Below are 56,232 nucleotides of genomic sequence, written 5' to 3' on the forward strand. Positions count from 1 at the left end.
ATCCGCGATCTCGGCCGCGACCCGGACCTCGAGCATTTCGTTGAGTTTGCGCAGCTGATCTTCCATGTGGCGGCGCTGATCGATTTCGATTTTGGCGGCACGGAACAGCCGGATATTGTCGATTGCGACGGCCGATTGGCCGGCAAGGCTGACGAGGCTCGCCTCGGCCGCTTGAGAGAAGCGGCCGGGTTCGCCGTGGCCGAAGAACAAGCCGCCGATAACGCTGCCGTCGCGCGATTTCACCGGTACGGCGAGATAGCTCCTGACCGGCAAATGCCCTTTCGGCATACCGGCATGCGGCGGATTCTGGCCGTAGCGCGGGTCGAGCAGGATGTCGTCGGAGCGCACGATGCCTTCGCCGCTGAAGGTCGGCTCGAAGACCTTCGTATTGCGTGGCATCGGGAATTTATCGAAGTTCTTCCGGTCGACGCCGGAGAGCGCGTAAAGCATGTAGCTGCCGCCCTCGCCGTCATCGACATTGTAGAAGAAGGCGCCGAATTCGGCGCCTGTCAGCGTCACACCGGCATCGACGACAATCTGGGTGAGACGTTCGACATCGGGCTCGACAGTGATAGCGGCGCCCGCCTGGTTGACCACTGCAAGCGCCTCCGACTTGGCGCGCAGTTCTTCCAGCGCCAGCTTCTCGCCGCGCTTGGCGGCGACCTGGTCGGTGACGTCGAGGGTGGCGCAAAGGATGCCAGCGATGGCGCCGTCATCGTCGCGCAGCGGCGTATAGGAGAAGGTGAACCAGGTATCCTCGGTGCGGCCGTCCCGGCGCATCGGGATGAGCAGCTCTTTAAACAGCTGCGGCCTGCCTTCAAGCGTGCTGGCGACGATCGGCGAAAACTGTTCCCAGATATCAGCCCAAACCTCGCGAAAGGGTCTTCCGAGTGCGCCAGGATGCCGGTCGGGGAAAACAGGCACGTAGGCGTCATTGTAGAGAAAGGCGAGATCCGGACCCCAGGCGACGAATTTCGGCTGGCGCGAATTCAATACCATTTCGGCGATATGCTTGAGAGAAGCAGGCCAGCTTTCGACCGGTCCGAGACCGGCGGCGTCAAAGGCCGAATGCCGCAACAATTCACCGATTTTGCCGCCGCCTCTCGGCCAGCCGTTGCCGACGCTTCCCATTCAAAACCGCTTCCCTATCGCCCGCCGCGCCGGTGTGAACGGCAGCAATTCAATGTTCTACAGCATTTCTTGCGCGCCTGAAAAGATGCGCGCAGTAGGGGTTTAGCTCGTCCAACCGTCAACATAGAGGTTTGAAATGGCAGGGAAAGGGTTCGGTCGAAATATCGTTACCGCCCGATGTTCAGTGCTTTGTCATCGGGACAGGTTAGTGCTCGGTTTGCTGCTCGGCGACGACGCTCGCGAGCACCTCGTCGCTGCCGTTCGGGTAGATGGGAAGATCGAGCGTCACCGCCTCTTTCAACCCATCGCGCTCGATCGTGAAGAATTTCCGGATACGTCCTTCACCATTCTGCTCGCCGGACGGTTTTGCCGCTCTTGTCGAAACAAGACTGTGCTCGAAGCCCGCGGCGTCGGTCCCGGCGAAGGCCATCGTGCAGCTCTCGACAGCCTTCTCGCCGACCATAGCCCTTCCAACGACCAGGGCTTCGAATGGCGCCGCGCTGCCCGCCCCGGTGATCCAGCCGTCGAATGCCACGGGTTCCGAAAGTGGTAGAATGCTCAACACCATGTCGGCAGCAAGCGACGGCCACTTGTTTCGGTGGGCGAGAGCGGCTGCGCGATCATACTGCGGCCCGCGGTCCAGGCAGCGGTCGGCGAAGCGGTTGAACGGAGGCAGAGCATCCTCGGCAAGGGCGTTGGTGAGGGGCACGAAGGCAATCGCCGCCGAGACGAGTATAGTCTGAAGTCTTCGCATTGCTCTGATCCTCATCACGCGTTCAGCCAGTTCACTATCTCGACCGCGGCAACGGCGACGAGCACGAGGCCAATCAGCCAGACCGGCCGTCGCGCGCGCGTGTACGGCTTCCGACTGCATCGGCATGATCGTCGCAGCACCGAAGGCGGTCGCGAACAATCCCAGATAGGCCAGCAGGTCGGCCATGCCGTCAGAGGTACTTCGTGATCGCCTTGAACTCGTCGATCGACTGTCGCTTATCGCAGGGGAGGGCGCCGACGGTTTCTTCGAGGCAATGGTCGAGATGGTCCTGGATCAGAGTGCGCTTGGCGTTGACGATGGCCTTCTCGACGGCGGAGAGTTGCTGCGCGATGTCGAGGCACGGCTTGCCGCCCTCGATCATCGCGATGACGCTTCGGAGGTGGCCCTCGGCCCGCTTCAGGCGCTTGACGATCTCCGGATGGGTGGCGTGGGTGTGCGGTTCGCTCATCGTGTCCATGTTCTCGATCCTTCCGAGGGGAAGGCGGCTTGACCTTACGCCGACGACCGCCCCCGGGACAAGTCAATGATGGTGGCCTTCAGGCTCTTGCATCCGGAAGGGAAGATCGTCGATCTCGACGCCCACCATCAGCTTCAGCACGGCGTCGAACTCGTGCGGTTCGGCCGGGGCGATGGCGCTCATCAGAGCATGATGATCGGTCGGCGAAGAAAGAAGCGGCAGTCGTTCGACGCCGCCGTCACGGGCGATCTCCACCACGGCCTCGAGTCCCTTGGCGTGCTTCGAAATCGAAAGGCGCATACGCTTGCCTTCCGGCGTGTCGACAATCTCCAGCAGTCCGGTCGCCAATCGGGAACTCACCGTGAACGGGGCGGGCGCGTGATGATGGCCGCGTGCGGCATGCGCCGGCCGGTGATGATGCTCGGGCGCCGCGGAAGCCGCAGCCGGGGTCGCGCCGCCGTCGTCGAACTGGATGGTGGCGTTTCCAAGCGAGGGCAGATGTCCCTGCAACTCGCGGCGCAGGGCGGTCGCTATGGCGTTCGCCTCCGAAACGGTCTTCGACCGATCGACTGCGATCACCACGTCGGTGAAGAGCTTATGGCCAAGCCAGCGGGCCTTTACATCGACGACCTCGTCGATACCCCTGACGTGTTCGACTGCATGACGGATCTCGTCCGTGATCCCCGGTTCAACGCCATCCAGGCTGCGGGTGACGACGGCCCTCGCGGATTGCCACACGATGCCGAAGATCGCCAGCGTGAGCATGAGGCCGACGATGGGGTCGGCGAGCGGGAAACCAAGCCAGACGCCGATCGCGCCGAGCACGACCGCAAGACTTGTCAGGCCGTCGGTGCGCGCATGGTAACCGTCGGCAATCAGCGCTGCGCTGTTCATCTCGCGACCCACCCTGATGCGGAACACCGCGACTGCCTCATTGCCGACGAAGCCGACGACGCCCGCGACTGCGACCGCGGCGAGCTGTGTAATCGGCTGCGGATTCAAGAGGCGGTCGATCGCTTCGTAGCCGGCAACGAGCGCGCTGAAGAGAATGATGAGAACGATAATGAGGCCGGCGTAGTCCTCGACCCGGCCGCATAGTTGAAAGTCTTCGTCGCCGCCCGACGGACGAGCGAGAAGGCGACCCACAGCGGAATGGCCGTCGCGGCGTCGCCGACATTGTGGATGGTGTCGGCGAGAAGCGCGACGCTGCCCGAATAGAAGACGACGATGAACTGCTGCACCGCAGTGATCGCCAGAATGACGAACGACCATTTGATGGCCCAGATGCCCCGCTCCGAGGAGGCGATGCTCGGGTCAACGACGCCGTGCGTATGGCCGTGGCCGCCTTCACCATGCGAGTGCCCGTGCGCGCCGTGGGCGTGCGAATGCGCCTGGCCCGCTTAGCCGAAATCGAACAATTCCTTGATAGTCGAAAGCATTGCCTGCTCCAGGTTCGAAACGCCTTTCCTATCCCCCCGGAGGGGATAGATCAAGTTGATAAGTTGTGGGCTAATGGCGAGCTATCCGAGGAGGGTGCTCCACGCCATGGCGATGCCGAAGGTGAGGATGGCGCCCGCAAAAACACTGTTGAGCGCAGATTGATAGGGCCTAAGGCGGTGCACAAGGTTGCAGCCGAGGACGGCGCCGACCGCACCTCCCGCGATGAAGACAGCGGCCAGCGGCCAGTCGACGAGACCTGAGATGGAATAGGTGGCAGCCGTAGTCGAACCGAACGCCACGATCGCGAGCAAAGAGGTCGACACCGCATTGATCGTCGGCATTCCGGTGGAAAACACCAGGCCGGGGACGATCAGGAAGCCGCCGCCTATTCCGAAGAAGCCGGAGATGACGCCGCTCCCACCACCGATCGCAAGAACCTTGGTGGTGTTCCGACGTTCGAAGATACAGGTATCTTCGCTGGCGACGCTTATTCGACGCAGCATCAAGATGGCGATGGCGATCATCAGCCCGGAGAAATACAAAAGCAGATGCTTCCCATCGAGCATCTTTCCGATCGATGCTCCGAGCAGCGCCCCGACGATCCCAGTCGCGCAGTAAAGTCCCGCATACCGCCATATCACCGTTCCTCGGCGCGCGTGCATGACCAGGCTGATCAACGCATTCGAAGCAACGGCAACCGCGCTGGTGGCAATGGCGGTATGGGCGTCGGTCAGTCCTACGGCATGAACAAGAAGCGGGACTGCAAGGATGGAGCCGCCACCGCCCAAAAGGGCGAGGGTGAAGCCAACCAAGGCGCCGCTGAGGGTCCCCATGCCGTATTGAAAAAGATCTAGCGCCATTTCTCAGGATCCTGCTTGAGCACAGAATGTTCAGTCAGCGGCCGAGGTGCCGTAATCGGGTTGCTCAGGACCAGACGGAACCTTGAAAGGCACCCATCGGGAGCTTGAGGTAGCGAAGGCCGTTCTCTTCGGGTTCCGGTAGCCGGCCGCCGTTGATGTTGACCTGCAGCGCATGAAGTATGAGCTTCGGCATTGGCAGCGTGCGATCACGCGCCTCCCGAAGGGTGACGAACGCGTCGGCGCAAGCACATCGCGCAACATGGATGTTTTCCGCCCTCTGACGTTCCACTGTGCTTTCCCAGAGCGGCTGCCGGCCGCCGGGCTGATAGTCGTGTCCCACAAAGACGCGCGTATCGCCGGGTAACGTCAGGATGTTCTGAATGCTCAACCAGAGTGACCTGGCGCTACCGCCTGGAAAATCCGCACGGGCAGTGCCGCTGTCCGGCATGAAGACCGTATCATGAACGAACGCGGCGTCGCCTGCCGTGTAGGTGATCGAGGCAAGGGTGTGGCCGGGCGAATACATGACGCCGACTTCGATGTTCCCGATAGAGAAGGTGTCTCCGTCGAAGAAGAGCCGATCCCACTGGCTGCCGTCGACGGGAAGATCAGGCCAGTTGTAGATCTTCGACCAGATTTTCTGAACATCCGTGACCCGGCTCCCGATCGCCGTTGGCGCGCCGGTCCGCTCCTTCAGATAGGCGGCGGCCGAAAGGTGATCGGCATGCGGATGCGTGTCGAGGATCCAGTGCAGGCGCAGGTCCTGGTTCCGAATGTGGTCCAACAGCATTTCGGCGTTGTGGGTCGTCGTCGATCCTGACTTCTCGTCGAAGTCGAGAACCGGATCGATGATCGCACAGGCTTTGGTTTGCGGATCGCTGACCACGTATTGAATCGAGAAGGTACGCGGGTCGAAGAAGGCGGCGACATCGGGTCTACGCACAGACCGCCTCCCGTCGAAGGGACGCGACCGGCGAGAAGATCGCGCGCGCCGGATCGAAGGTGTAGAGCGCGACATAGGCCGATGCGTCCCGCGCGAGTTGCGCGACCGAATCCAGGATGAAGGCAACCGTTTGGTCCGATGCCAGGACGCTCAAGTTGAGCCGCGTGAATCCGGGTTTCTCGATTTCGTTGCCAGCCAAGATCGCCTGCCGCATGCGTTGCGACGTCCGGGTGTCTATCGAAAGCAGCCGATGCACGTAGGGACCAGCGCAGGCGCAGCCGCCACGTGCCTGAATGCCAAACCGGTCGCTGAGCATGCGGGTGACCAATTGCTGGTGGATGTAGCCACCCTTGCCATCGCGCACGCGAAACGAAAAGATCGGCAAGCGTGCGATCGAGGTGGAGCCAAGCAGTTCGATCTCCGAAACGTCCTTCCACGCGGTGAAGGCGCGCCGCGTGTACTCGTCATTCAGCCGCTTGATTGCATCAAGTCCGATCGCATCCTTGACCAGGAAGGCGAGAGCCGCACGGATGTCGCCGATGACGTTGGGTGTTCCCGCTTCCTCCCGAGACTCCAGGCTGTCGCTGTAATCGTGACTCGTGGGCGACACGAATTTCACCGTGCCGCCACCGGACCAGGATGGCCTGCTCGTCACCACCGCGTCCTGCCGCACGACCAATACGCCGGAGGCCCCTGGGCCGCCCAGGAACTTGTGAGGAGACACGACGATCGCGTCAATTTCGACACCATGGTCGGGCGTCATCGCAATCGGCACGTATGGTCCGGCCCCGGCGTAGTCCCAGACGACTTTGGCGCCTGCAGCCTTTGCAATCTTCGTGAGCGCCGGGACGTCGGTCAGGATGCCAGTGACGTTCGATGCGGCAGAAAACGAGCAAATGGTCAAATCTGCAGGGGCGTTCTCAAGGGCCTTCTGCAACATGACCGGATCGGGACCACCGTTGTTGCCCTCGACAATCTCTATGACCTCCGCTCCGCTCTCGCGCCAAGGCAGGATGTTCGAGTGGTGTTCATATGGGCCGAGGACGATGCGCACGCTTTTGCCGGCCGCGATCGCATCGGCGACGCCCAGCAGGTTCACCAGGCGATTGAGGCCCGCCGTCGCGCCGGATCCGGCAAAGATGACGGCATGCTGTCGATCAGCACCGCAGAGCTCTCCTATGATTGAACGGGCTTCCCGTCGGAGCCGGGTCATCATCCCTCCGCAGTAGGACGCCTCGGTATGGCTGTTCGCGTAGTAGGGAAGGATGTCTTCGAGGATGAATTCTTCGATCTGTCTGAGGGCGCGTCCCGAAGCCACATAGTCGGCATAGACGAGGTCCTTGGGGCCGAACGGGCCGTCGACCTTCGCCTTTGAGCCTATCAGCCCCGCCCTGAACCTGCCGATGGGGTCATCTCGGTTGAGATCACTCTTGAACTTGCCGAGAACAGTGGAGAGTTCTTTTGATGGATAGCGCGCAGCCAGTTCGTGCATCGTCATTCTCCGCGAAGGATTTGACAACGATTCTAATCTGCATCACCGTCGAAAACTTCACCGATTTTTTGGACGAATGGGACAAGATTGGGTCATATGATCGACAACAATTTAAAAATCGACGAAATTGATCTGAGAATTCTGACGTGCATGCAGCGGGATTCTTCGCTTTCTCAACGTGACTTGGCCGAGCAGGTCGGACTGTCGCAGAATGCTTGCTGGCGCCGGCTGCAGCGCCTTTATGCGACAGGTGTCATCAAAGGATCGCGCGCCTCCATCGATTTCGAAGCGCTCGGTTATGATCTCACGGTGATCGTCATGATCCGAACTCGTCACCATTCAAAGGAATGGTCGGAAGATTTTCGCAAGCACGTCGACCGGATGCCGGAAGTCGTCGATTTCTACCGAATAGGCGGCGACTGGGACTACCTGATCAAGGTCATCACCAAAGGCATGTCGGGCTATGACGCTTTCTACCAGAAGCTGATAACGAACTTCGATCTTGCGACAGTGACCGGCTATTTTTCGATGGAAGCAATCATCAGCAATCGCGCAGTGGACCTGATGCGCATGCGGTGATGCCTACGCCGAATCCAACAGAATGCTTCAAGCTAACCCGGAAATGTTTAGTCCTTTACTGGTTCGCCGAGCGTATGCATCAGGCGGTTCGCCCAGCCGAATATGGCGGACGACAGCACGAGGTCCAGGGCCTCAAGCTCTGAAAGACCGACGTCCGTCAGCGCCTGGGCGTCAGCTTGCGTTGCTTCCGGCGGCGTCGTCGACAGATGGGCGGAGAAATCGAAGATGGTTTGAAGGTGCTCATCGAGTTCGGCGTCGAGCCCATCGGCGAAAATGGCGTCGATCACGTCAGTCCGCTTGGTATGGCTGATGAACCGGGAGGCGTGGACGGCGGCGCAGTAGACGCAGCAATTGACGACGGAAGCAGCAGTGGCGCCTAGTTCGCGTTCTCCCGGTGAAAGCCCGTCCTTCCCGTACATGATCAGGTTGAACAGGGGTGAGCGGACAGCGAGAGATTCCGGGTCGTGCGCAAGCGTCAGGACGTAGGGGGAGATGCCCTTGTTGGAGGGCGTGACCTGCATTGCCTCCCGCTGCTCGGCCGTCGCAGTTTCAAGATCGACTGGAATGACGTAAGGCTGCCAGCGCGGAACCTGGGTGGTGAAGGTATGGACGACTTCGCTCATTGTCTTCCTCCGATTAGCGCCAGCCCCGCAATGACCCGAGCCTGATAATTTACGAAGGCCGCAAGCTCCGACAGCCGGACGATGTCGGCATCGGTCATTCCCGCACGGCGCAATCTTTCTATGTGGTCGCGGGTCGCTTCCCGCGGCGCGACCGTCAGTCGGTCCGCATGGCGGACGATCTCTGCGATGCGCTCATCGGTTGCGCTAGTACCTGGCCTGGCGAGCGGCGCTGTCGATGCCTCGGCGGCACGTTTGACCAGTTCGTCGTAGTGCTGCGCCAGTTTTTCGTTGTGGTTATGACGGGCCATACGCGCGGCAAGCGCCGCCCTGAGGCCATACGACAGGCCACCGGGATCACGCGGAAGAAGGACTGCGTCGTGGGCGGCTTCGCTGAGGCGCAGGATCTCCGCCCGTTTTTCTATGGCCTCGGCAAGGGCTGAGCCGGGTCTGACGGCGGCAAGAGTTTCGATGAGCGTCAAGGCAGGCTCCTTTCATCTCGCGGGAGAGCATTAGGTAGGTCTGAAGTTCATTATGTCAAAATAGCATGAAGGCTTGCAATCCATGCGAAATAATTATCTACTATCCGCTCAAATTATGGGAAGCTCATGCTTCCAAAAGCATGGATGGCGGTGGTTCATGTTGAATATGAATAAAAACCCGATCGACATCCGGCAGCTCGAAGCCTTTGCGGCGGTGATGTCGGCTGGCAGCGTCACCGGCGCAGCCCGGCTGCTCGGCCGTTCGCAGCCGGCCGTGACGCGGCAGATCCAGGACCTGGAAGCCGATCTGGGCTATGCGCTCCTTCACCGAAGCGGTCCGCGCATCCAGCCGACGTCGCGCGGTCTGCGCTTCCATGCCGAGGTCGAACGTCATCTCGCCAGCCTGACCCACATCCGCGAACGGGCCGAAGCGATCGGTCTCGACGAGCCCGCGACCTTGACCATCGCGGCAACGCCGTCTCTTGCCGCAGGAATCCTGCCGCAGGCTTTGGCGGCCGTCTCGCTCGACCTGATCCCGCGTCATCTCCACGTCCAGGCGCTTGCCGCCGAAAACATCGTGCAGGCGGTTCTCGCCCGGTCGGCCGATCTTGGCATATCGAGCCTGCCGCTCGAACATCCTGGTCTCGACATCCACTGGATCGCTGAAGCACCGTGCGTGATCGCCATCGGCGCCGACGATCCTCTGGCTGCGAACGAGGTCGTTCGCCTGGCCGATCTCGCGGAGCATCGCATCATCACGCTCGCGAACCCCTATCGGCTTCGTCATCGCGTCGACGAGGCGCTGGAACGGGCAGGGGTGGCGCCGGATCGCATCATCGACGTCAACGCCTCGCTGACTGCGCTCTCGTTGGTGCGCGCAGGACTTGGCATTGCCATCGTCGAGCCGGCGACCGTCTGCGGCGTGCCTCTGGATGGCATCGTTATGCGCGTGCTCGACCAGGCCATTCCGTTCCTGTTCGGTGCGATCTCGGCGGCGGCGTTGCCGCTCGCGCCGACAGTCGCCGCCGTAATCGATGCCGCGCGGCTCGAAGCGTTGAAGATGCCCGGCTGCCGCCTGCTGGAGGCGAATGGCATCGAAACCTTGGCGGACACTGTCTACGGGCAGGCTGCGATCTCCGAAGGAACGCCGGCATGAGCGACCTTTCCACGCATCCTCATAATCTTGACGCCCTCGAAGCGCGTCTTCGCCAGGACCTCGCCTGGCTGGAACTGCCTGCCAAGGCGTGGGTTCCCGCCCGCGAAATTGATGGCCAGTCAGTCATCGACGTCGTCATCATCGGCGGCGGCATGGCAGGCCTCGTCGCTTCCGGAATGCTGAAGCGCTTTGGCGTCGCCAACCATGTCGTCCTCGACAAGGCACCCGCCGGGAAGGAAGGGCCGTGGGTCACCTTCGCCCGGATGCGTACGCTTCGTTCGCCAAAGCAGCTTACCGGACCCGCCATGGGCCTGCCGGCGCTCACCTTCCGGGCCTATTATGAAGCGCGCTTCGGCAGCGCGGCGTGGGTGGCGCTCGCCCGGGCGCCGCGCGAGACGTGGATGGACTACCTGATCTGGTATCGGAAGGTGCTCGAACTGCCGGTGCGCAACGGCGTCTCGGTCGATGCGATCCTGCCGCGCGACGATGGCATGCTCGACCTCGCCTGCAGCGAGAATGGCCGCACGGAAACGATCATCGCCCGCCACGTGGTTCTCGCAACCGGCCGCGACGGTCTGGGCGGCCCCTTCGTGCCTGGCATCGCCGAAAATATCGATCGCAGGTTCTGGGCGCACACCGCCGATGCGATCGACTTCGCAGCGCTGCGCGGCAAGCGCGTAGGGGTGATCGGTGCGGGTGCGTCGGCGATGGACAATGCCGCGACCGCGCTCGAAGCCGGTGCCGCCCGGCTCGACATGTTCGTCCGCCGCAAGGAACTGCCGCGGATCAACAAGTTCACCGGCATCGGCAGCCAGGGCGTCGTCCATGGCTTCGCCGGACTGCCGGACGAATGGAAGTGGCGCTTCCTCGACTATGCCATGAGCCAGCAGACGCCGCCGCCGCGTGCGAGCGTGCTGCGCGTCAGCGCCTTCGAGCAGGCCCACCTTCATCTCCAAAGCCCGATCACCGGTCTGCAGCAGGACGGCGACCAGCTCGTCGTGACGACGTCGAAGGCCAGCTACCCCCTCGACTTCTTGATCTTCGGGACCGGCTTCAAGATCGATCTGACCAATCGGCCGGAATTGGCTGCTTTCGAACCCCATATCCGACTTTGGCGCGACCGCTTCCCGACGCCGGCCGGGATGGCCAATGCGGAGCTTGAAGGATCGCCGGATCTTGGCGAGGCTTTCGATTTCCTTGAGAGGGAACCGGGTTCCTGCCCGGTTCTCTCGAAGATTCACTGCTTCAACTTCCCGGCGACTCTCAGCCACGGCAAGCTCACAGGCGACATCCCTGCAATCAGCGAGGGCGCCGACCGCCTGGCGCGCGGCGTCGTCCGTTCGCTCTTCGTCGAAGACCGCGAGAAGCACTTTGCAAACCTCCAGGCCTTCGACACGCCGGAACTTCTCGGCGACGAGTGGTTCGATGCCGAGACCGAAGCGCTTCCCGAATTATCTTCCGAAAGGACCTGAGATCCGAAATGCTTGAGATCAAGAACCTGAAGCTGTCCTACGGTCGCACCCAGATCCTGAATGGCGTCAATCTCTCGGTGAAACGAGGTGACGTGGTTTCGATCATCGGTCCCAGCGGAACCGGCAAGACGACGCTGTTGAAGTGCATCAACCACCTGGCGAAGCCGGCATCCGGAACGATATCCTTCGACGATATCAGGATGGATTTCGCGCGGCCGGACAAGACCGCCGTTCGGGCGATCCGTCTGCGCACCGCTATGGTGTTCCAGCAGTTCAACGTCTTCAAGAACATGACGGTTATCCAGAACGTCATGGATCCGCTGGTTGTCGTGCAGGGCAAGCCGAAGGACGAAGCCCGCGCCATTGCGCTGCAGGAGCTTGAGCGGGTGGGGCTTTCCGACAAGCTCGACAACTATCCGTCGCAGCTTTCCGGCGGGCAGCTCCAGAGAACGGGCATCGCCAGAGCGCTGGCGGTCAAACCCGATGTGATGCTCTTCGACGAGCCGACCTCGTCGCTCGATCCCGAGCTCGTGAACGAGGTTCTCAAGGTGATCAAGGATGTCACGTCCTCCGGCATCACCTCGCTTCTCGTCACGCACGAGATGCAGTTCGCCAAGAACATCTCGAACCGCATCGTCTTCATGGACCGGGGTGTCGTCGCAGCCGACGGCAGTCCGTCCGAAATCTTCGACACGCCCTCCAACCCGCGCCTCGCTCAGTTTCTCAATTCCGAACGCGCGATCCAGTAAGAAAGGATGCCTGAAATGACTTCCATGAGTTCAATCTCGCGCCGTGGTCTCGGTCTCGCCGTAGCAGGCGTCGCGATCGCGTTCGCAACCGCGTCCTTCGCCGAGGACGTTCGAACGATCAAGATCGCCACCGCGGCGGAATCGAAGCCGCTATCCTGGGGCGCGATCGGCGTCGAACCGCAGGGTTACGAGCCCGACGTCCTGAAGGCGATCAACGCCAAGCTGCCGCAGTACAAGTTCGTAATGGAAGGTGCTGCCGACATCGCGCAGGAGACGGGCCTTGCGACCGGCAAGTACGATATCGCAACCGGCGGCTACTATCGTGCGCCAGCCCGCGAAAAGCAGTTCCTCATTCCGGAAGCGCCGATCGGCGCCAGCCTGATCAAGATCTACAGCCGCAAGGACAGCGGCATCAAGGAGATGAAGGATCTGGTCGGCAAGAAGATCGTGCCGGTGACGGCCGGTGGCGGCATCTACAAGTTCGCTACGGCGTGGCAGGAAAAGAATCCCGACTACAAGATCGAAATCACCGCTTCGAGCGCCGGCATTCCCTATCCGGATCGCCTGAAGGAGGTCGAGAACGGCAAGTATGACGCGCTCGTCCTGCCGTCGAATCTCGGCGAGCAGACCGTGATCGACCAGCAGAAGCTGAACGTCCAGGCAAGCGAGCCGGTCGCGATCAACAACACCTTCGTGCTGATCCATCGCTCGGAAGAGAACAAGGCGCTCGCCGACGGCATCGACAAGGCTTTGAAGGAGCTCAAGGCCGACGGCACGCTCGCCAAGCTCTCGCAGAAATGGTTCGGCGAGGACATCACCACATACATGAAGTAACGCCTGGCTTCGAAGCCGGCGACCAGGCCCCTGACTGACAGAAGGAGTGTTCCCAAGTGGACCTATCCATCATGATCCCCGAGCTGCTCTCGGCGCTGCCGCTGACGCTTGCGATCACGTTCACGGCCATGGTCGCCGGCTTCGTGCTGGCTTTGATGACGACGACGTTCCGCGTGCGCAGGATCCCGGTGGTCAGCCAGCTGGCCGACCTCTACGTGTCCTACGCGCGAAGCGTTCCGGTCGTTCTGCAGCTGTTCGTCGCCTTTTATGGTCTTCCGGTGCTGGTCGGCGTTTTCGGCATCGACGACTTCGTCTCACCGACTATCGCCGCCATGCTGGGCCTCAGCCTCTATCACGGTGGCTATCTGTCGGAAGTCATGCGTCCGGCCTTTCTTGCTGTCGAGCGCGGCCAGCATGACGCGGCCGACAGCCTCGGTTATACGTTCCAGCAGAAGCTGGTGCGCGTCGTCGCGCCGCAGGCGGTGCATATTGCGCTTCCTGGCTACGGAAACTCGATCATCTACCTCATCCATAACGTGGCTCTGGTCATGTACATCGGCGCGGCTGACGTGATGGCGACCGCCCATCTCGTCATGGAGCGCGACTACAACCAGTATCAGTTCGAAACCTACCTCGTATTGGCAGTGCTGTACTCGGTACTTTGCCTCATCGCCTGGGCGATCGTGCGGCTCTTCGAGCGCCGCTCCGGCAGGTACGTCCCAAGCGAAAAGGTAGCACAGGCCCCGCTGATGGCCAGCGTCTGATCGAGGAAGGAAATCATGATTTTCGACAGCGAAGTTCTTCTCCCCGACCTTTATGAGATCCTGGGCGCTGTGCCGCTGACGCTTGTCATGGCCCTCGCTGTCTTCGTCCTATCGACGGTCGTCGGCAGCCTATTCGCCATGATCGAGTATCGTCGGGTGCCGGTCCTTCGTCAGCTCGTTGTCGCCTACAAGGTGGCGTTCAAGGGCGTGCCGATGGTGGTGGTGATCTTCCTTGCCTATTATGGACTTCCGTCGACGCTGCAGTTCCTGACGTCGCTCGTCGGCGTGGAGTACAATGGTCACTCGACGCCGAACTGGGTGACGCTCATCGTCGCCCTGACGGCCTGCGTCGCGGCCTTCCAGGCGGAGGTGGTCAAGGGCGCGCTGAACTCGTTCGACACGGGGCAGGCGGACGCCGCCTATTCGCTCGGCTACAAGAAGAGCCAGCTCTTCCGCCGGGTCATGCTGCCGCAGGTGATCGTGGCAGCGATCCCGGATCTCGCCAACTCCTTCATGGTGATCATGAAGGCGCTGTCGCTTGGCTTCGCCATCGAGGTGGTCGACATCTTCGCGCAGTCGCAGCTGACCGCGGCGCTGAACTTTTACTACCTCGAAGCCTTCCTGGTGGCCGTGGTGATCTACATGGTGATCGCCTATGCCGTGACCCAAATCGCCGACAGAACGGAACGAGCTCTCAGAGTACGGACCTGAGGGGGCATGCGCCCGAGGCAGGCAGTTCAGGATTCCTCGGGCGGCTTGAGGTGGCGGAACTGCAGCAACAGCAAGAGGTCGTATATGATCTTTAGGCCGGCACAGATGACAAGCGGCCAAGCCCGATAAGAGGCGGCGAAAAGAGCACCGGCCAGCGCAGGGCTGGCCGCCGATGCGAGGCTGCGCGGCACGGATGTGAAGCTTGCGGCAGCGGCTCGCTCCGCCTCGGTGACCACAGCCATCACGTAGGAAGAACGGGTTGGCACATCCATCTGCGAAAGCGCGGCTCGAACCAGCAGCAAGACAAGCACCAACGGCAAGGTGGGTGCGAATGCGGCAAGGCCGAGAGCGATGCTTGATGGAATGTGGGTGAACACCATGGTGTTCACGAGCCCAATCCGCTTCGATAGCCGGGCAGCGACAGGAAACGAAAACGCCGACAGCACGCCGGTCCAGAAGAAAAACACTCCAGCCTGGGACAGCGAAAGATCGAATCGTTCGAACAGCCACAGCGCGAGCAAGGACTGGACCACGAAACCTCCAGCGAAGGCATCGAGACTAAAGAGGGCCGCGAGCTTCATGACGATGGCGCGCGAAGGCCCGAGTGCCGCCGGCTTGTGATCTTCGTGCGTCACCGGGCGAGGCGGTATGCGGGCATAAAGAAGACCGCCGAGAATGCCAACGAGCGCATAGAGAACGAACATCAGCCTGATCGAACTCAGTTGCGTCATCCCGAACCGCATCATGACGTCAGGCAGCGCCGCGGCAAGCGCGCCGCCGGCGCTTGCGAGCGCCCCGACCAGGCTGTAACGCGCAAACATTCTCGTTCGATCGGCGTTGGTCACCTCCCGGGCAAGGACCGCATGTTCAAGCGGCACGAAGATGCTCACGCTGCCAGCCGACGGATTGATCGTGCCGGCAAAGGCGACGGCGAGCAGCAGCGCATAGTCGCTGATCATCGGCATGGCGACACCGGTGGCGACCATCAGGCAGGCGGCTGCCAAAAGCAGGCGGCGGAGATCATGATGCCCGCCGAGAAATCCGATGATGATCGTCAAAAGCGCGGATCCGAAGAGGGATGCCGTCGCAATGACGCCGACCTGCAGGGGCGAAAATCCAAGAGCAAGGAGATAGACCGGCAACAGGATGGCCACGAAGCCGTCGCAGAAGTCGCGCAAGGAGCGCGCCGCAAAAAGCCAAGTCGCCGGCCGAACGCTTCGCGCCTGTCCCATTGTCCTCGATCTCATCCTGCCTTCCGAAAATCAATTCCCGTTTTCGGGGCCGCTACGCCAGACCCACCCTACTTTCTAACTGTGCGCGGGCGCCAGCTGAGAACCGTTATTTCCGGTGGAATTTCTGCGACGCTGCAAAGGCGCGGCCGATGTCGAAGGAGGGCAGTCGCAGCGGCGTACGGGAATCGCGGAAAACCAGCCCGACGAGATTATCGACGACGAGGATGAAGCCGAGCGCCAGACCGAGATAAAGCAGAGCGGCGATGAGCACGAGCGATATTTCCATGGCTCACACGATCACCTTGGAAGCCTCAATACTTGCAGCGTCATCCGGCCTTTGTTCACCCCCCGCGCGGCAAGCCCGCCTGCAATCTCTTAAAACCTAACTAATTCAGGCATATGACAAAGCACAGCCGAAGGGCGTCGCAACGACGCCCTTTTTTGAACGTGATCGGTATTCCAGCAGTCAGGATGCCGTCTTGCGGCTCGCCGTCCGCTTGGGCGCCGGCGTGACGACGCCGTTCGTCTTGGCGCCTGTTGCGGCACGCTTCGTGGCCGTTGCGGCGCGCTTGGCCTTGGGTTTGGCTTCTTTGCCGTTGGAAGAGGCAGCAGAGCCTTCGAGCGCTTCGCGCTCGTGCCGCGCCTGATCCCAATGGATGGAATCTCGTCCTGTCGGATGGCCCTCTTCTTCCCAAAGGGCGTATGCACGTTTTTTGATCCACTCTTCCCGAGTTTCTGACATCGCTGATCTCCAGTCACATAATGCCGTCGTTCGAACGCGATACTGCCGGGATGGTTCCAGAGGAGGAGCGCCGTTTCAAGTGAAATCGACCTGCAACCGTAAATATTTCGCGTTGCAGCATATCAAGGTTGAGAATCGGCATTCACCGAGACTGAAATTCCGCCGCCCTGTGCAAATCTGACACGAATGCCTGACGCTGCCTGTGCTGCTCGGTCTCATCGCGGATTCTCAGGAGATAGGAGGGGTGAATGGTCACCAGAACCGGCGGATGGTTTGCAGGCTGCAGGATATGACCGCGCTCGGGCGTCAATTTCGCCTTCGGCCCGAGCAGCGCATAGAGAGCGCTTGCGCCCAGCGCCACCACGAGTTTCGGCTGCAGGATGTTGAGTTCCGCGCCGAGCCACCATGCGCAACGCCTTATCTCGCCGGCATTGGGTTTCGCATGCAGGCGCCGTTTGCCGCGCGGTGTGAACTTGAAGTGCTTGACGGCATTGGTGACGTAGCAGCGCTGACGGTCCAAGCCGGCCTCGTCGAGACAGAGGTCGAGCAGATGGCCTGCCGGGCCGACAAAGGGCCTGCCGGTGATATCTTCCCGGTCACCCGGCTGCTCACCGACAAGGACGATCTCGGCCTTTCCCGGACCTTCACCGAAGACGATTTGCGTCGCATTGCGATAGAGGTCACAGCGGGTGCAGTCCTCGGCCTGATGCCGGAGTTCGGCAATGCTGCCGGCATCTGCGACTTCGAGGGCCAAGGCAGGACCGACGCTTGCGGCGATGTTCATGATGGCGATCCTCATCTTCTGAGGATGAATCGATCTCGACCGGGATTGTTCCCGCGATCGAACGGGCCACTCCCGGCAGAACAATCCCGAGGAAAAATTTCGCGCCATGGGGGAGCGGCTGCATAATTGAACGCCGCCGTTTCGCGGCTATATTGGCCAGCGATGTTCTATCTCCTGTCGACCTACTGGCCGCATATCCTCTTTGTCGTTTCGATCGCCATGGGAGCCGCAGCGGCGATCCATGCCGCCATGACCAAGGAGGAGGTGCGCGCGGCGATCGGCTGGGTCGGCGTCATCATCCTCTCGCCTGTTGTCGGTGCGCTGCTTTATGCGATTGCCGGCATCAATCGCATCCGCCGCAAATCGCTGAGCATTCGTCGCGACGCCCTGCTGCTCGCGCCCGGGACCGACGAGCTCGAGACGTTCGACGCCGACGCCGAGACCGTGATCAGCCAGTTCGGCCGCCGCTTTGCGGCGCTGCAGACGCTTGGCGACCGCGTGACACGCAACCCGCTGACCTCAGGCAATACAATCGACATGCTGGAGACCGGCGACGAGGCCTATGCCGCGATGAAATCCGCCATCGATGAAGCGGAGCGCAGCATCCTGCTCGAAACCTACATCTTCGACCGTGATGTCATCGGCCTGCGCATCGCCGATGCACTGATTGCCGCGGTGAAGCGGGGCGTGGCGGTCCGGGTGCTGATCGACGCCGTCGGCGCGCGTTATTCGGTGCCGAGCATTCTCGGCCATCTCAAGGAGGGCGGCGTCACCGTCGCCGTGTTCAACGGCAATGTCATCATGGGTTTGCGGCTGCCCTATGCCAATCTGCGCACCCACCGCAAGATCCTGATCGTCGACGGACGCATTGCGCTGACAGGCGGCATGAATATCAGGGCGGGTTTCAGCGAGGAGGCGACGGGCGAGACCTTTGCCCGTGATACGCATTTCAGCGTCACTGGCCCGGTCGTCGCCGATCTCTTCGATCTTGCCGCCGAAGACTGGCGGTTCACCACCGACGAACTGTTGAACGACGAGGCCTGGCGCATCGAACCGCCGCAGCGCAGCCCCGGCGACCCCATCCTGATGCGCATCGTCGCCTCAGGGCCGGACCGCAGCCTCGAAACCAACCATAAGATGCTGATGGGCGCCTTTTCCGTTGCGCGTCAATCGATCCGCATCATGTCGCCCTATTTCCTGCCGGACCGCGAACTCATCAGCGCTCTGGTGACGGCGGCGCGGCGCGGCGTTGAAGTCGATATCGTCGTGCCGGCTCTCAACAATCTCATGCTGGTCGACCGGGCGATGACGGCGCAGTTCGATCAGATTCTCAAAAATTATTGCCGCATCTGGCGCTCGACCGGCAGCTTCAGCCATTCGAAGCTTTTGACGATCGACGGCACCTGGGCCTATGTCGGCTCCTCCAACCTCGATCCACGTTCGCTCAGGCTGAATTTCGAGGTCGACCTCGAAGTGCTGAATGAGGGCTTTGCCGCCGAGATCGACGAGCATATCGAAGAAATCCTGAAATCGGCAACGCTGGTGACGCTGGACGGCTTACGCGCGCGGCCCTTCCCGGTGCGGCTGATCGAGAAGGTGCTGTGGCTTGGTTCGCCCTATCTCTGACGGATTTTTTGCATTCCGACATGGCAAGTTCCGCGCGGCCGCCTATACTGCGGATGGAGTAGCTTCTTTGATCAACGGAACAAGTGCGCTTCGCGATGCACGCCAGGAAAGACAGTCTTCCCGCCAGCATTCTCGCCTCGATCAGGAGCAGGAAAAAGCGGCTCGACGCGGCGCATATGGAGGCAAGGCCGCGTAGCGCCGGAACGTTGATCGCTTCCTACAATGTCCACAAATGTGTTGGTACCGACCGCCGCTTCGATCCGGAGCGGACCAGCCGGGTGATCCATGAAATCGGCGCCGACGTGATCGCGCTGCAGGAGGCCGACACACGTTTCGGCGAGCGCACGGGCATACTCGATCTCGGCCGGCTGGAGCGGGAGACGGGGCTGATCCCTGTGCCGGTCGAAGGCATGGCGAAGGCGCATGGCTGGCACGGCAATGTCGTGCTGTTCAAGAAGGGGCTGGTGCATGATGTGCACCAGGTGAAACTGCCGGGGCTGGAGCCGCGCGGCGCCCTCGTCGTCGAAATCGAGCTGGAAGAGGGCGGCGCGCTGCGCATCATCGCCGCGCATTTCGGCCTGTTGCGCCACAGCAGAGCCCAGCAGGCCCGGACCCTCGTCGAACTGATCAACGACAGGCACGAGATGCCGACCATCCTGCTCGGCGACCTCAACGAATGGCGGCTCGGCGACCGCTCGTCGCTCAACACCTTCCAATCCGCCTTCGGCGAGCTGCCGCCCGCCGTGCCGAGTTTTCCCGCCGGCCTGCCGCTGCTGGCGCTCGACCGCATCATCGCCAACCGCAAGGGCATCATCTCCGAGGTGGAGGCGCATGATACACCGCTCGCCCGCATCGCCTCGGACCACCTGCCGATCAAGGCGCTTGTCGACCTGAAACCGGTGGCCGGTTGAACCCAGTCGGGAGGGGCGCCTTCTGCGTTCAACCAGGGCCGGGTACCGCTCAACTTGAGCGGAACAGGCCGGCGAGACGGCGAAACGGCTGGACCCACAATTGCGTATCGATCATTTCAGGTGAGGAGGGCGGGAGCAGCCGGTCAAGGCGAGGCAGGAGAAACGCAGTCCAGTCGTCGAGATCGTTTTTGCCGAAGTAGGGCAGCCAGACATCGCAGGGGCCGTCCCATTGTCGTGGGTTTGCTCGAGCGATATCGCCGAGCTTGACCAAGACGGGTTGGCCATTGTCTCCGACAACTTCAATCTCCGGGTCGGGATCAGGCCTGGGAAGGCGCGCAATGATGTGTTCTTCCAAAGCCTTGCCGATTGCTCGATCCGCCTCGTTGAGGCGAGGAAGTATTCTTGTGTTGCCGGCGGGGCCGGAGGTCTCCGTCAGGTTGATCGTGAACTTGGCGCCGATAAGGCTGTTCGAAGACTGGGATACTTGCAGCCAACAAACCCTTTCGCCCCGGGCAAAGCTGCACTTTCCCGGTTGCGATTTCCAGCCGAGCTCCTGAAGTCGCGGAGTCAGTAGCGACCGCATATGCCGGTGAAAGTCCTTGCTTTTCACATAGTCGCGCATGCTTTGCAGCCTCGTGCTTTGGACGATAACCCCTTGGAGGGTCTTATGTCATGCTCCCTCCCAGAAAGATCCCTCGCTCATGCGGTGAACTTGGCCTGCGCCGCCTTTTGGCGGCTGCCGGTCCGCCATTTCTGGATTGGTCGTTCGATGAATTCCCAGCTCAAGGCGGAAAACGCGATTGTGGGGATCGCGACAACGATCAGTTGGATGATCCCCCCTTTCAGCTGATAATCGAATACCCGCCACAGAATCTGCATCATCAGCCAAAGAATTGGCAAATGGTAGAGATAACAGCCGTAGCTGATGCGGCCGAGATAGGCCAACGGCCGGGTCCCAAGGATGCGGTCGACGACCGGGTTTGTCCCTGATGCGGTCACGGCAATCAGGATCGCGATCGGCAGAAGTGGAAGAATTTGCAGAAGGAAAGCAACGACCAACGACTGGTGGTGGCTGTCTGTGTCAGCGAGCTGGAAGGCACACCACAGTGCCGCCGGCAGGATTGCACCAACCAGGTGGATTTTGGTCGGGCGTGCCAGCATGCCCGAAAAGAAGAAAGTCAAGGCTCCCACGCCCAGTGCGTCGAGTGAGAAGGGCGGCCACAAGACCGTGTTGTCGGTGAAATAGCCGGTGACATAGCAGCCGAGCCAGAATGCCAGTGCAATGGCGATGGCGCCCGCGGCGGCCCGCGCCACCCATCTGTTTGCGCAGCTTAGCACGATGAGCGGCCATACGAGATAGAACTGCCATTCGACGGACAGGGTCCAGGTATGAGCAAGCACCCATGGGTTCCAATCCACTCCCATCGCGAACCAGATGTTTGACAGAAAGGCGAGATGATAAAAAAGCCCGTCCCGGATCGTGACGAGGCCGATAGCAACGAGCGCCAGGAGCATGGCGAAATAGGTCGGCAGGAGCCTGAGCGCTCTTCGCTCGTAGAAAGATCGCAGCGCCGCAAGGTGGCTCAATCTCTTGGCGTCGCGCAACGCGACCAGGTTGCCGGTAATCAGGAAGGCGCTCAAAACGAAGAAGGTTCGCACTGCCAGATCGCCGAGCAGGGAATTGCCATCGACGAAATGCGTATAGAACACGCCTAGAATGGCGATAGCCCTGATGCCATCAAGGCCTCTTATCCGATCTGCCGCCATCCGCTCTCGTTTCCTCCCACCCGCCACCCATATTCCGACAGAGCCTGGCGGGGCGCAAGGGAAGAAGTCGGGCTTCAAAGGCGGCCCGCCTCTTTCTGGAGAGGGATTACTCCGACAACATCACTTGACGTCTCCCCATCTTTGGGAAATGCTAAGATGTCAGACCAATTTAAAGCCTGACTGCCTGATAGAAAAAATGGGGAACCATGAAGGCAAATCGCAGCGACAGGCCGGTGATCCGGCCGCTTCCGGTCATGGACCGCGCGCGTCAGGTGACCGATGCGCTGGCGGATTATGTGGAGGAGGCGCGGTTGCAGGCGGGCGACCGGCTGCCGGCCGAGCGGGAGCTGATGTCGGCTCTTGCCGTCGGACGTTCGACCATTCGTGAGGCGATCCGGCATTTTCAGGCGCTCGGCGTCATCGAGACGCGCAAGGGTAGCGGCACCTATCTTTTGAAGCCGGTTTCCAGGGCAACGATCCATATGCCGCTGTCCTTCGACGCGGCGCATCTGCGCGATGCGCTGCTGCAGACGCTTGAGGTTCGCCGCGGCATCGAATGTGAGGCGGGCATGGTCGCCGCCCGGCGGCGCACGGCAAAGGACCTCGTCGTCATTGAGGAGAAGCTCAACGAGATGGAGCGGGTGCATCTGGAGAAGGGCACATCAGGGCCGGAGGATCTCGCCTTCCATCTCGCCGTCTACGACGCCACCCATAATCCGCTGTTTCGCCAGCTGCTCGAGCAGATGCGCGAGACCTTCGAGCGCTTCTGGGAGCATCCGTTCGACCGGCAGGACTTCGCCCGCCGGTCCTTTCCCTTTCACCGCACGCTTTTCGACGCGATTGCTGCCCAGGACCCGGAGGCGGCGCGCGCGGAGACATTGAAAATTCTCGATATCGTCGAGGAAGACATCAAGGAAATGTCCAAATGAGCAACGGCGCAGACCCGTTCGACCTTGCTTCCCTTATCACTGCCCACGACGACAGCAACTTCGCCGACGCCGTCGTGCCGCCGATCTTCCAGACGTCGCTTTTCACCTTTTCCGATTATGACGAGATGATCACCGTCTATCGCGGCGAGAAGGTGCGGCCGACCTATACGCGCGGGCTGAACCCGACGGTGCGCGCCTTCGAGGAAATGCTGGCCAAGCTCGAAGGCGCCGAGGACGCGCTGGGTTTTGCGAGCGGCATGGCGGCGATCTCGTCGGCGGTGCTGAGCTTCGTCGAGCCGGGCGACCGCATCGTCGCCGTCCGGCATGTCTATCCCGATGCCTTCCGCCTGTTCGGCACCATCCTGAAGCGGATGAAGATCGAGGTGACCTATGTCGACGGCCGCGACGAGGAAGCGGTCGCGAGCGCGCTGCCCGGCGCCAAGCTCCTCTATCTGGAAAGCCCGACGAGCTGGGTGATGGAGGCGCACGATGTCGGTGCGCTGGCCGCGCTCGCCAAGCGGCACGGCGTCGTCTCGATGATCGACAACAGCTGGGCGAGCCCGTTCTTCCAGCGGCCGCTGACGCTCGGCGTCGATCTCGTCATCCATTCGGCCTCGAAATATCTCGGCGGCCACAGCGATGTGGTGGCTGGCGTCGTCGCCGGCTCGAAGGAAATGATCGCGCGCATCAAGGCCGAGGCCTATCCCTATCTCGGCGGCAAGCTTTCGCCGTTCGACGCCTGGCTGTTGATCCGCGGTCTGCGCACGCTGCCGCTGCGCATGAAAGCCCATGAGGCATCGGCACTTGAAATCGCCAGGCGCCTGCAGAAGCTCGAGGTGGTGGAGGCGGTCTGTCACCCAGGCCTCGCCAACCGCCTGCCCGCCGGGCTCAACGGCACCTCGGGCCTGTTCTCGTTCATCTTCCGCGATGGCGTCGATATCCGCGCCTTCGCCGACCATCTCAAGCTGTTCAAACTGGGTGTAAGCTGGGGTGGGCATGAAAGCCTGATCGTACCGGGCGAGGTGGTGCTGCAGCAGAAGGCACAGCCGAATTCCGCGCAAACCTTCGGCATCCATGCGCGATCCGTACGCCTCCATGTCGGCCTCGAAGGAACCGAGGCGCTGTGGAGGGACATTGAGGAGGCGCTCGCCGCCGCCTCACAATCCTGAAACCCGAGAGAAACCTAACAAGGGGGAACTGAGCCATGAAAAAGCTAATAATCTCAACGCTCTTCGCTTCGATGATGGCGGGCACGGCCTTTGCCGACACCACGCTCAAGCTTGTCGAAGTCATCACCAGCCCGGAGCGCACCGAAACGCTGAAATCGATCGTCGGCAAGTTCGAAGCCGCCAATCCCGGCACCAAGGTCGACATCATCTCGCTGCCCTGGAACGAAGCCTTCCAGAAGTTCGCGACCATGGTCTCGGCCGGCGACGTGCCCGACGTGATGGAGATGCCCGATACCTGGCTGTCGCTCTATGCCAATAACGGCATGCTCGAGAGCTTGGAGCCCTATCTTGCAAAGTGGGAGCACACCAAGGAGCTGACGCCGCGCGCGCTCGAGCTCGGCCGTGACGTCAAGAACACCGCCTATATGCTGCCCTACGGCTTCTATTTGAGGGCGATGTTCTACAACAAGAAACTGCTTTCGGAGGCCGGCGTCGCCGCGCCGCCGAAGACGCTGGACGAGTTCACCGCCGCCTCCGAAAAGGTCTCCAAGCTTCCCGGCAAATACGGCTACTGCATGCGCGGCGGACCGGGCGGCCTGAACGGCTGGATGATCTTCGCCGCCACGATGGCAGGCGACAACACGTACTTCAAGGAAGACGGCACCTCGACGATGAACAGCCCCGGCTGGGCCAAGGGCATCGAATGGATGGTCGATCTCTACAAGAAGGGCTATGCGCCGAAGGACAGCGTCAACTGGGGCTTCAACGAGGTCGTCGCTGGCTTCTATTCCGGCACCTGCGCCTTCCTCGACCAGGATCCGGATGCGCTGATCGCCATCGCCGAGCGCATGAAGAAGGAGGATTTCGGTGTCGCGCCGCTGCCGAAGGGGCCTGACGGCAAGTCCTTCCCGACCATCGGCTATGGCGGCTGGTCGATGTTTTCGACGAGCGCCAACAAGGATCTCTCCTGGAAGCTGATCGCCACCCTCGAAGGGCCGGAAGGCAATATCGAGTGGAACAAGCGCATCGGCGCGCTGCCGGCCTATACGGCGGCCGAAAAGGATCCCTTCTATGCCGGCGATCAGTTCAAGGGCTGGTTCGAGGAACTGGCGGACCCGAACACGGTGCCGACCGTCATGCCGACCTATCTGGAAGAGTTCGCCTTCTTCAAGGATTCGCTGGCGATCAAGACCTCACAGCAGGCCTTGCTCGGCGACATTTCGGCGAAGGATCTGGCGGATCAGTGGGCGGATTATCTGACCAAGGCGCAGCAGAAGTTTCTGAGCAAGAAATAAAGATAGAGGGCTTTGAGATTGAATCCCCCTCATCCGCCTGCCGGCACCTTCTCCCCGCTGGGGAGAAGAGACTCGTGGCGGCGCCTCATATCCCTTCTCCCCAGCGGGGAGAAGGTGGCCCGAAGGGTCGGATGAGGGGGCTCAGGCCTCTCACTTCAGAAGCATCACCCGCGTAAGGCCGCACCGGGTAAGACAATGGAAACCGCAATCCGATGACCATTTCCGCCGATATGCTCGACATGCGACGCGACCGCAGGCCGTGGCTGCGTCGGCTTGCCGATACTTCGGAGCCCTATCTCTACAGCGCGCCGTCGCTGATCCTGATCATCGCTGTCATGCTGGTGCCGCTGACGCTCGGGCTGTCCTATGCCTTCCGCGATATCCAGCTGCTCAATCCCTTTTCCGGCGGCTTCATCGGGCTCGAGCATTTCCGCGAGTTGTCGAGCGACGCGGCCTTTTACGGCGCGCTGAGGAACACGCTGTGGTGGACCGGCGCCTCCGTCGTCTTGCAATTCATCTTCGGCCTCATTCTGGCGTTGCTGCTCGACAAGCCGTTCCCGGGCCGGGCGATCGCACAGGCGCTGGTTTTCCTGCCCTGGGCGGTGCCGTCCTTTCTCGCCGGTCTCAACTGGGCCTGGCTGTTCAATCCGGTCATCGGGCCGATCCCGCACTGGCTCTTCGCGCTCGGGCTGATGCATGAGCCGGGCAATATCCTCTCCGATCCCGATCATGCGATGTGGGGGCCGATCGTCGCCAATGTCTGGTGGGGCATTCCCTTCTTTGCCATCACGCTGCTTGCCGCCCTGCAGGCGATCCCGCGCGATCTTTACGAAGCCGCCTCGATCGATGGCGCTGGCTGGTTCCAGCGCTTCCGCTCGATCACCCTGCCGTTTCTGGCGCCGACGATCGCCATCACTGTGCTCTTGCGTACCGTCTGGATTTCCAATTTCGCCGATCTCATCGTCGTCATGACCAATGGGGGGCCGGCCGACCGCACGCAGATCGTCGCGAGCTATATCTTCACCACGGCGTTCAAGCGGCTCGATTTCGGTTATGCCTCGGCGATCGCGCTGGTGCTGCTCGCGCTGCTGCTGGCCTATTCGATGCTGATCATCCTGCTGCGGCAGACGCTGCTGAACAAGGATTGAGCCGATGAGACGATCAATCCTTCCCACCATTGCGCATCGCCTGGCGATCCTCTGCTACATCGCCTTTGCGCTCTTCCCGCTGTTCTGGCTGCTCAAGGTCTCGGTGACGCCGAACGACCTGCTCTACACCGAAGGCGTGCGCATGTGGCCGTCGCGCACCAGCTGGGATCATTATGCCTTCGTGCTGCAGCACAGCGCCTTCCCGACTTTCTTCAAGAACAGCCTGATCGTTTCGGCTTCGACCGCGGTGACGGTGACGGTCTGCGCCTCGCTTTCCGGCTACGCCCTGTCGCGCTTCAATTTCCGGGCGAAATACTGGATCGTCGCGCTGATGCTGCTGACCCAGATGTTTCCGCTCGTCATGCTGGTGGCGCCGATCTTCAAGATCCTGTCGCCCCTGCATCTGACCAACAGCCTGACCGGCCTGGTCATCGTCTACACCGCCTTCAACGTACCCTTCGCCACCTTCCTGATGCAGTCCTTCTTCGACGGCATTCCCAAGGATCTCGAAGAGGCGGCAATGATCGACGGGGCGACGCAATTCACCGCGTTTCGCCAGATCATCCTGCCGCTGACGCTGCCCGGTATCGCCGCGACGCTCGGCTTCGTCTTCACCGCCGCCTGGAGCGAACTGCTGTTTGCGCTGATGCTGATCAACGGCAATGACGCCGCGACCTTCCCTGTCGGACTTCTCACCTTCGTTTCGAAATTCTCGGTGGATTTCGGGCAGATGATGGCGGCGGGCGTCATGGCGCTTATTCCGGCCGGCCTCTTCTTCCTTCTCATCCAGCGTTATCTCGTCCAGGGCCTGACGGCCGGTGCGGTCAAGGGTTAAACAACAATGGCATCGATCGATATCCAGAATATCCGCAAAGCCTACGGCCACGTGCAGGTGCTGCACGGCGTCGATCTCGACATCAGGGATGGCGAATTCGTCGTGCTCGTCGGTCCCTCCGGCTGCGGCAAGTCAACGCTGTTGCGGATGATCGCCGGGCTGGAGGAAGTCACATCAGGTGAGATCCGGATTGCCGGCGCCCGTGTGAACGAACTGCATCCCAAGGACCGCGACATCGCCATGGTGTTCCAGTCCTATGCGCTCTATCCGCATATGAATGTCGCCGGCAATATGAGCTACAGCCTGAGGCTGCGGAAAACGGCGAAGGAAAAGATCACCAGTGCAGTGGCGGCGGCTGCCGCCAAGCTCGGTCTCGATCCGCTGCTCGAACGGCGGCCGAAGGCGCTCTCCGGCGGTCAGCGCCAGCGCGTCGCCATGGGCCGCGCCATCGTGCGCCAGCCGAAGGCCTTCCTGTTCGACGAACCACTGTCCAATCTCGACGCGCGGCTGCGCGAACAGATGCGTGCCGAAATCAAGAAGCTGCATGGCGAGTTGAAGGCAACCTCGATCTACGTCACCCACGACCAGATCGAGGCGATGACGCTGGCGGACCGGATCGTCGCCATGCATGGTGGCGTGGTGCAGCAGGTCGGCAGTCCGCTGGAACTCTACGACCGCCCCGCCAATCTCTTCGTCGCCGGTTTCATCGGTTCGCCGGGGATGAATTTCCTCGACGCCAGCTATACCGCAGGCGGCGTCAAGCTGAAGGATGGCACGATCGTGCCGCTGGCAAGGCCGCTGCCGCTTGCAGACGGCGCGAAGGTGACGCTCGGCATCCGGCCGGAGCATGTGCTGATGACGAATGACGAGACAGGGCTTGGCACCGATGTGGAGCTCGTCGAACCCACCGGCTTCGGCATTATCCTGCACCTCGCCCTCCATGGCCTGCCGTTCAAGATCTTCACTCTTGACCGCGAAGCGTTGAAGGCGGGGCCGAAGGTCAACGTCGCCTTCCCGCCCCAATATCTGCATGTGTTCGACGGCGAGGGTCAACGCATCGATTGAGCAGCCGAGCTCCTCAGGTGTCCCTATCTGTTGGTTGTTGCCACGGTAAAAAGCACCCGGATAGAAAAAGATCGATCAGATTCAAGGGGATGAACGAGACTCGGAAAACGCGTGAATCATTCTGGCTAAGCTATTGAAATTTGATTCGTTTTGATTCGGAACCAATCGTAAAGTGATTCGGTTGACTCGCACTGGTTGCGGCAGGAGCGCGTACGAAATGGTTGCCCCGAGAGCGAATTGGAAAGGCTTCATCAAGTTCGGGGAGGTGGCTTTTCCCGTGGCGCTTTACACCGCCGCCTCCACATCCGAGCGGATCGCGTTTCACACGCTGAACAGGAAGACCGGTAACCGGGTGCGCCGAGAATTCGTCGATGGCGAAACCGGCGATCCGGTCGAGCGCGAGGACCAGGTCAAGGGTTTCGAGATCGAGGATGGTCGCTATGTCGTGCTCGAGCCCGAGGAGGTCGCGGCCGCCATTCCCGAGAGCGACAAGACGCTGAAGGTGGAGGCCTTTATTCCTTTTGATGAGGTCGACGACGTCTATTTCGACAAGCCTTATTATCTGGCGCCCGACAAGATGGGCAGCGACGCTTTCAAACTCCTGAGGGATGGTATGGAGAAAGCCAAGGTCGCGGCCATTGCCCGAACGGTGCTGTTCCGGCGCCTGCGAACGCTCCTCATCCGCCCCCATGGCAAAGGGCTGGTCGGCTCAACCTTGAATTTCGATTATGAGGTTCGCTCCTCCGAGAAGGCATTCGAGGAGATGCCGGATCTCAAGATCGAAGGCGAGATGCTGGAGCTTGCCAAGCACATCATCAACACCAAGAAGGGCGAGTTCGACCCGAAGCAGTTCGACGACCGTTATGAAGCGGCCGTCGCCGAACTGGTGAAGGCCAAGATCGAAGGCCGCACCCTTCCGAAGAAAAAGGCGCCGCCGGCCCCCAAACCGAGCGACCTGCTACAGGCGCTGCGCGAAAGCGCCGGCATGGCGACGCCGGCCAAGACGAAGCGCACCGCTGCAAATGCCAATGCCGGTAAGAGCAGGCAGAAGGCCGCGCGCGCGACGACGACGAAACCACGCAGCCCGGCCGGCGCTCACCAGCGCCGCGCCGGGTGATCGGAGGTTTCCATGGCGATCCGGCCTTACTGGAAAGGTTACCTCAAACTGTCGCTCGTCACCTGTCCGGTGCAGATGATGCCGGCCACTTCCGAAAATGAGAAGGTGCGTTTTCACACGCTCAATCGCGCCACCCAGAACCGCGTCGTCAGCCACTATGTCGACGCCGTCACCGGCAAGGACGTGAAAGATGAAGACGAAGTAAAAGCCTATCAGCGCGGTGAGAACGAATATGTCTTGCTTGAAGACGAGGAGTTGGAGAACGTTGCGCTTGAAAGCACCAAGACCATCGATATTGAAGTCTTTACGCCGCGCAACACCGTCGAATGGATCTGGCTCGACACGCCCTACTATCTTTCACCGGACGATCCGGTCGGCCAGGAAGCATTCTCGGTGATCCGTGACGCGATGGCGGCTGAGGACATGGTCGGCATTTCGCGGCTGGTGATTGCGCGCCGCGAGCGCGCCGTAATGCTGGAGCCACGTGGCAAGGGCATCGTCCTTTGGACCTTGCGCTACGGTGACGAGGTGCGCGGCGCCGAGAGCTATTTCGAACGGGTCGATGATCAGCCGCCGGACAGCCAAATGATGCCGCTGGTCCAGCAGCTCATCAGGAAGCAGACGCAGCACTGGAACCCAAAGATGGTCTCCGACCCCGTCCAGGATAGGTTGCTCGAGCTTATCGAAGCCAAGAAGAAACAGATGAAAAAGCCTGTCAAAGCCAAGTCGAAGGGCAGGGAGAAGGCAGAGCCGGCTCCCAGCAATGTCATCAATATCATGGAGGCGCTGCGCAAATCCGTCGATGCCGAGAACCGATCCGACAGGCATTGAGCGATGACCAGACCACGGCGCCCCTCCGCCCCCTTGCTTCGCGATTCCAGTTCCGCGATACACTCGCGACCTGTCCGTCGGCGTGATCCCGATCAGCCAAACCTGCCGTTCGATCCAATGCCGTCGAGGGTGGAGCCATGCCTGGCCTTGCTGAAGCAGACGGTGCCGCAAGGGCCGGATTGGCTTTATGAGGTGAAGTGGGACGGCTACCGATTGGCGCTCCACATCGAGCCGAAGGGTATTCGCATTCTCACCCGCGGGGGCCATGACTGGACCCACCGATTTCCGACGATCGCCGCAGGGGCAAAAGAGCTCGGTGTGTCGAGCTGCATTCTCGACGGAGAAGCCGTCGTCCTCGATGAAGAGGGGCGCTCCGACTTCGGAGCCTTGCAGCGCTCGCTCGGCGGCAGGGGCGGCAAGCGGATCTCGACGGAATCCATCTTCTGCGCTTTCGATCTGTTATACCTGGATGGTCACAACTTGACGCGCACTGAGCTGTCGGTACGCCGTCATCTCCTCGAAGATCTGGTCCCTGAGACCAGCGATCGATCTATTCGGTTCTCCGAAGAACTGGATCTCGGTGGCGAAGAACTGCTTGAGCACGCCTGCCATCTTGGCCTCGAAGGCGTGATCGCCAAACGCAGGGACAGCCCTTACCGGAGTGGCCGTCTGGGGGACTGGCAGAAGATCAAGTGCGTTCAGAGCGACAGTTTCATGATCGTCGGTTACGAGGAATCCGCCAGCAACCGCGGCGGACTCGGCAGTCTTTTGCTTGCGGGTCGAAAGGGCCACGACTGGGTCTACGTCGGATCCGTCGGCACAGGCTTCAACCGAACCGAGGCGGAATATTTGCGCAAGACGTTGAACCGCCTCCGGACGAAAAAACCTGTCGTGCCGCTGAGAGGAAAGCGCCTCGTCTTTTCCGAGCCGACCTTGATTGCCGAAATCGAGTTTCGCGGCTGGACGCGTGAGGGCAGCCTCCGCCACCCCTCATACAAGGGCCTTCGCGAGATCCAGGATAACGCCGCCGTCTTCGATTTGACTGATGCCACCGTAATCAGATGAGTGCCGCGGGCGATCAGCCGTGTCAGGCGGCATGCTTGCCGGTGCGGCCGAGCCTCTTGATCGCCTGCTCCAAGGGACGCTGTCCCTCGCAATAATCCTTCCAGGCGGATGACTTCGATAGCAAAGCAGGCACGGTTCGGATCGTAAACCTTTTAGGATCGAGGTCCGATTTCACCTGCGTCCACGTCAGAGGCATTGACACGGTCGCCCCTGGGCGGGCTCGAGGGGAGAGCGGCGCCACGGCCGTCGCCATGCGATCATTGCGCAGGTAATCGAGGAAAATGCGACCGCCCCGCAGGCTCTTGGTCATCTTGATAAGGTAGAGATCGGGGTTGTTTCGGGCCATCTGCTGGCAGACGTCATGCGCGAAGGCCTTTGCCTCGGGCCATGACAACGGTTTTCGTTTGTTGACTGCAAGCGGGGTCACGACATGCAAGCCCTTGCCGCCCGTCGTCTTGCAGAAGCTGATCAATCCGAGGTCTTCCAGCCGGTCGCGCATCTCGCGGGCAGCGGCAACAACCGTGGAAAAGGGAACATCGGGACCGGGATCAAGATCGAATACCAGGCGGCCAGGAACTTCCGGTTGCTCGGGTTCACAGTTCCACGGATGGAGCTCGACCGCCGCGATTTGGGCGACTGCGGCGAGCCCTTCGATGCGGTCGATCTGGAGGTATGGCTTCTTGTCGCCGAATACCTTGACCAATTCGAGCAGTTTGGATTGTCCTGGCATGGCATGACGCTGGAAGAACTGCTCGCCACCAATCCCATCCGGGGCGCGGATGATGGAGCAAGGCCTGCCCTTGAGGTGGTCGATCATCCAGTCGCCGACCGCCTCGTAATAGCGGGCCAATTCCTCCTTTGTCACCGGCTCACTATCATTGGCATCCGGCCACAATGGCTTGTCCGGGCTTGAAATGAGCACACCCATGACATCGGCTTTCTGACCCCTGCGGCGCGTTGTTTTTGGTGTGGCCTTCGGAGTCGGCTCCGCAACCTCGGTTTTCGCGGATCTTAGCGGTCGCTCCGCCTCGACTTCCTTGGCCGGCTTGTCTTCGCGCAATCCCTTAAAAGCCGCCTGCCGGACAAGGCCATCCGCGGTCCAGCCCTCAAATTCGATCTCGGCGACAAGCTCGGGCTTTACCCACACCACCTCAGCCTGCTTCTTCGGAGCGCCGATACCGGTGAACGGCGACTTCGTCGTCTCCAGCGCCTTCAGTTTTGGAAGCAGCGTTTCGACTTTCTTGGCGCCGTAGCCGGTCCCGACACGGCCGACATAGACAAAATGATCGTCGCTGAAAACGCCGACGAGAAGGGAACGAAACTTGCCGTTGGTCTTCGCATAGGCGCCGATGACCACCTCGTGCCCCGCCCGGCATTTCGACTTGGCCCAGCTTTCCGTTCGACCAGACCGATAGGGGGCATCTGCCTGTTTTGAAACGATGCCTTCCAGGGATAGCTTGCATGCCGACCTGAGCACGGCGTCGCCGCCGCCTGTAAAATGCTCGACGTAGCGGATGCGAGGATCGTTGCCGGCCTCAGCAAGAAGCTCCTGCAACCGCGTCTTTCGCTCGACGAGGGGCTTGGAGCGGAGATCCTCGCCGCCGTCATAGAGCAGGTCGAAGGCGAAGTAGACGAGGTCGCCGGTCTTGCCCTCCGACAGCGCCGCCTGCAGCGCGGCGAAATCAGGCGCACCATGCTCGTCGAGAGCGCAGATCTCGCCGTCGATAATGCAGTCTGGAAGCGTTGGCGCCGCTTCGGCGATTTCGGGGTACTTGGCCGTCCAGTCGAGAGCTTTCCTGGTTTTCAGCGTCGCTTCGCCGTGGAGCACGCGCATCTGAATGCGGTATCCATCAAATTTGATCTCGTGGATCCAGCTGGTCCCGCCGGGTGGCCGCTCCAGCTTCTCGCAAAGCTGCGGCGCGATGAAATCCGGAAGATCAACCGCCGTTGCGGTGCCGGCGCGCTTTCCGCCTCTCGCCTCCTGCCGCTCCTCGGCGGCCAGTCCGTGATTGCTGTCCCAGACGGCGTCAGCCTCGATCTTGCCGCCTTCCACCATAAAGGGTTTCGGCTTGCGCCCCTTGCCGGCTGCGATCATGTCCATGCTGCGGCCTGAGGCCACTGAGGTGACGTTTTCTTCCAGAATCGAAGCACCGTTCTCCTCGACGGAGAACTCGTCATGATGCTTGATCAACAGCCAGTTGGTACGCGTGCTGCGCTCGCGATCGTTGCGCATGCGCACCAGCACGAAGCTCCCGTGCAGGCGCTCGCCTTCGAGGGTGAACTTGAAATCGCCCTTGCGAAGCGCCTCTTCCGGGCTCTTCCTCCCCTCCGGCTCCCAATAGCCGCGATCCCACAGCATGACCGTGCCGCCGCCATACTGGCCTTTCGGAATCGTGCCTTCGAAGTCGCCATAATCGAGCGGATGATCTTCGACCTCGACGGCAAGGCGCTTATCGCTCGGATCGAGCGACGGACCTTTGGTGACAGCCCAGCTCTTGAACACGCCGTCGAGCTCGAGCCGCAGGTCGTAGTGCAGACGTGTTGCATCGTGCTTCTGAATGACAAAGCGGCGGCGGTTGCTCTTTTTGATGCCCCGCTCACCGCTGGGCTCAGCGGTCTTCTGAAAATCGCGTTTCGATCGGTAGCTCGATAGCTTGTCGCTGGCCATGGCTGTTCCCGGACATTCGGTCCTCAAACGAAATAGCAGTGATCGTTGTTCCAGCCGCCGCCAGCGTTCCCGTTTGAGTTGACGCGACAGCAACTGTCCCCGCACCATTTGTATGATCGCGTACCTGATGAGCGCGAAGCTACATTCTGTAACAGAACAGGCATTGGCCGGAAACATATGTGATACATCGACCGCCTAGCACTCCGATCGCGAGAAAGTCGCAGAACGCCAAGCGAAGGAGGCTATCCAATGACCGCTATTCCCGAGGTTTCCAAGTCGCGCCCGCTGCTTGGGCGCGCGATCGCCCTCGCTGTCGGAGCGCTGATAACGGTGTCTTACGTGCAGTCCGCACGCGCAGAAGAAGCAGGCGTACCGACCGCCCAAACAAGACCAGCGTCGGATGAGAGTATCCGCCCTTTCCGCATCCACGTCGACCAGAGCCAGCTTGATGATCTCAAGCGACGTATAGCAGAGACACGTTGGCCCGATAAGGAGACTGTCGGGGGCATTTCGCAAGGCATCCAGCTGGCGCGCGTCCAGGACCTTGTCCGCTATTGGGGGGTCGATTACGACTGGCGCAAAGCCGAAGAACAGCTGAATTCTCTGCCGCAGTTCGTCACGACGATCGACGGCGTCGACATTCAGTTCATTCACGTCCGCTCTCGCCATCCGAATGCTCTTCCGGTCATCCTGACGCATGGCTGGCCGGGCTCGATCTTCGAGTTCATCAAGACCATCGGGCCTCTGACCGATCCGACGGCCTATAGTGGCAAACCGGAAGATGCCTTCGACGTGATTATTCCTTCGATTCCGGGTTACGGCTTTTCCGGTCGGCCGACAGATCAGGGATGGGGACCTGACCGTGTTGCCCGCGCCTGGGACGTGCTGGTGAAGCGCCTGGGTTACACGCGCTATGTTTCGCAGGGTGGCGACCACGGCTCGGTGATCTCAGATGCCTTGGCACGGCAAGCCCCGCAAGGCTTGCTGGCGATCCATCTGAATATGCCGGCGACCGTCCCGGGCGATCTCATGCGGGGGATCAACAGTGGCGACGCGGCCCCTGCCGGACTGTCCACGGCGGAAAAAGGCGCTTACGATTCTCTCAGCGCCTTTTTCGGCCGGAATGCCGCCTACGGCGCCATGATGGTAACGCGCCCTCAGACGATCGGTTACTCGCTCTCGGATTCCCCGTCCGGTTTGGCGTCGTGGATCTATGAAAAATTTGTACAATGGAGTGACAGTGACGGTGTTCCGGAACGCGTTCTGACCAGAGACGAAATGCTGAACGACATCACGCTCTACTGGTTGACCAATACCGGCGCGTCGTCTTCGCGCTTTTACTGGGAAAACAACAACAACAACTTCAGCTCGGAGACGCAGAAGACGAAGGAAATCAAGATCCCTGTCGGCATCAGCGTTTTCCGAAAGAAATCTACAAGGCGCCGGAGAGCTGGAGCCGACAGGCTTATCCTTCCCTCGTCTACTACCATCAGGTGGAGCGGGGCGGACATTTTGCTGCCTGGGAGCAGCCTCAATTGTTTGCGGAAGAATTGCGGGCTGCGTTCAAATCCGTTCGCTAACTCGGCTTTTGTCCCGGCGCGGCTCCCCTCGGGGCCGCGCTACGTTATCTCAACGTCCGATGACCCCGGGGGCTTCGCCTTTAGCGGAGTGCAGCGACACGCGTCGGTCGCACCGGGCGGCTGGTGGTCTGCACCTGCCAGGGAGCCACGACTGCCGGCATGCCGGCTTCGATGCAAGCGGCCATGAAAGCCTCCCGTGCAATCAACGGCGCGATCACCCGATTGAGGGCGCCGCGACAGGTCTTGACGGCGCGTTGGTGGCGCTCCCCGTGGCCCAATGGCCATTCATTCTCAAGGAAATCCAAGGCGTCATAGACGCCCGTAAAAGTTCGTTCCAGGCCGCACTGCAGCCGGACCGTCACTGGACGAGTCCAGAGCACATCATTCAGCGGCATTTTCTTCCTCCTTTCGATGCCAGCTTGATCCCTCAAAAATATTGGAAATGGCTTCCGGTTGTTCAAGACCACTGCGATCAATCGCGCCTGCGGGCGCCGCCTGCCGCACCCAATTCCGCGTGCCAATGTTGGATGTGAGAGACCCTGAATCTCGTGCGGCGAAGGTTGCGACAGCTCGGCACGACGCGTCCGGCGAGCCAGACCGCCCGTGCAAACTGCTGCCGCAACAGAACCATTCTCCGACAGCAAAAATCTTTTGCCGCATCACCGAGGGGGGTTATATCATTGGATGATCTCACTGGACTGGATTGATATGACCGACACCGTTCTCGACCGCTTCCTCCGTTATGTCGTTATCGACACCCAATCCGACCCGTCCTCTTCGAGCCAGCCGACCACCGAGAAGCAGAAGGATCTCGGGCGGGTTCTGGTCGACGAGCTGCTCGAGATCGGGCTTTCCGACGCCCATCTCGATGAACACGGCTATGTCTATGCCTCCATTCCGGCCAATAGCGACAAGGCGGTGCCGGTCATCTGTTTCTGCTCGCACATGGACACGGCGCCCGATTTCAGCGGCACGGATGTCAAGCCGCAGATCGTCAGGAATTATGCCGGCGGAGATATCCAGCTTGTTGGCGATTCGAGCCGGCTGATCCGTGTCGCCGAGTATCCGGAGTTGAACAACCAGATCGGCAACGACATCGTCACGACCGATGGCACGACATTGCTCGGCGCCGACGACAAGGCGGGACTGGCGGAAATTATGACTGCGGCCCAGATTCTGGTCTCCAACCCCGATATCCGGCACGGAACAATCAAGATCCTGTTCACGCCCGACGAGGAAGTCGGACGTGGCGTCAACAAGGTCGACCTGGATAAACTCGGAGCGGACTTCGCCTATACGATGGACGGCGAGACGGCGGGTCACATCGAGGACGAAACCTTTTCGGCCGACGGCGTCGAGATCAGCATAACAGGCGTGGCGATCCATCCGGGCTTTGCCAAGGACCGCATGGAGAACGCCATCAAGATCGCCGGCGCCATCATCGACCGGTTGCCGAAGGACGTGGCGCCGGAGACGACGGAAGGCAAGCAGGGCTTCATCCATCCGGTCGGCGTCACCGGCTCGATGGAAAAGGCGTCGCTGAGCTTCATCATCCGCGACTTTACCGACGAGGGGCTCGTGCAAAAGGAGGCGATGCTCGAAACCATCGTCAAGCAGGTGATGTCGGCCTATCCCGGCTCGACCTACCACTTCCAGGTGACGGAACAATATCGCAACATGAAAACGGTGCTCGACCGCCATCCGGAGATTGTCGAGAACGCGCTTGAAGCGGTGCATCGTGCCGGCATGACGCCGGTGCGCGGCAGCATTCGCGGCGGCACGGACGGCTCGCGGCTCTCCTTCATGGGGCTGCCGTGCCCGAACATTTTTGCCGGCGGCCATGCCTTCCACTCGCCGCTCGAATGGGTGAGCCGCCAGGATATGGAAAAAGCGGTGGCAACGATCGTGGAGCTTGCAAAGATCTGGGAAGAGCGCGCCTAAGGCGCTCTTCCCACATTAACGAATCCAGTTTTAGCCGCCATTTACCGGGATCGCGCCGCGCAGCATCACGCTGTCATAGGCGGGCCGGGGCGTCGGGATCGCGATCCGCATCGCCGGCTCGGGCGCAGGCGCGGTTTCCGGTTGGGTCACCGGAGCCGTTATCTGCATCGGCGCCGTGCTCGCCGTCGCCATCGGATCGGGCGCCGGCAGAGGAACGGGAACGGCCGAGGGTATCAGTGCCTCGAATTGCGGTGGCAGCATGCTTTCGCCGGGCACATAATTCATCGCCACCTCATAGGACGGCAGCGGCGGCGGCGTTTCCAGCATGCCGTTCGAATCGCGCTTCTCGTAGAAGGCGTTGCCGCCGGCGACCGTCACATAATGCATGTTGTCGTAGGGGAATTTCAGCCCGTCGGTATGGAAGAACATTGCATCCTTCACCTGGGGATGGCGCGCACCCTTCAGCAGGATCGCATCGGCCGCGGTGGCAAGTTCCGGTTCCGCCTGCGGCTTGACTTCGCGCGTCATGACCCCGGGCGCAAACTGCCTCTCCTGGGCGACGACACCGCAGATCGACGGAGGGTAGGCGCCAGACGTCAGCCTGTTCATGACGACGGTACCGACGGCCAGATAGCCATCTTCATCGGAATGCTGCGATTCGAAATACATCGCGCGCTTCAGGCAGTCGCGATCCTTGGCGGTATAATTGAAAGTGACTTTCGCCGCTTGAGCCTGTTTGGTCTTTGCCGGCGTCGTCGCCGGCTTCGGTGTTGTGGTGCAGCCTGCAGCCGCCAGTCCTACGAATAAAATCCCGATCAGGGATTTTCCAAAGGAAATCTCCGCCCTCAACGCCAGGTGCCTCCTATAGGATTAGTCCAGCCCTTTATGATTAACGCGCACAATCTTTTACTCGTCATATGACTGAAATACAAACAACCTGAGATCACAAAAGGCCGGGTGGACTCCCGCCACGGGCGATTCCGGCTGATCCCTGCGACCGACTGGTGCATAAATCCGGAGGGTTAACGAATTATTAAGCAAGGCGCCGTGCGCGCGCCAGGAAAGACGCGCGCAATCGAGATCAGCTGCGAAACAGCTTCCAGCGAGTCGGCTTGAACGCGACGCGGTGACGGTCGAGCCGGTCGGCCTCGCTCGGCGGCAGCTCGATTTCGATATTTGGCCGATCATTGCCGATATCGAGCTCGATATGGCGAGTGCCGGCGACGCGGCGGCTGGAGACGGGCTGGCCGGCAATGCAGTTTTCGGCTGATTCGCAGAGCCTGACATCATGCGGGCGGAAGTAGAGCTGCGCCGGTCCATCCGGCTCGCCTTCGGCATTGAGGCCGAGCGAGCGGCCTTCGAAGCGGATATCGCCGTCCGATATCTCGACCTGCAGGCAGTTCGATTGGCCGATGAAGCCGAAGACGAAGGGAGAATTCGGATAATCATAGACTTCGTCGGGTGTTCCGACCTGCTCGATCGCGCCCTGACTCATGACGACGACGCGGTCGGCAAGCTCCAGCGCCTCATCCTGGTCGTGGGTGACGAAGACGGTGGTGTGGCCGGTACGGTCGTGGATCTCGCGCAGCCATTTGCGCAGATCCTTGCGCACTTGGGCGTCGAGGGCGCCGAAAGGTTCGTCGAGTAGCAGGACGTTCGGCTCGACCGCCATGGCGCGGGCGAGCGCCACGCGCTGGCGCTGTCCGCCGGAAAGCTGGGCGGGATAGCGTTTTTCGAGGCCGGAAAGCTGAACGAGGTCGAGCAGCTCCAGCGCCCGCCGGCGGATGTCGGCTTTCGCAGGACGCCGGGCACCCTTTCTGACCCTCAGGCCGAAGGAGACGTTGTCGAGCACCGTCATGTAGCGGAAGAGCGCGTAATGCTGGAAGACGAAGCCGATATTGCGCTGCTGTACCGATTTCTTCGAGGCATCCTCGTCGCCGAAGAAGATCTGTCCCTCGGTCGGGCTTTCCAAGCCGGCGATCAGCCGCAGCAACGTCGTCTTGCCGGAACCCGAAGGGCCGAGCAGTGCGATCAGCTCGCCGGAGCGGATGTCGAGCGAGACGTCGTGCAGCGCCGGAAAACGCTCGAATTCCTTGCGAATGTTTTGAACGCGTACTTCCATTTCAAATCCTTCAGTGCCGCCGGCTGGCGGATATTTCGGCGCTGTAGCGCATTTCCAGCAGCGTCTTCAAAACAAGGGTCACGAGCGCCAGCAGCGCCAAAAGCGTGGCGACGGCGAAAGCGCCGGTGAAATTATATTCGTTGTAGAGAATTTCCACCTGCAGTGGCATAGTATTCGTCTGGCCGCGAATGTGGCCGGAGACGACCGACACGGCGCCGAATTCGCCCATGGCGCGGGCGTTGCAGAGCAGCACGCCGTAGAGCAGACCCCACTTGATGTTCGGCAGCGTCACGTACCAGAAGGTTTGCCAGCCGCTGGCGCCGAGCGAAAGGGCGGCCTCTTCGTCGGCCGTTCCCTGTTCCTGCATCAGCGGGATCAGTTCGCGGGCGACAAAGGGGAAGGTGACGAACATGGTCGCAAGCACCAATCCCGGCACTGCGAACAGAATCTTGATCTCGTAGGCACTGAGCCAGTGGCCGAGCCAGGTATTGGCGCCGAACAGCAGCACGAAGACCAGGCCCGATATGACGGGCGAAACCGAAAAGGGCAGGTCGATCAGCGTCGTCAGGAAGGCCTTGCCCTTGAACTCGAACTTGGCGATCGCCCAGGCGGCGGTGACCCCGAAGGCGAGGTTGAGCGGCACGCTAATGCCGGCAACGATCAGTGTCAGGCGGATCGCCGAAAAGGTCTCGGCATCGCTGAGCGCCTCGAGGAAGGGGCCGGCGCCCTTGCGGAAAGCCTCGACGAAGACGGCGGCGAGCGGCAGCAGCAGGATCAGCAGCAGGAAGACGAGTGAAAGCACAATCAGGCTGTAGCGCGCGATCCGGTGTTCCGTCGTCACCGAACGCAGCTTTGCCGGTTTGAGGGTTGCATCAAGCGCCATAACCATACCTCCGCCTGCTCCAGCTCTGGATGAGATTGATGACCAGCAGCATGGCGAACGAGAGGATCAGCATGATCGCCGCAATGGCGGTCGCTGCCGCATAATTATACTCTTCGAGTTTGATGACGATCAGCAGCGGCGCGATCTCCGATTTGAACGGCAGGTTGCCGGCGATGAAGATGACCGAGCCGTATTCGCCGACGCCGCGGGCGAAGGCGAGCGCGAAGCCGGTGAGCACGGCAGGCGCCAGCCCCGGCAGCAGCACGCGGAAAATCGTCTGGAGGCGGCTGGCGCCGAGCGTTGCCGCGGCCTCCTCGACCTCCTTGTCGATTTCCTCCATGATCGGCTGCACAGTGCGCACCACGAAGGGCAGGCCGACGAAGATCAGCGCGATGACAATGCCGGCCGGGGTGAAGGCGATCTTGATGCCGAGCGGCGTCAGGAACTGGCCGATCCAGCCGTTCGGTGCATAGAGCGTCGTCAGCGCGATGCCGGCAACGGCGGTCGGCAGCGCGAAGGGCAGATCGACCATGGCATCGATGATGCGTTTGCCGGGGAAGCGATAACGCACCAGCACCCAGGCGAGGATGATGCCGAAAACGGCATTGACGACAGCGGCGACGAAGGCGGTGCTGAAACTGATGCGCAGGGCGTTCAGCGTACGCGGGTCGAGCGCGATCGACCAGAATTTCTCCCAGCCGAGCGCGCTCGACCGGACGGCAAGGCCGGAGAGCGGGATGAGGATCAGAAGGGTGAGCCAGGTTAAGGTAAGGCCGAGCGCCATTCCGAAACCCGGAATGACGCTCGGCCGCCTGAACCGCCACCGCGTGGGGCTATGTACTCTCATGAAATCTATTATTGGGCCGGCTTGTAGATTTGGTCAAATACGCCGCCATCGCCGAAGAATTTCGGCTGCGCTTCTTTCCAGCCGCCGAAATCGTCGATGGTGGCGAGCGTCAGCTTCGGGAAGCGGGCGATATCGGCCGGATCGGCGGCTTCCGGCTTAATCGGCCGGTAATAATGCTTGGCGGCGATCTTCTGGCCTTCGTCGGAGTAGAGGTAGTTGAGATAGGCTTCGGCGACCTTGCGCGTGCCCTTCTTGTCGACATTGCCGTCGACGACCGCGACCGGCGGGTCGGCACGGATGGAGAAGGTCGGCGTCACGATTTCGAACTGGTCGGGGCCGAGCTCTTCGAGCGAAAGATAGGCTTCGTTTTCCCAGGCGAGCAGCACATCGCCGAGGCCGCGCTGGACGAAGGTGGTCGTGGCGCCGCGCGCGCCGGTATCGAGAACCGGAACATGCTGCAGCAGCTTGGCGACGTAGTCCTGCGCCTTGGCGTCATCGCCGCCGTTCGCCTGCTTGGCCCATGCCCAGGCGGCGAGGAAATTCCAGCGTGCGCCGCCAGAGGTCTTCGGGTTGGGCGTGATGACCTGCACGTCATCCTTGACGAGGTCGCCCCAATCCTTGATGCCCTTCGGATTGCCTTTGCGGACAAGGAAGACGATCGTCGAGGTGTAGGGCGTCGAATTGTTCGGGAGCTTGCTCTTCCAGTCGGCCGGGATCTTGCCGGTCGCCTTGGCGATGGCGTCGATATCGCCTTCGAGGGCAAGCGTGACGACGTCGGCGTCGAGACCGTCGATGACCGAACGCGCCTGAGCGCCGGAGCCGCCATGCGAGGCTTTGATCGTCACCGTTTCACCGGTGTCCTTCTGCCACTTGGCGGCAAAGGCGGCATTGAAATCCTTGTACAATTCACGGGTCGGGTCATAGGAAACGTTGAGCAGCGCCTGATCCGCGTATGACGGCGCAATGCTCCCGATGACGAAGCTGCCTGCCATAACCGCGGCCGCGAGGAGCCGGGTGAGCCGTTGTGTCTGCATGGGAACCCTCCTGTTATCTGTCTTAACTCTATCAAGTCAGTCGTATAAGGAAACGAAACATGTTCCGGTTCGCGTGGATCTGTTAGAATGTCATTCCATTTGAATGCCAATTTTGAAATAGCGTGCCGGAGTTGGCCGCGGCCAATCGCCCGGTTGCTGCAGCCATGCCGCAAAACCGTGTTTTTTTGGCCACAGTTCCTCCACATCAGGCGTGAGCAACGCTGATTTTTGCCCGCATTTGGCCGCGATGGCACTTGTGGATTCCTATATGGCGGCGGTGCGGTCGTATTTGCCGGCCGCTACGTGGGGGCATCCCTTGAAATGCGCCTCGCAATCCCAACCTGTTAGGGCCATTCAAAATGAATATCAGAACTATCCTTTTTGCCTCCGTTGCCGCCCTTGCCGCGGCCTCCGGAGCACGCGCAGCCGACGCCATCGTGGCGGCGGAACCCGAGCCCGTGGAATATGTTCGCGTTTGCGACGCTTACGGTACCGGCTATTTTTATATTCCGGGAACGGAAACATGCCTTTCGATCGGCGGTTACATCCGTACCGAAGTGCGCTTCGGTGACAACATTGCCGGCGATTCCGACGTAAACTTCTGGACTCGCGGTCAGGTCACCTTCCAGGCCAAGAACGACACCGAGTACGGCACGCTCACCGGCGTCCTGACGCTGCGTTACAATGCCGACAACGCCTCCGATCAGGAAGCGCTGCTGGACGAGGGTTATATCGACATCGCCGGTTTCCGCGTTGGTAAGCTCTATAGCTGGTGGGACGACGACATGAGCGGCGAGACCGATACGCTCGCCAGCAACGAGACGACCCACAACTCGATCCGTTATCAGTACGAGAATGGCGCTTTCGCCGCCGGCCTCTCGGTCGACGAGCTGGAAGAAGACTACGCCACCAAGCCGGGCGAAGGCCCGAACAACTTCGGTGTCGCAGGCCAGGTTTCCTACAAGGCCGGCGCCATCAGCGGTTACCTGCTTGCCGGTTATGACACCGACACCAGCGAAGTCGCCGTCCGCGGCATCGTCTATGCCGACATCGGTCCGGGCACACTCGGCATTGCCGGCATCTGGGCAAGCGGCGCCAACTACTACTACGAAGAGTCCGAATGGACGATCGCAGCAGAATACGCCCTGAAGATCAACGACAAGTGGACGGTGACCCCGGGCTTCCAGTACTTTGAAAACATCGCCCTCGAGGCTGACGGCAACGGCTTCACCGGCGGCAGCGCCTACACGACCGGCGTGACGATCGACTACCGCATCGTCGACGACCTCAGGACGAAGCTCAGCGTGCAATACCACGATGAGGACGAAGGCGACGACGAGGTCTTCGGCTTCCTGCGCTTCCAGCGCGACTTCTAAGATCGTCTTATACAGACGAGCGGGCGCGGCCTTCGGGCCGCGCTTTTTTATGCCCGGGAATCAGCGATGAAATCGGAATAGAATTCGTCCGCTGTCCTTGCCTTGCGCATGGCGGCAAGCACACCATCGGATTGCAGCCGCCGGGCGATGGCCGACAGCACATTCAGATATTCGCCGCGATTGTTCTCTCCAAAAAGCAGCACGAAGGCGATGTCGGTCGGGATATCATCGATCGCTTCGAAATCCAGCGGCTGCGCGAAACGAATGAGAAGGCCGCGCGGGCTGGTCATGCCGTCGATGGCGGCATGCGGAATGGCAATGCCATTGCCGATCCCGGTGGAACCGAGCTTCTCACGCGCTTCGAGCGCCTTCAGGATGGTCTGGCTGTCGACGGAAAAGGCCTTGGCTGCCTTGTCCGCTATGATATGCAGCGCGCGCCATTTTGTCGGTGCCGACACGCCGATGAAGGTGTGTTGCGGCCGGATGATGTTGGGAAGATACATGTCATTCTCGATACTGTTCAGGCGGCGGGTGAGAGAGCAGGTCAGTCCGGCTCCCTGAGACGATAGCCGACTCCGGTCTCGGTGGTGATATAGTGCGGCTGATCGGGGCTCTGCTCGATCTTCTGTCTGAGTTGCCTGATGTAGACGCGCAGATATTGCACATCGGCCGCCGGCCCCCATACCTGCTTTAATAGAAACTGGTGTGTCAGCACCTTGCCGGCATGCTGGGCGAGCACGCGCAGGATGTCATATTCCTTCGGCGACAATTTTATTTCCTCGCCGTCGACCTTGACGATGCGCTTGACGAGGTCGACCGACAGCCCGCCGGTCTGGAAGATCGCCTTCTCGCCCTGCTGCTGTAGACGATGGCGTAGCGCCACGCGGATGCGGGCGCCAAGTTCGTTGATGCCGAAGGGCTTGGTGACATAATCGTCGGCGCCGCTTTCCAGCGCCTTGACGATGCCGGCCTCGTCGGTGCGGCTGGAGAGGATGACGACGGGTATGGAAAGGCCTTCGTCGCGCCACTCCTGAAGCAAGTCATGGCCCGGCGTGTCGGGCAGGCCGAGATCGAGCACGATGAGATCAGGCCTGCCGTCGGCGACCGATTGGCGGGCGATTGCCGCATTCGGCGCCTCCTGCACCTCGTAGCCCTGCGCGGTCAGGCCGACGCGAAGGAGCTTGCGGATTGGAGGCTCATCGTCGACGACGAGGATCTTGACGGCTGAACCGGTCATCTGAGTTCATCCAGTTTCGGTATATCGTTGGGTTTCGGCAGGCGGATGGTGAAGACGGCGCCCGGGCGGCCCTTTCGGTTGGCGGCGGTGATCGTGCCGCCCATCGCCTCGGTGAAACCGCGGCAGATGGAAAGGCCGAGGCCGGTGCCGGCGCGCACCTGATCGCCCTTGCGCACGCGATAGAAGGTGTCGAAGACGCGGGTGAGATCGGCGGGTGGAATGCCCGGGCCTTCGTCCGAGACCTGCAGGACGACATTGTCGGCATCGGCCCAGCTCTCGATACCGATCACCGATCCCTCAGGCGCATATTTCGCGGCATTGTCGAGCAAGTTGAAGATCACCTGCTCGAACAGGACAGGATCGACGCGCACCATCGGCAGGTCGGCGGGAATGCTCGTCTCGGTCTTGTGGCGCTCGAGGATCTTTGCGGCGCGGCGCAGCGCGCTGCCGACGATATCGCCGGCATAATGCAGCGCAAAATTCGGCTCCATCGCACCGGATTCGATCTTAGTCATGTCGAGCAGGTTGGCGATGAAGCGGTTGAGGCGCTCCGACTCGTCGACGACGGTCGAGAGCAGGTCGCTGCGGTCCTCCTCCGGCATGGAGGCGAAATAGTCGCGCAGCGTGCCGGCGGCGCCGAGGATAGCCGCAAGCGGCGTTTTCAGATCATGCGAAATCGAGGTGAGCAGGGCCGAACGCAGCCTGTCGGCTTCGGCCGCGAGCCTTGCCCGGTCGACATCGGCGACGAGTTGGACGCGTTCGATCGCAAGGGCCGCCTGATCGGCCAGCGCATCGAGCAGGCGCTGCTGTTCCGGCGTCAGCAACGGCCCGTCACGGCGGTCGCTGTCGAGGCCGATGACGCCGACGGCGGTGCGACCGGTTCGGAGCGGCACATAGAGGCGCTTGGCGCCGGGCAGGGTATCGGCGCCGCGGCCGGCGGCGTGATTGTGCTCCCAGGCCCAACGGGCGGCGGCGATATCGGCATCGTCGAGCGTGTCGTCGGGCGGATAACCGGCCTTGACGGCGATGGTGCCCTCTTCCGGCAAGAGCAGCACGACACGGACCTTCAGCATCGAGGCGAGCTGGAAGGCGGTCGCCCAGAGCACGTCGTCAAGCGTACCGGTGCCGGCAAGCTTCTTTGAGAAAAGATAGAGATCTTCCGTCGTGCGGGCACGCTGGCGGGCGGCGGCCGCCTGGCGCTGCACTGTCGCGGTCAGATTGCTGGCGATGATGGCGACGCCCAGGAAGAAGAACAGGGCAAGCACGCTTTCCGGATCGCTGATCGTCAGCGTGTAGCGCGGCGGCAGGAAGAAGAAGTTGAAGGACAGCGCGCCGAGAATGCAGCTGTAGAGTGCCGGCCGTAACCCATGCAGGACGGCGGAGGTCAGCACCGCCATCAGGAAGACGAGGGCAAGGTTACGCACGTCGAGCACCTGATCGAGCACGATGCTGACGCCAAGCGCGATGGCGACATAGACGGTCGCCAGCAAATAGGCTCTGACATCGAATTGGGGGGCCGTGGCCGCCGCCCGGACGCCGCGAGCGACGGTGCCGTCCTTCTCATTGCCTGAAATGACATGGACGCTGATCTCGCCGGTCTTGCGGATCAGTTCGTCGGTGATCGAACGGCTCCACCAGTCGCGCCATGTCGCCGCCTTCGGGGCGCCGATGACGATGTGGGTGACATTGTTGGCGGTGGCGTGACGGACGAGCTCTTCGGCGACCTCGCGGCCGGGTATGGTGATCGCCTCGCCGCCGAGCTGTTCGGCAAGACGCAGCGTTGCGGCAACAGTGTCGCGCTCGGCTTCGGCCAGATTGACCGAACGGTTGGTCTCGACATAGACGGCGGCCCAGGGCGCGCGCAGGCGCGAGGCCATACGGGCTGCATATCGCACCAGCGAGGCGGAGCGCGGGTGATGGTCGATCGAGACGAGGACGCGTTCGCCCGCCGCCCAGGGGCCGGAGATCGCGTGAGCCTGCATATGGGTGAGCAACTGATCGTCGACGCGCTGGGCGGTTTTGCGCAGCGCAAGTTCTCTCAGCGCCGTCAGGTTGCCCGGGGTGAAATAGTTGGTCAGCGCCCGCTCGGCGGTGCGGGGCACATAGACCTTGCCGTCATGCAGGCGCTTGATCAGATCGTCCGGCGTCAGATCGATGATCTCGACATCGTCGGCAAGGTCGATGATCGAATCCGGCACCGTCTCGCGCACGCGGATGCGGGTGATCTGCGAGACGACGTCGTTCAGGCTTTCGACATGCTGGATGTTGAGCGTCGTATAGACGTCGATGCCGCGGTCGAGCAATTCCTTGACGTCGAGGTAGCGCTTCGGGTGGCGGCTGCCCTCGGCATTGGTATGGGCGAGTTCATCGACCAGCACGAGGTCGGGCCGGCGGGCGAGAATGCCGTCGAGATCCATTTCCTCGAGCGGCCGCCCCTTATAGTCGATTTTGACGCGAGGAATGATCTCGAAACCGGCGAGCAGCGCCTCGGTCTCTTTGCGGTCATGACTCTCGACGACGCCGATGACGACATCGAGGCCGTCGGCGATCTTGGCACGGCCGGAGACCAGCATTTCGTAGGTCTTGCCGACACCTGGGGCGGCGCCCAGAAAGATCTTCAGACGGCCGCGCATCTCCGCCCGGGCTTTTTCGAGCAGCGCATCGGGCGAGGGCCTGCCGGCCTGGTCGCGGTTGTCGTCTGGCATGCGTGTGGTCTTTCCTATCGGGGAGGCTTGCTCCACCTTCCCTCATCCCCTTCCTCGGGCATTTGCCCGAGGGATGTCACAGGGATCCAGCAGCGCCGCGTCTGCGGCGCGGAAGACTCTTTTTACGCGAAGGACTTCGCGTGGCTGGATTCCTGTGACGAGCACAGGAATGAGGGAGAGTTGTAGCCCGCAACCTTCACTCAGTCATAGAAGCATCAAGGCTCTGGTTCAACGCCAGAACATTGACGGTGGGTTCGCCGAGAATGCCGAGTTCGCGGTCATGAATGGCGCCGTCGACCAGCGCCTTGACCTTGGCTTCGTCCATGCCGCGCGCCTTGGCGACCCGGGCCACCTGGAAGTAGGCGGCCTCGGGCGAAATATCGGGATCGAGGCCGCTACCCGATGCGGTGACGAGGTCGGCCGGCACCTGGGCGTTTGGATTTGCCGCCTTGGCGGTTTCGTAGTCGCCCTTCACGCGATCGATCAGTTTCTGGCTGGTCGGGCCGAGGTTCGAGCCGCCGGAGGCGGCTGCATTGTAGCCATCGCCGGCGGCCGAGGGACGGCCGTGGAAATACTTGTCGCTGGTGAAGGCCTGGCCGATCAGCCTCGAGCCGATCACCTGACCGTCCTTCTCGATCAGGCTGCCATTCGCCTGGGTCGGGAAGAGCGCCTGGGCCGCCCCCGTCATGGCGAGCGGATAAAGCAGGCCCGTAATACCCGTGGTGGCAACGATCATAACGACGGCCGGGCGAAATTCTTTCAACATTGTTCTTAGCTCCTGGAGATGTCAGGCGAGACCGAGGGCCGCGACGGCCATGTCGATCGCCTTGATGCCGATGAAGGGAACGACGATGCCGCCGAGGCCGTAGATCAGCAGGTTGCGCGACAGAAGCGCGCCGGCGCCGATCGGCCGGTAGCGCACACCCTTCAGCGACAGCGGGATCAGCGCGATGATGATGAGGGCGTTGAAGATGATCGCCGAGAGGATGGCGCTCTGCGGTGTAGACAGCCCCATGATGTTGAGGATGCCGAGCTGCGGGTAGAAGGTCAGGAACATCGCCGGGATAATGGCGAAGTATTTGGCGATGTCGTTGGCGATCGAGAAGGTCGTCAGCGCGCCGCGTGTCATCAGGAGCTGCTTGCCGATCTCGACGATCTCGATCAGCTTCGTCGGGTCCGAGTCGAGATCGACCATGTTGCCGGCCTCGCGGGCGGCGACGGTGCCGGTGTTCATGGCGACGCCGACATCGGCCTGGGCCAGCGCCGGGGCATCGTTGGTGCCGTCGCCGCACATCGCGACGAGCTTGCCCTTGGCCTGTTCCTCGCGCATCAGCGCCAGCTTCATCTCCGGCGTCGCCTGGGCGAGGAAGTCGTCGACGCCGGCCTCGGCGGCGATGGCCGCCGCCGTCAGCGGGTTGTCACCGGTGATCATCACCGTGCGGATGCCCATGCGGCGCAGTTCCGTGAAGCGTTCGCGGATGCCGCCCTTGACGATGTCCTTCAGCTGGATGATGCCGAGCAACCGGCCGTCGCGGGCGACGGCGAGCGGCGTGCCACCCGATTTGGCGACCTCGTCTGATATAGACTGCAGCTCGCGCATAACCTCGTTGCCGTTCTTCGAGGGAGCGTCGCCGTTGACATAAGCGAGCACGGTATCGACCGCACCTTTGCGGATCGAGGCGCCTTCGAGATCGACGCCGCTCATGCGGGTCTGGGCGGTGAAAGGCACGAAGCTGGCCTTGAGGCTCGCCATGTCGCGGCCGCGGATCGCATATTTCTCCTTGGCGAGCACGACGATCGAACGACCTTCCGGCGTTTCGTCGGCAAGCGAGGCGAGCTGGGCGGCATCGGCGAGCTCCTGCTCGGAAACGCCGCGCACCGGGTGGAAGGCCGTCGCCTGGCGGTTGCCGAGGGTGATCGTGCCGGTTTTGTCGAGCAGCAGCGTGTCGACGTCGCCGGCCGCTTCGACGGCACGGCCGGACATGGCGAGCACGTTGAAGCGGACGAGGCGGTCCATGCCGGCAATGCCGATCGCCGACAAGAGCGCGCCGATCGTCGTCGGGATCAGCGTGACGAAAAGCGCGACGAGCACGATGATCGGGATCGAGCCGCCGGCATAGATGGCAAAGCTCGGGATCGTCGCCGTCGCCAGCACGAAGATCAGCGTCATGCCGGCGAGCAGGATGTTGAGCGCGATCTCGTTCGGCGTCTTCTGGCGCTGCGCGCCTTCGACCAGCGAAATCATCCGGTCGAGGAAGGTGGAGCCGGCCGCCGCGGTGATGCGCACGCGGATCCAGTCGGAGAGCACCTGGGTGCCGCCGGTGACCGCCGAGCGATCGCCGCCGGATTCACGGATGACCGGGGCGGATTCGCCTGTGATCGCCGCTTCGTTGACGGAGGCCACACCTTCGATGACTTCGCCGTCCGAGGGGATGATGTCGCCGGCTTCGACGAGAACGATATCGCCGACCTTCAGGCTGGTGCCCGGCACCATGCGATAGTCGCTGCCATTATTGGCGGTCAGCAGCTTGGCCTGGGTTTCGGTGCGCGCCTTGCGCAGCGAATCCGCCTGCGCCTTACCGCGGCCTTCGGCGACGGCCTCGGCGAAATTGGCAAAGAGCACGGTGAACCAGAGCCAGAGATTGATCTGGAAGGAGAAGCCGAGATTGCCGTTGCCCGCCACGAGGTCGCGCAGGAAGAGGACGGTGGTCAGCACCGAAACCGTGGCCACGACAAACATGACCGGATTTCTGGCGAGGGCGCGTGGGTCGAGCTTCCGGAAGGCGGCGCCAACCGCCGGAACGAGGATGCGAGAATCGATGATGCTCGCGGATTTTGCCTGGCTCATAAGAGACTCCAGCTTTGAAACGAGGACGGCGAAGGAACCCTGGGATGCGGGTTACGGCATCGCCTCAGAAGGTCTGGCCGGCGATCATGACCAGATGCTCGACGATCGGGCCGAGGGCCAGCGCCGGGAAGAAGGTCAGGCCGCCGACGATCAGGATCGTGCCGATCAGCAGGCCGACGAAGAGCGGGCCGTCGGTCGGGAAGGTGCCTGCCGAGGCCGGAACCGTTTTCTTGGCGATCAGCGAGCCGGCGATGGCAAGGGCCGGGATGATGACCAGGAACCGGCCGGCGAGCATGCCGATGCCGAGCGTCACGTTGTACCAGGGCGTATTGCCCGTCAGGCCGCCGAAGGCCGAGCCGTTATTGGCCGCAGCCGAGGTATAGGCATAGAGAATCTCGGAGAAGCCATGCGGCCCTGATGTGCCGACCGAGGCGACGGCGGAAGGCAGCACCGTGGCTATGGCGGTGAAAACGAGCATGGCGAGCGGCAGGCAGAGGATGGCAAGAATGGCCATCTTCATTTCCTTCGCCTCGATCTTCTTGCCGAGATATTCCGGCGTCCGGCCGACCATCAGGCCGGCGACGAAGACGGCCACGATGATGAACAGCAGGATGCCGTAGAAGCCGGCGCCGACACCGCCGACGATGATTTCGCCGAGCTGCATGTTGATCAGCGGGATCAGGCCGCCGAGAGCGGTGAACGAACCATGCATGGCGTTGACCGCGCCGCAGGAAGCGGCGGTGGTGATGGCGGCGAAGAGCGAGGACAACGCGACGCCGAAGCGGACTTCCTTGCCCTCCATATTGCCGCCGGCGAGGCCAAAGCCATGCATCAGCGGATTGCCGGCCGCTTCCGCCCAATAGGTGATGCCGACGCCGACGATGAACAGCACGCCCATCGCGGCGAGAATCGCCCAGCCCTGGCGCTGATTGCCGACCATGCGGCCGAAGACATTGGTGAGAGCCGCACCGATCGCGAAGATCGAAACCATTTGGATGAGATTGGAGATCGCATCGGGATTTTCGAACGGATGGGCGGAATTGGCGTTGAAGAAGCCGCCGCCATTGGTGCCGAGCATCTTGATCGCGAGCTGCGAAGCGACCGGGCCGACCGCAATCGTCTGCCTGGCGCCTTCGAGCGTCGTCGCATCGACATAGGGGCCGAGCGTCTGCGGCACGCCGAGATAAACGAAGACGAGCGTCAGCACGATGCAGATCGGCAGCAGGATGTAGAGCGTGCCGCGGATAATATCGACCCAGAAATTGCCGATCGCCTTGCCGGACGCCCGTGCGAAGGCACGGATGAAGGCGACTGCGATGGCCATGCCGGTTGCGGCGGAAAGGAAATTCTGCACCGTCAGGCCGGCCATCTGCGTGAGATAGGACATGGTGCTTTCGCCGCCGTAGTTCTGCCAGTTGGTGTTTGTGGGAAAACTGACGGCGGTGTTGAAGGAAAGCTCCGGCGGGACGGCGGCCATGCCGGCCGGATTGTAGGGCAGAAAGCCCTGCAGGCGCATTAGCGCGTAGAGGACGAGGACGCCGAGAAGGTTGAACATCAGCATCGCGAAGGCATAAGAGGTCCAATGCTGCTCGTCACCTTCGCCGGTGCCGGCAATGCGGTAAAGTCCGCGTTCGATCGGAACGAGGACGGGCGAGAGGAATGTTCGCTCGCCGTTATAGACGCGCGTCATGTAGCCGCCGAGCGGTTTGACGAGCAAAAGGATGATCCCGCAATAGAGCAGGATCTGAAGCCATCCGTTGAGGGTCATGGAGCTAAAACTTTCAATAACCGGCTGGTTCCCGGTCGCACAGGCGCGACCTCGGAAGCGTCGGTTTCAGAAGCGTTCTGGGCGTAAGAGAGCGTAGGTGAGGTAAGCGGTGAGAAACAGGGTTACGGCGCCGCTCAGGACATAATCGAGGGTCATCGTCGTTTCTCCTTAGAGCCTGTCGCAGGCTCCGACATAGGCAAAGCAGAGCGCGAAGAATAGGATCGCGGTGCCGAGCAGAATGGTATCCATCATGATCGTGACTCCTGTTGTTCTTGTTGGAGTCAGACAAGACAAAGGGCCGCCGCCGTGGGGGACTGCCTTTCATGCTTTCTGGCGTGGAGATGATCCTTGGATCTCTCGGGCACCAATATGGAGCCGGAGCGCATAAAGGTTCGAGACGGCCGAAACGGCATCAATATAAAAATCTTGTAAATGCTTTCAGGCGGCTACAGCGGAAACGAGAACCTGGCGCGGTCTTGAAATTCAAGGATCGACCCGGAACTGGTAGCGGCCTTCGGCGCTGCGGCCGTCCATCGAGAGAACGTGCCAGTCGAGGGTATAGAGGCCGGGCGCCATTGCGGGATCGAGCGGGATCTTGAATATGGATCCTTCGGGGCCGGAGAGGAACGGCTTACCCAGGGGAAGCGCCCTGCCTTTAGCATCGAGCAAGATGGCGGTCGAGCGGGCAAGATCGACGGGACCGCTGAAGGTAAGCTCGACATTGGCCGGTACGAGCTCTTCTTCCTGCTGCTGCGGGGGCAGCGACGCTTGTTCCAGGGCAGCAGTCGCCTGGTTGGCGGCGAAGAGAAGGGATGCGAACAGGCAGAATGACACGACCGGCTTCATGATGGCCTTCCTGTATTGCCGAGCCACTGGCGCCGGGAGCCATCATGCTTCCGCCACGCCATGCGGGCTGCAAGCTATTAACGCTGCCGGGGGCGATTTCGATCCCAAGTCCGCAGAATGACGCGCATTGGCTGCCCCGGGTTGTCCCTCTGAAGGGCGGCGTTCCAATCGGCCACCAATCTGCGCCAGAATTTTCGGAGCCGTCTGAAGATCCTCTGGGAAAGCCGGTTTCCGCCGACATTGTCGTTATCATGCTTCATCTCTTTTGCCGCCTCCCACTGTGTCGTGGCTGATGATGAAGACTGTACTCTCCGGTGCTCTCTTCCGGAATCATACAGAGGTTTATCGGCAGTTATCTTTCGGGTTACGCATGTGAGCATTTCGTCGCGTGATGAGCAAAAGCTTACGTTGGCGGTTGAATTGAAGCGCCTTGCGGTCTTATAGTCGGCTCAACGGCACCCTCTGAATCGCCGGGCCATAGGGAAGGAAACCGAGAATGACCAAAGTCCGTGCGCTGGTGCTGGAGCGCCAGCATGAGCTTGCGTTGCGCGATATCGATCTGCCGCTGGAGACAGGGCCGGGGCAGGTGAAGATCAAGATTCATACCGTCGGCGTCTGCGGTTCGGACGTTCATTATTACACCCACGGCAAGATCGGCCCCTTCGTCGTCAACGCGCCGATGGTGCTCGGCCATGAGGCGGCCGGCACGGTGGTCGAGGTGGGGGCCGGTGTCACACATCTGCAAGTCGGCGACCGCGTCTGCTTGGAGCCGGGCATCCCCGATCCGGACCCAAGGCGAGCCGGCTCGGCATGTACAATATCGATCCTGCCGTCAGCTTCTGGGCGACGCCGCCGATCCATGGCGTGCTGACGCCCGAAGTGGTGCATCCGGCCAATTATACTTTCAAGCTGCCCGACAATGTCAGCTTCGCCGAAGGCGCCATGGTCGAGCCCTTCGCGGTCGGCATGCAGGCGGCATCCAAGGCGAAGATCACGCCCGGCGATACCGCTATCGTTCTCGGCGCCGGGCCGATCGGCACGATGGTCGCGATTGCCGCCCTTGCCGGCGGCTGCGCCCGCGCGATCGTTGCCGACCTCGCCCAGCCGAAACTCGACATCGCCGCGCAATATCAAGGCGTCATCCCGCTCAATATCCGCGAGAAGAACCTGATCGAGGAGGTCGGCCGGCTGACCGACGGCTGGGGTGCGGATGTGGTCTTTGAATGCTCCGGGTCACCCAAGGCCTGGGAGACGATCATGGCGCTGCCGCGCCCGGGCGGCGTCATCGTTGCGGTCGGCCTGCCGGTGAACCCCGTCGGCTTCGACGTCTCGACGGCATCCACCAAGGAAATCCGCATCGAAACGGTGTTCCGTTATGCCCACCAGTATGAGCGTTCGATTGCACTCTTGGCATCAGGCCGTGTCGACCTGAAGCCGCTGATATCGGAGACGTTCACGTTCGACGATTCGATCAAGGCGTTCGACCGCGCGGTCGAGGCCCGGCCGAGCGACGTGAAGCTGCAGATCGTGATGGAATAGAGCGCCGCACTCTTATGAGTGTCCGACGCTCGGTTTCATCTTGCGAAAGGCAAGAACTGCAGCTGCGACGACAGCCGCGGCGCCCACCGCGATCAGCAGATGGCGGTGAAGAGGAAGGTGGCCCAACATCTGCTGGATGCCGTGTCCGAACAGATAGCCGAGCGCTGTGAAAAGCTGCCCCCAGACCAACGCGGCTACCGCGTTCAGGACGATGAATTTGCCGGTCGATATCCGGGTCGTGCCGATGACGATTGGGCTGATGGTGCGCGATCCGACGAGAAAACGGAACGCCAGGATGAAGCCGGTCTGATATTTCTCCAGAAGCCCGGTTGCGCGAGCGAGCGCGGGTCTTTCCATCAGCCGGCGCACGACACTCCATTGCGCGGCATAACGGCCGGCGAAGAACCAGAGTTGGTCACCGGCGAAAGAGCCCGCGGTGGCCGCCAGCGACGCCGACCAATAGGTGAGCAGTTCGCGATGGGCAATCACGCCGCCGAGGAAGGCGGCCGTCTCGCCTTCGAAGGCTGCACCGAGGAAAATCGCCAGCAGGCCGTAGTTTTCGATCAGCGCTTCGATAGACATGCCCGCCTCCAGCTCTTCCCGAGGTCAGGTCACGGCTAAACCGGCTTCAAATCCCCAAGCAGCGTCGGGATCAGCTCCGACACCGTCGGGTGGATCGGCACCGACCATTTCAGCGCGGGATAGGTGGTTCCCGCATTCATCGCATCGATCAGGCCATGGATTACCTCGTCGCCTTCGATGCCGAGGATCGCCGCGCCGAGGATCTCTTTGGTCTCGGCATCGGCAATCACCTTCATGAAGCCCTTGGTCTCGCCGCGTTCATTGGCGCGGCCGACGCGGCTCATCGGCCGGGTCGAGACCATGATCCTGCGGCCGGAGGCACGCGCCTGCTTCTCCGTCATGCCGACGCGGCCGAGCGGCGGGTCGATATAGAGCGCATAGGCCGGGATGCGGCTAGAGACCCTGCGGTCGTCGCCGTCGAGCAGATTGGCGGCGGCGATCTCGAAATCATTGTAGGAAGTATGCGTGAAGGCGCCGCGGCCGTTGCAATCGCCGAGCGCAAAGATGCCATCGACATTGGTGGAAAGCTTGTCGTCGACGGTGATATAGCCGCGCTTATCCGTCGCCACGCCGGCGGCCTCGAGACCGAGGTCGTCGGTGTTCGGTTTGCGGCCGGTGGCGATCAGCACATGGCTTGCATCGATCTTCGCCGCGCCGGCGGTGACGCCAATTCCGCTGCCGTTTCGGGCGAAAGCGATGTCGCCGGCGTCGGTATGGACTGCGATGCCTTCGGAGCGCATTACGTCGGCGATTGCGTCCGATATATCCTCGTCCTCGCGTGACGCGAGCTTCGGGCCGTGCTCGATGACGCTGACTTCGGCGCCGAAGCGGCGATACATCTGGGCGAATTCCAGCCCGATATAGCTGCCGCCGATCACCGCCAGGTGCCGCGGCAGCGTGTCGAGATGAATGATCGACGTGCTGGTGAGGTAATCGATCTGATCGATGCCTGGCAGTTCGGGGATGACGGGCCGCGCGCCGACATTGAGGAAAATGCGCGGCGCCGTCAGTGTCTCGCCATTGACGCGGATTGTCTTCGCATCCTCGAAACGGGCATGACCGTAGATCACGCTCATGCCGTCCATGCTGTCAAACCAGCCGATCAGGCCGTTGCGAGCGTTCATCGTCACCGTTTCCGCCCGGGCTCTCACCACCTTCATGTCGATAGCGATTTCGCCAGGGATATTGACACCGTAGGCAGCGCCGCTTCTTGCGACATGAGCGGCGCGGGCGCTGGCGACCAGCGTCTTCGTCGGCATGCAGCCGGCATTGACG

Annotated in this window: 51 protein-coding genes and 5 pseudogenes (2 of these 56 only partly in view); 22 read left to right on the forward strand and 34 right to left on the reverse strand. The window is 61.5% G+C overall.

Annotated elements, in window-relative coordinates:
- The 8 genes and pseudogenes from GGD53_RS11755 to GGD53_RS11790 all read right to left on the reverse strand — a co-directional run.
- Nucleotides 1–1,131, reverse strand: partial view of a hybrid sensor histidine kinase/response regulator gene (locus GGD53_RS11755; protein WP_184456051.1) — the start only. The gene continues 1,605 nt to the left of window position 1, outside the view; only the first 1,131 of its 2,736 coding nucleotides appear in the window; it begins with the start codon at nt 1,129–1,131; its stop codon lies beyond the left edge, outside the window.
- 205 nt (nt 1,132–1,336) lie between these two features.
- Nucleotides 1,337–1,885, reverse strand: coding sequence for a hypothetical protein (locus GGD53_RS11760; RefSeq protein ID WP_184456168.1), 549 nt, complete (start codon nt 1,883–1,885; stop codon nt 1,337–1,339).
- A 23-nt stretch (nt 1,886–1,908) separates the two neighbouring features.
- Nucleotides 1,909–2,071 (reverse strand): annotated as a pseudogene (locus tag GGD53_RS31665) (DedA family protein); the annotation flags it as partial.
- A gap of 4 nt (nt 2,072–2,075) precedes the next feature.
- On the reverse strand, nt 2,076–2,363 hold the full coding sequence (locus tag GGD53_RS11770; RefSeq protein ID WP_432443145.1) for a metal-sensing transcriptional repressor: 288 nt from the start codon (nt 2,361–2,363) through the stop codon (nt 2,076–2,078).
- A gap of 63 nt (nt 2,364–2,426) precedes the next feature.
- Nucleotides 2,427–3,604: pseudogene (locus tag GGD53_RS11775) on the reverse strand (cation diffusion facilitator family transporter).
- A 279-nt stretch (nt 3,605–3,883) separates the two neighbouring features.
- Nucleotides 3,884–4,663 carry a sulfite exporter TauE/SafE family protein gene (locus GGD53_RS11780; RefSeq protein ID WP_184456053.1) on the reverse strand — a complete coding sequence of 260 codons (780 nt, stop codon included), beginning with the start codon at nt 4,661–4,663 and terminating at the stop codon, nt 3,884–3,886.
- 64 nt (nt 4,664–4,727) lie between these two features.
- Nucleotides 4,728–5,606 (reverse strand): MBL fold metallo-hydrolase, encoded by an 879-nt coding sequence (locus GGD53_RS11785; protein WP_184456055.1) that lies wholly within the window; start codon nt 5,604–5,606, stop codon nt 4,728–4,730.
- Nucleotides 5,599–7,098: an aminotransferase class V-fold PLP-dependent enzyme gene (locus GGD53_RS11790; protein WP_184456057.1), complete on the reverse strand. Its 1,500-nt coding sequence runs from the start codon at nt 7,096–7,098 to the stop codon at nt 5,599–5,601. The genes GGD53_RS11785 and GGD53_RS11790 overlap by 8 nt, the downstream gene beginning before the upstream one ends.
- A gap of 96 nt (nt 7,099–7,194) precedes the next feature.
- Here GGD53_RS11790 and GGD53_RS11795 point away from each other — a divergent pair, with 96 nt between their 5' ends.
- On the forward strand, nt 7,195–7,677 hold the full coding sequence (locus GGD53_RS11795; protein ID WP_064808386.1) for an Lrp/AsnC family transcriptional regulator: 483 nt from the start codon (nt 7,195–7,197) through the stop codon (nt 7,675–7,677).
- A 47-nt stretch (nt 7,678–7,724) separates the two neighbouring features.
- Here the strand turns inward: GGD53_RS11795 and GGD53_RS11800 are convergent, their stop codons facing one another.
- Together GGD53_RS11800 and GGD53_RS11805 are read right to left on the reverse strand one after the other, a co-directional pair.
- Nucleotides 7,725–8,300, reverse strand: a complete 576-nt coding sequence (locus GGD53_RS11800; protein WP_184456059.1) for a peroxidase-related enzyme — start codon at nt 8,298–8,300, stop codon at nt 7,725–7,727.
- Nucleotides 8,297–8,779 (reverse strand): CMD domain-containing protein, encoded by a 483-nt coding sequence (locus GGD53_RS11805; protein WP_184456061.1) that lies wholly within the window; start codon nt 8,777–8,779, stop codon nt 8,297–8,299. The genes GGD53_RS11800 and GGD53_RS11805 overlap by 4 nt, the downstream gene beginning before the upstream one ends.
- A gap of 166 nt (nt 8,780–8,945) precedes the next feature.
- On the opposite strand from GGD53_RS11805, the gene GGD53_RS11810 reads away from it, so the two are divergent.
- Genes GGD53_RS11810 through GGD53_RS11835 form a run of 6 tightly spaced genes read left to right on the forward strand, consistent with a single transcriptional unit; the run spans nt 8,946 to nt 14,465 of the window.
- Nucleotides 8,946–9,935 (forward strand): LysR family transcriptional regulator, encoded by a 990-nt coding sequence (locus GGD53_RS11810; RefSeq protein ID WP_432443148.1) that lies wholly within the window; start codon nt 8,946–8,948, stop codon nt 9,933–9,935.
- On the forward strand, nt 9,932–11,407 hold the full coding sequence (locus GGD53_RS11815) for an NAD(P)-binding domain-containing protein (RefSeq protein WP_184456065.1): 1,476 nt from the start codon (nt 9,932–9,934) through the stop codon (nt 11,405–11,407). The genes GGD53_RS11810 and GGD53_RS11815 overlap by 4 nt, the downstream gene beginning before the upstream one ends.
- 8 nt (nt 11,408–11,415) lie before the next feature.
- Complete coding sequence (locus GGD53_RS11820; RefSeq protein WP_184456067.1) at nt 11,416–12,156, forward strand: amino acid ABC transporter ATP-binding protein; 741 nt, start codon at nt 11,416–11,418, stop codon at nt 12,154–12,156.
- A 15-nt stretch (nt 12,157–12,171) separates the two neighbouring features.
- Complete coding sequence (locus tag GGD53_RS11825) at nt 12,172–12,990, forward strand: amino acid ABC transporter substrate-binding protein (RefSeq protein ID WP_064808395.1); 819 nt, start codon at nt 12,172–12,174, stop codon at nt 12,988–12,990.
- A gap of 56 nt (nt 12,991–13,046) precedes the next feature.
- Entirely contained in the window at nt 13,047–13,754 is a 708-nt protein-coding gene (locus GGD53_RS11830) for an amino acid ABC transporter permease (protein WP_184456068.1), read from the forward strand.
- Between the two features lie 18 nt (nt 13,755–13,772).
- On the forward strand, nt 13,773–14,465 hold the full coding sequence (locus GGD53_RS11835) for an ABC transporter permease subunit (protein WP_184456172.1): 693 nt from the start codon (nt 13,773–13,775) through the stop codon (nt 14,463–14,465).
- Nucleotides 14,466–14,491: 26 nt separating this feature from the next.
- On the opposite strand, the gene GGD53_RS11840 is transcribed toward GGD53_RS11835, so the two are convergent.
- The 4 genes from GGD53_RS11840 to GGD53_RS11855 form a co-directional block, all read right to left on the reverse strand.
- A complete protein-coding gene (locus tag GGD53_RS11840) occupies nt 14,492–15,697 on the reverse strand; it encodes an MFS transporter (RefSeq protein ID WP_184456174.1) in 1,206 nt (401 codons plus the stop codon).
- 106 nt (nt 15,698–15,803) lie between these two features.
- Nucleotides 15,804–15,983 carry a hypothetical protein gene (locus GGD53_RS11845; RefSeq protein ID WP_184456070.1) on the reverse strand — a complete coding sequence of 60 codons (180 nt, stop codon included), beginning with the start codon at nt 15,981–15,983 and terminating at the stop codon, nt 15,804–15,806.
- A gap of 180 nt (nt 15,984–16,163) precedes the next feature.
- Complete coding sequence (locus GGD53_RS11850) at nt 16,164–16,439, reverse strand: DUF2934 domain-containing protein (RefSeq protein ID WP_184456072.1); 276 nt, start codon at nt 16,437–16,439, stop codon at nt 16,164–16,166.
- 142 nt (nt 16,440–16,581) lie between these two features.
- Complete coding sequence (locus GGD53_RS11855) at nt 16,582–17,223, reverse strand: UdgX family uracil-DNA binding protein (RefSeq protein WP_184456075.1); 642 nt, start codon at nt 17,221–17,223, stop codon at nt 16,582–16,584.
- A 162-nt stretch (nt 17,224–17,385) separates the two neighbouring features.
- Here GGD53_RS11855 and GGD53_RS11860 point away from each other — a divergent pair, with 162 nt between their 5' ends.
- Nucleotides 17,386–18,849: a phospholipase D-like domain-containing protein gene (locus GGD53_RS11860; RefSeq protein WP_184456175.1), complete on the forward strand. Its 1,464-nt coding sequence runs from the start codon at nt 17,386–17,388 to the stop codon at nt 18,847–18,849.
- Nucleotides 18,850–18,944: 95 nt separating this feature from the next.
- Nucleotides 18,945–19,760 carry an endonuclease/exonuclease/phosphatase family protein gene (locus tag GGD53_RS11865; protein ID WP_184456077.1) on the forward strand — a complete coding sequence of 272 codons (816 nt, stop codon included), beginning with the start codon at nt 18,945–18,947 and terminating at the stop codon, nt 19,758–19,760.
- A gap of 49 nt (nt 19,761–19,809) precedes the next feature.
- Here GGD53_RS11865 and GGD53_RS11870 read toward each other — a convergent pair whose 3' ends face one another.
- Both GGD53_RS11870 and GGD53_RS11875 read right to left on the reverse strand, forming a co-directional pair.
- Entirely contained in the window at nt 19,810–20,382 is a 573-nt protein-coding gene (locus tag GGD53_RS11870; RefSeq protein ID WP_184456079.1) for a hypothetical protein, read from the reverse strand.
- A gap of 77 nt (nt 20,383–20,459) precedes the next feature.
- A complete protein-coding gene (locus GGD53_RS11875) occupies nt 20,460–21,605 on the reverse strand; it encodes an acyltransferase family protein (protein WP_184456081.1) in 1,146 nt (381 codons plus the stop codon).
- Nucleotides 21,606–21,733: 128 nt separating this feature from the next.
- On the opposite strand from GGD53_RS11875, the gene GGD53_RS11880 reads away from it, so the two are divergent.
- Genes GGD53_RS11880 through GGD53_RS11890 form a run of 3 tightly spaced genes read left to right on the forward strand, consistent with a single transcriptional unit; the run spans nt 21,734 to nt 24,920 of the window.
- Nucleotides 21,734–22,456, forward strand: a complete 723-nt coding sequence (locus GGD53_RS11880; protein WP_184456083.1) for a FadR/GntR family transcriptional regulator — start codon at nt 21,734–21,736, stop codon at nt 22,454–22,456.
- Entirely contained in the window at nt 22,453–23,625 is a 1,173-nt protein-coding gene (locus GGD53_RS11885; protein ID WP_184456085.1) for a PLP-dependent transferase, read from the forward strand. The genes GGD53_RS11880 and GGD53_RS11885 overlap by 4 nt, the downstream gene beginning before the upstream one ends.
- Before the next feature lie 35 nt (nt 23,626–23,660).
- On the forward strand, nt 23,661–24,920 hold the full coding sequence (locus GGD53_RS11890; protein ID WP_184456087.1) for an ABC transporter substrate-binding protein: 1,260 nt from the start codon (nt 23,661–23,663) through the stop codon (nt 24,918–24,920).
- A 25-nt stretch (nt 24,921–24,945) separates the two neighbouring features.
- Here the strand turns inward: GGD53_RS11890 and GGD53_RS32370 are convergent.
- A pseudogene (locus GGD53_RS32370) lies at nt 24,946–25,061 on the reverse strand (endonuclease domain-containing protein); the annotation flags it as partial.
- Between the two features lie 71 nt (nt 25,062–25,132).
- Here GGD53_RS32370 and GGD53_RS11895 point away from each other — a divergent pair.
- From GGD53_RS11895 to ligD (GGD53_RS11920), 6 genes are all read left to right on the forward strand, one after another.
- Nucleotides 25,133–26,068 carry a carbohydrate ABC transporter permease gene (locus GGD53_RS11895; protein WP_184456089.1) on the forward strand — a complete coding sequence of 312 codons (936 nt, stop codon included), beginning with the start codon at nt 25,133–25,135 and terminating at the stop codon, nt 26,066–26,068.
- 4 nt (nt 26,069–26,072) lie between these two features.
- Nucleotides 26,073–26,903 carry a carbohydrate ABC transporter permease gene (locus GGD53_RS11900; RefSeq protein ID WP_184456091.1) on the forward strand — a complete coding sequence of 277 codons (831 nt, stop codon included), beginning with the start codon at nt 26,073–26,075 and terminating at the stop codon, nt 26,901–26,903.
- A 6-nt stretch (nt 26,904–26,909) separates the two neighbouring features.
- Complete coding sequence (locus GGD53_RS11905; RefSeq protein WP_184456094.1) at nt 26,910–27,968, forward strand: ABC transporter ATP-binding protein; 1,059 nt, start codon at nt 26,910–26,912, stop codon at nt 27,966–27,968.
- Between the two features lie 217 nt (nt 27,969–28,185).
- A complete protein-coding gene (locus tag GGD53_RS11910) occupies nt 28,186–29,085 on the forward strand; it encodes a Ku protein (protein WP_184456096.1) in 900 nt (299 codons plus the stop codon).
- Between the two features lie 12 nt (nt 29,086–29,097).
- The gene (locus tag GGD53_RS11915; RefSeq protein WP_184456098.1) at nt 29,098–29,916 is read left to right on the forward strand and encodes a Ku protein; all 819 of its coding nucleotides are present in this window, start codon (nt 29,098–29,100) and stop codon (nt 29,914–29,916) included.
- A gap of 3 nt (nt 29,917–29,919) precedes the next feature.
- Nucleotides 29,920–30,981 carry a non-homologous end-joining DNA ligase gene (gene ligD / locus GGD53_RS11920; RefSeq protein WP_184456099.1) on the forward strand — a complete coding sequence of 354 codons (1,062 nt, stop codon included), beginning with the start codon at nt 29,920–29,922 and terminating at the stop codon, nt 30,979–30,981.
- 22 nt (nt 30,982–31,003) lie between these two features.
- Here the strand turns inward: ligD (GGD53_RS11920) and ligD (GGD53_RS11925) are convergent, their stop codons facing one another.
- The gene (ligD, locus tag GGD53_RS11925; RefSeq protein WP_184456101.1) at nt 31,004–33,649 is read right to left on the reverse strand and encodes a DNA ligase D; all 2,646 of its coding nucleotides are present in this window, start codon (nt 33,647–33,649) and stop codon (nt 31,004–31,006) included.
- A 249-nt stretch (nt 33,650–33,898) separates the two neighbouring features.
- Here ligD (GGD53_RS11925) and GGD53_RS11930 point away from each other — a divergent pair.
- A pseudogene (locus GGD53_RS11930) lies at nt 33,899–35,229 on the forward strand (epoxide hydrolase family protein).
- A gap of 80 nt (nt 35,230–35,309) precedes the next feature.
- On the opposite strand, the gene GGD53_RS11935 reads toward GGD53_RS11930, so the two are convergent.
- Nucleotides 35,310–35,624, reverse strand: coding sequence for a DUF982 domain-containing protein (locus GGD53_RS11935; RefSeq protein WP_184456103.1), 315 nt, complete (start codon nt 35,622–35,624; stop codon nt 35,310–35,312).
- A gap of 313 nt (nt 35,625–35,937) precedes the next feature.
- Here GGD53_RS11935 and pepT point away from each other — a divergent pair, with 313 nt between their 5' ends.
- Nucleotides 35,938–37,170: a peptidase T gene (gene pepT, locus GGD53_RS11940; protein ID WP_184456105.1), complete on the forward strand. Its 1,233-nt coding sequence runs from the start codon at nt 35,938–35,940 to the stop codon at nt 37,168–37,170.
- Between the two features lie 30 nt (nt 37,171–37,200).
- Here the strand turns inward: pepT and GGD53_RS11945 are convergent, their stop codons facing one another.
- From GGD53_RS11945 to GGD53_RS11965, 5 genes are all read right to left on the reverse strand, one after another.
- On the reverse strand, nt 37,201–38,019 hold the full coding sequence (locus tag GGD53_RS11945) for a cell wall hydrolase (protein ID WP_184456107.1): 819 nt from the start codon (nt 38,017–38,019) through the stop codon (nt 37,201–37,203).
- Between the two features lie 232 nt (nt 38,020–38,251).
- The gene (locus GGD53_RS11950) at nt 38,252–39,292 is read right to left on the reverse strand and encodes a sulfate/molybdate ABC transporter ATP-binding protein (RefSeq protein ID WP_184456110.1); all 1,041 of its coding nucleotides are present in this window, start codon (nt 39,290–39,292) and stop codon (nt 38,252–38,254) included.
- 10 nt (nt 39,293–39,302) lie between these two features.
- Nucleotides 39,303–40,175, reverse strand: a complete 873-nt coding sequence (cysW, locus tag GGD53_RS11955) for a sulfate ABC transporter permease subunit CysW (RefSeq protein WP_184456112.1) — start codon at nt 40,173–40,175, stop codon at nt 39,303–39,305.
- Entirely contained in the window at nt 40,165–41,022 is an 858-nt protein-coding gene (gene cysT, locus GGD53_RS11960; protein WP_184456114.1) for a sulfate ABC transporter permease subunit CysT, read from the reverse strand. The genes cysW and cysT overlap by 11 nt, the downstream gene beginning before the upstream one ends.
- 8 nt (nt 41,023–41,030) lie before the next feature.
- The gene (locus GGD53_RS11965) at nt 41,031–42,056 is read right to left on the reverse strand and encodes a sulfate ABC transporter substrate-binding protein (protein WP_184456116.1); all 1,026 of its coding nucleotides are present in this window, start codon (nt 42,054–42,056) and stop codon (nt 41,031–41,033) included.
- A 359-nt stretch (nt 42,057–42,415) separates the two neighbouring features.
- On the opposite strand from GGD53_RS11965, the gene GGD53_RS11970 reads away from it, so the two are divergent.
- A complete protein-coding gene (locus GGD53_RS11970) occupies nt 42,416–43,432 on the forward strand; it encodes a porin (protein WP_184456118.1) in 1,017 nt (338 codons plus the stop codon).
- A gap of 47 nt (nt 43,433–43,479) precedes the next feature.
- Here GGD53_RS11970 and GGD53_RS11975 read toward each other — a convergent pair whose 3' ends face one another.
- The 8 genes from GGD53_RS11975 to GGD53_RS12010 all read right to left on the reverse strand — a co-directional run bounded on the left by GGD53_RS11975 (nt 43,480) and on the right by GGD53_RS12010 (nt 52,836).
- Nucleotides 43,480–43,935 carry a PTS sugar transporter subunit IIA gene (locus tag GGD53_RS11975; protein ID WP_184456120.1) on the reverse strand — a complete coding sequence of 152 codons (456 nt, stop codon included), beginning with the start codon at nt 43,933–43,935 and terminating at the stop codon, nt 43,480–43,482.
- A gap of 41 nt (nt 43,936–43,976) precedes the next feature.
- Nucleotides 43,977–44,669 (reverse strand): response regulator transcription factor, encoded by a 693-nt coding sequence (locus GGD53_RS11980; protein WP_184456122.1) that lies wholly within the window; start codon nt 44,667–44,669, stop codon nt 43,977–43,979.
- Complete coding sequence (locus tag GGD53_RS11985) at nt 44,666–47,374, reverse strand: sensor histidine kinase (RefSeq protein WP_184456124.1); 2,709 nt, start codon at nt 47,372–47,374, stop codon at nt 44,666–44,668. Before GGD53_RS11985 ends, GGD53_RS11980 begins: the two co-directional genes overlap by 4 nt.
- A 196-nt stretch (nt 47,375–47,570) precedes the next feature.
- Entirely contained in the window at nt 47,571–48,140 is a 570-nt protein-coding gene (kdpC, locus tag GGD53_RS11990; protein WP_184456127.1) for a potassium-transporting ATPase subunit KdpC, read from the reverse strand.
- A 21-nt stretch (nt 48,141–48,161) separates the two neighbouring features.
- A complete protein-coding gene (gene kdpB / locus GGD53_RS11995; protein ID WP_184456129.1) occupies nt 48,162–50,222 on the reverse strand; it encodes a potassium-transporting ATPase subunit KdpB in 2,061 nt (686 codons plus the stop codon).
- 64 nt (nt 50,223–50,286) lie between these two features.
- Nucleotides 50,287–51,990: a potassium-transporting ATPase subunit KdpA gene (kdpA, locus tag GGD53_RS12000; RefSeq protein ID WP_184456131.1), complete on the reverse strand. Its 1,704-nt coding sequence runs from the start codon at nt 51,988–51,990 to the stop codon at nt 50,287–50,289.
- Between the two features lie 66 nt (nt 51,991–52,056).
- Nucleotides 52,057–52,146, reverse strand: a complete 90-nt coding sequence (kdpF, locus tag GGD53_RS12005; RefSeq protein WP_184456133.1) for a K(+)-transporting ATPase subunit F — start codon at nt 52,144–52,146, stop codon at nt 52,057–52,059.
- Between the two features lie 327 nt (nt 52,147–52,473).
- Nucleotides 52,474–52,836 (reverse strand): copper resistance CopC family protein, encoded by a 363-nt coding sequence (locus GGD53_RS12010; RefSeq protein WP_064808466.1) that lies wholly within the window; start codon nt 52,834–52,836, stop codon nt 52,474–52,476.
- A gap of 496 nt (nt 52,837–53,332) precedes the next feature.
- Between GGD53_RS12010 and GGD53_RS12015 the strand changes: the two are divergent.
- Nucleotides 53,333–54,375: pseudogene (locus tag GGD53_RS12015) on the forward strand (NAD(P)-dependent alcohol dehydrogenase).
- A gap of 12 nt (nt 54,376–54,387) precedes the next feature.
- On the opposite strand, the gene GGD53_RS12020 reads toward GGD53_RS12015, so the two are convergent.
- A complete protein-coding gene (locus tag GGD53_RS12020) occupies nt 54,388–54,957 on the reverse strand; it encodes a DedA family protein (RefSeq protein ID WP_184456135.1) in 570 nt (189 codons plus the stop codon).
- 35 nt (nt 54,958–54,992) lie between these two features.
- Nucleotides 54,993–56,232, reverse strand: partial view of an FAD-containing oxidoreductase gene (locus GGD53_RS12025; protein ID WP_184456137.1) — the 3' portion only. Its footprint extends 122 nt past the window's final position; 1,240 of the gene's 1,362 nt are visible here — the last part of the coding sequence; its start codon lies off the right edge, out of view; the stop codon is at nt 54,993–54,995.

Origin of the sequence: Rhizobium aethiopicum (assembly GCF_014197535.1) — a bacterium.
Lineage (GTDB): Bacteria > Pseudomonadota > Alphaproteobacteria > Rhizobiales > Rhizobiaceae > Rhizobium > Rhizobium aethiopicum_A.

Excerpts from the sequence above, each read along its gene's own strand:
- GGD53_RS11760 (WP_184456168.1), bottom strand. The coding sequence starts at position 1,885 with ATGCGAAGACTTCAGACTATACTCGTCTCGGCGGCGATTGCCTTCGTG.
- GGD53_RS11770 (WP_432443145.1), bottom strand. The coding sequence starts at position 2,363 with ATGGACACGATGAGCGAACCGCACACCCACGCCACCCATCCGGAGATC.
- GGD53_RS11780 (WP_184456053.1), bottom strand. The coding sequence starts at position 4,663 with ATGGCGCTAGATCTTTTTCAATACGGCATGGGGACCCTCAGCGGCGCC.
- GGD53_RS11790 (WP_184456057.1), bottom strand. The coding sequence starts at position 7,098 with ATGCACGAACTGGCTGCGCGCTATCCATCAAAAGAACTCTCCACTGTT.
- GGD53_RS11795 (WP_064808386.1), top strand. The coding sequence starts at position 7,195 with ATGATCGACAACAATTTAAAAATCGACGAAATTGATCTGAGAATTCTG.
- GGD53_RS11800 (WP_184456059.1), bottom strand. The coding sequence starts at position 8,300 with ATGAGCGAAGTCGTCCATACCTTCACCACCCAGGTTCCGCGCTGGCAG.
- GGD53_RS11810 (WP_432443148.1), top strand. The coding sequence starts at position 8,946 with ATGAATAAAAACCCGATCGACATCCGGCAGCTCGAAGCCTTTGCGGCG.
- GGD53_RS11815 (WP_184456065.1), top strand. The coding sequence starts at position 9,932 with ATGAGCGACCTTTCCACGCATCCTCATAATCTTGACGCCCTCGAAGCG.
- GGD53_RS11820 (WP_184456067.1), top strand. The coding sequence starts at position 11,416 with ATGCTTGAGATCAAGAACCTGAAGCTGTCCTACGGTCGCACCCAGATC.
- GGD53_RS11825 (WP_064808395.1), top strand. The coding sequence starts at position 12,172 with ATGACTTCCATGAGTTCAATCTCGCGCCGTGGTCTCGGTCTCGCCGTA.
- GGD53_RS11840 (WP_184456174.1), bottom strand. The coding sequence starts at position 15,697 with ATGGGACAGGCGCGAAGCGTTCGGCCGGCGACTTGGCTTTTTGCGGCG.
- GGD53_RS11845 (WP_184456070.1), bottom strand. The coding sequence starts at position 15,983 with ATGGAAATATCGCTCGTGCTCATCGCCGCTCTGCTTTATCTCGGTCTG.
- GGD53_RS11850 (WP_184456072.1), bottom strand. The coding sequence starts at position 16,439 with ATGTCAGAAACTCGGGAAGAGTGGATCAAAAAACGTGCATACGCCCTT.
- GGD53_RS11855 (WP_184456075.1), bottom strand. The coding sequence starts at position 17,223 with ATGAACATCGCCGCAAGCGTCGGTCCTGCCTTGGCCCTCGAAGTCGCA.
- GGD53_RS11860 (WP_184456175.1), top strand. The coding sequence starts at position 17,386 with ATGTTCTATCTCCTGTCGACCTACTGGCCGCATATCCTCTTTGTCGTT.
- GGD53_RS11865 (WP_184456077.1), top strand. The coding sequence starts at position 18,945 with ATGCACGCCAGGAAAGACAGTCTTCCCGCCAGCATTCTCGCCTCGATC.
- GGD53_RS11870 (WP_184456079.1), bottom strand. The coding sequence starts at position 20,382 with ATGCGCGACTATGTGAAAAGCAAGGACTTTCACCGGCATATGCGGTCG.
- GGD53_RS11880 (WP_184456083.1), top strand. The coding sequence starts at position 21,734 with ATGAAGGCAAATCGCAGCGACAGGCCGGTGATCCGGCCGCTTCCGGTC.
- GGD53_RS11885 (WP_184456085.1), top strand. The coding sequence starts at position 22,453 with ATGAGCAACGGCGCAGACCCGTTCGACCTTGCTTCCCTTATCACTGCC.
- GGD53_RS11890 (WP_184456087.1), top strand. The coding sequence starts at position 23,661 with ATGAAAAAGCTAATAATCTCAACGCTCTTCGCTTCGATGATGGCGGGC.
- GGD53_RS11895 (WP_184456089.1), top strand. The coding sequence starts at position 25,133 with ATGACCATTTCCGCCGATATGCTCGACATGCGACGCGACCGCAGGCCG.
- GGD53_RS11900 (WP_184456091.1), top strand. The coding sequence starts at position 26,073 with ATGAGACGATCAATCCTTCCCACCATTGCGCATCGCCTGGCGATCCTC.
- GGD53_RS11905 (WP_184456094.1), top strand. The coding sequence starts at position 26,910 with ATGGCATCGATCGATATCCAGAATATCCGCAAAGCCTACGGCCACGTG.
- GGD53_RS11910 (WP_184456096.1), top strand. The coding sequence starts at position 28,186 with ATGGTTGCCCCGAGAGCGAATTGGAAAGGCTTCATCAAGTTCGGGGAG.
- GGD53_RS11915 (WP_184456098.1), top strand. The coding sequence starts at position 29,098 with ATGGCGATCCGGCCTTACTGGAAAGGTTACCTCAAACTGTCGCTCGTC.
- ligD (WP_184456099.1), top strand. The coding sequence starts at position 29,920 with ATGACCAGACCACGGCGCCCCTCCGCCCCCTTGCTTCGCGATTCCAGT.
- ligD (WP_184456101.1), bottom strand. The coding sequence starts at position 33,649 with ATGGCCAGCGACAAGCTATCGAGCTACCGATCGAAACGCGATTTTCAG.
- GGD53_RS11935 (WP_184456103.1), bottom strand. The coding sequence starts at position 35,624 with ATGCCGCTGAATGATGTGCTCTGGACTCGTCCAGTGACGGTCCGGCTG.
- pepT (WP_184456105.1), top strand. The coding sequence starts at position 35,938 with ATGACCGACACCGTTCTCGACCGCTTCCTCCGTTATGTCGTTATCGAC.
- GGD53_RS11950 (WP_184456110.1), bottom strand. The coding sequence starts at position 39,292 with ATGGAAGTACGCGTTCAAAACATTCGCAAGGAATTCGAGCGTTTTCCG.
- cysW (WP_184456112.1), bottom strand. The coding sequence starts at position 40,175 with ATGGCGCTTGATGCAACCCTCAAACCGGCAAAGCTGCGTTCGGTGACG.
- cysT (WP_184456114.1), bottom strand. The coding sequence starts at position 41,022 with ATGAGAGTACATAGCCCCACGCGGTGGCGGTTCAGGCGGCCGAGCGTC.
- GGD53_RS11965 (WP_184456116.1), bottom strand. The coding sequence starts at position 42,056 with ATGCAGACACAACGGCTCACCCGGCTCCTCGCGGCCGCGGTTATGGCA.
- GGD53_RS11970 (WP_184456118.1), top strand. The coding sequence starts at position 42,416 with ATGAATATCAGAACTATCCTTTTTGCCTCCGTTGCCGCCCTTGCCGCG.
- GGD53_RS11975 (WP_184456120.1), bottom strand. The coding sequence starts at position 43,935 with ATGTATCTTCCCAACATCATCCGGCCGCAACACACCTTCATCGGCGTG.
- GGD53_RS11980 (WP_184456122.1), bottom strand. The coding sequence starts at position 44,669 with ATGACCGGTTCAGCCGTCAAGATCCTCGTCGTCGACGATGAGCCTCCA.
- GGD53_RS11985 (WP_184456124.1), bottom strand. The coding sequence starts at position 47,374 with ATGCCAGACGACAACCGCGACCAGGCCGGCAGGCCCTCGCCCGATGCG.
- kdpC (WP_184456127.1), bottom strand. The coding sequence starts at position 48,140 with ATGTTGAAAGAATTTCGCCCGGCCGTCGTTATGATCGTTGCCACCACG.
- kdpB (WP_184456129.1), bottom strand. The coding sequence starts at position 50,222 with ATGAGCCAGGCAAAATCCGCGAGCATCATCGATTCTCGCATCCTCGTT.
- kdpA (WP_184456131.1), bottom strand. The coding sequence starts at position 51,990 with ATGACCCTCAACGGATGGCTTCAGATCCTGCTCTATTGCGGGATCATC.
- kdpF (WP_184456133.1), bottom strand. The coding sequence starts at position 52,146 with ATGACCCTCGATTATGTCCTGAGCGGCGCCGTAACCCTGTTTCTCACC.
- GGD53_RS12010 (WP_064808466.1), bottom strand. The coding sequence starts at position 52,836 with ATGAAGCCGGTCGTGTCATTCTGCCTGTTCGCATCCCTTCTCTTCGCC.
- GGD53_RS12020 (WP_184456135.1), bottom strand. The coding sequence starts at position 54,957 with ATGTCTATCGAAGCGCTGATCGAAAACTACGGCCTGCTGGCGATTTTC.